Genomic DNA, 55,700 nt, shown 5'->3' with positions numbered 1-55,700 from the left:
CGGAACAAACGGAACAGTCAAAACTATCAGAACCATCGAATCAAAAAGAAGCTTATACAGATTAGAGCTTCTTTTTTTAGGGGTAAATATAATTTCATTTACCGAAATTGTTTCATTGCTTATTAAAGAAAAAAAGCCGCCTTTTTTTCAAAGGGGCTTCCTGTTATTATTTGCTGTTAATAACCCCGGGGTGCTACAGCAGGCCTACTTTTTCCAGGCCGCGTGCAATGCCGTCGTTGCCCACGTCAGCCGTAATATGGCGGGCGTAGCTTTTAACCTCATCTGGAGCGTTTCCCATGGCAACGCTGTTTGGCACGTACTGAAGCATTTCCACATCGTTGTAATTATCTCCAAAGGCATAGCAGTCCTCAAGCGCAATACCGGCTTCAGCGATTAGGTTTTTGATGCCGTTTGCTTTAGATCCTCCAGGAGGGATAACGTCGAGTGAGTAAGGGTGCCAGCGCACAAACCGCAGCTCCTGCATCTGATCTACATAACGGTCTTCCTCGTCTTCCCGGGCAAACAGAAGGGCCTGATAAATATTGTTCTGTTCTGCAAACGAAGCATCAAATTCGGGATGCTCTACGCCGAGCGTCGTAATGCTGTCATGAATATCATGATGGAATTCAATATTAGCTTTCATGGCACTGCTGCCCATAAATACAATCGGATGCTCTTTTTCAGCAGCGAAGGACTGCAGAGAATGAAGTTTTGCGGTTGGAATCGTGTTTTGATAAATAGCATTTCCATTATATTTCACAAATTGACCGTTAAACGAAATAAACGTGTGGATATCGAGCTCTTCCCGGAGATCGTCGAACAAATAAGGGGCTCTTCCAGTGGATATCGCGATTTCATGGCCTTTACTCCGGAGCCTCTGAATAGCATCTCTGGTAGAAGCCGGCAGCTGTTTATTTTCATCGTACAGCGTTCCGTCGATATCGAAAAAAATCATTTTTTTACTCATGTATGGGCTCTCCTTTTCTACACTTTTGCCTGTTTAGTATACTACAATCACTCACGTTCTACCAATGCAGAACCGGGAGAGGTTAATAGTAATCATGAAGCAGGGGGGCGGGATGTTTTCTTTTCCTCTGTCGGTAGATAAGAGCATTAATTTCTCCCCCGGTGACTAGAATCAGTCCCACCAGAAAAAGCCACAGCATCAGCACAATGACGCCGCCAAGGCTGCCATACGTGGATGCGTAGTTGGCGAAGTTGTTGACATAAAAGGAAAATCCAAGCGAAATTACCTGCCAGAGCAGCGTCGCTGTCATTGCCCCCGGCAGAACAGACCAAAAAGGCATATTATTGTTTGGTGCAAGATGGTAAAGCATGGCGAGAATGACGGAAGTGATCGAAATAGTAATAAGCCAGCGCAGAAGCTGCACAAGAAAAACAGTATCCTCCGGAACATAAATAAATGATTGCACTGCCGATAAAATTAAATTGCCGAACACGGGCAGAAAGAGCGCAATAATAACAGAAAGCATTAATCCAAAGGTTAAACCGACAGATAACAGCCGCACCTTGAAAAAGGATCGCGTTTCGATAACATCATAAGCTCCGTTCACCGCCTTGATAAAAGCATTCAGCCCGTTGGAGGCTGTCCATATTGTGCCAATAACCCCAATGGTAAGCAGTCCGTTGCTCGAGCTGTTTATCGTATCTTCAATCGTGTCCTGGAACAGAGAGGCAGCCTCTGCAGGAACGAACTGGTACAAAAGTGTTACAGCCCGGTCAGCATCGATATTAAAGTAAGGAAGAAGTGATAGAAACAAAATAAGCAGCGGAAAAATGGACAAAAGGTAATAAAACGCCTGCTGAGCAGCAAGACCGGCAGCGTTGTCCTTCATTAATTCTGAGAATAAATTTTTAATAAAAGCAGTTACGCTTTTGATACTATCACTCCTTCGGACGGTTCTTCTGTCATTATACAATAGGCTGGAAATAGAAAGAGAAAAACCTGTGCACAGCTGCTGCACAGGTTTTGCACATTGGGCCCCGCAGCTGTAAGAGCTGCTACTCAGTTTCTTCAGAAGAAGAGGAGGGGGCATCCTGTTCGATATATTGCTGGAATGTAACAAGATCCCTGAATTCACGCCCCTCCCACTTCCATTCAGCTCTGGAGGAAGAAGGGAAGGAATTATCCTTCAGGGTAACATAGCTGCTGATGTCTTCAGTGGCATCAATATAAAATCCGTTGAATGTAGAGCCTTCAAAGTCGTTATTGATGACGCTTAAATGTCGTATGGAGGACTGGATGTGCAGCTGGGCGGAGTCCCGGCTGCCGTGCGCATTTTTCCAGGTGTTTTCTGAAAAAGAGACGCGGCTGATTGGGCGTTGAGCAGGTCCCTGAACCAGAGCCGTTCCAGCCGACGTCTGGTCCCGCCATACGTTATTTTTGAACGAAAGGTCCTCTGTTTCTGCAAAGGAGGTGTTACGGATAAATGTCCCAACAGACCCTCCACTTATAGTGTTATGTGAAAAAGTGACCTCATCGGCCCCCTCGATTGCGACAGCCGGATCGGTACTTCTGTTCGAGGAATTAATAATATTGTTTTTCACAACACCTCCGGACGGGGCTCGGCCGTTTACTTCTCCGGGAACCGCCTGAAGATCGAGAGAGGTTCCGGATGTTTTCTCAAAGCGGTTGTGGGAAACTGTAAACGAAGCTATGTTTCCCTCGAGTGCAAAGGCTGGGGCATGCTTCCATCTTTCGACAGTATTGCCGCTTATGATCGTGTCCTCGTGAATGCTGTCTGCATCTGAGCTGGCTATATGGACTGCTGCCCCAGGCTCTTCTTCCGCTTTTTGAGACGATATAAAACGGTTATCAAGTATTTGAAGGGCCCGCGTTTCTCCGGAGGAAGCAATCACAGAGGCCGTATTTTCCTGATGGAAGGTAAATTTTTTAATCGTTATGTATTCGGTATCTTCTAAAGAGAAAAATGGCTGATCACCAGCGTTTTTTAAATGAACGTTTTCATTTTTAAACGGACGGTGATGGGAAGCTGTTCTTCACCCTGTTGGCTCACGTTCACATTTTCCTGATAAGTGCCTTCCCTTAAATAAATAGTATCACCGGCTTCTGCGGTATCAACGGCCTTTTGAACAGACTGAAAAGGTGCATCGATAGTGCCGTTTTGCTCATCATTTCCTGAAGGGGAGACAAATATTTCCTTATCGCTCTCGCCGGAATCAGCAGAAAAAGGAAGCATGCCGCAGCCGCTTATAAATAGTAAGAAAAAAAGCATTGTAATAAAAGAATAAAAACGTGGCATCTGAATCCCCTCCCTGCGAACTGATGAGACGTTGAATGTATGTAAATAAGCAGAAACTATCGTAGCACAATTGTAACAATTGCAACAGTTATAAATTGGAAGAAGGCGCACGGGCAGTGTGCGCCTTCAGTTTGTTTTAAAGGGTTATCGCCGTTGAAGCAGAAGTTGAGGAATTCAGTGCCTGCAGAGCCACAGCCCGCTGGGCGTCGATTAATGCTTGAGGCAGGCTTTCGCCTTGTAGAGAAGCGTGACGGGCCACAGCAATCTGTATGGAGATATGAACCGCAAAATGCTGAAACCGCCGGAACTCACTTTGCTCAGCGAGCAGGGCATGAACGCTGCGGGCATCATCAATAATGGAAGAAAAAGAAGCTGTAAATCCGAGCACTCCGAGGAGCGAGTAATAGAACGGACGTATGTGCCACTGTCCGGACTGCCAGTGGCCAAGAATGTCATCAAAACGTTCAAAGTATGCAGCTTCGTTTATACTTTCGAGATTCAGAGCGGCTAAAAAGGAAAGGTACTGAAGCTGAGTTCCTTTTTTAAAGTCCCGTTCGAGCAGCTGGTGATGGGCGCTGTTCATATGCTCAATCATCTGTTCCTTGTTTCCGGGAAACTGATGAATATAAAGCGTATGCAGAGGATAATAATCCGCGCTTGTTAAATCTGGAAAGGATTCCTGCAGAAACTCGTACCAGGCATTAAACGCCGGCACAGCTGAAAAATCGTCCCGAAAGAAGGTGTAATATGATAAAGCGGCAGCGTACGTAGAAGTGCCGCGCCCCCACGGTCCTTGAACCAACTGGCTGTACAGCTGCTTAAAACCGCTCCAGCTGTCTCCGGGGTTCTCAGCCAAACAGTCAAGCATACCAGCGATTGGAAAGCGCTGGTGGGAGCGCAGCGGTGAAAACCAGCTGTTGTTCTTTTTAATCGTCTGCTGGAGACGGTCAAACCGCTCAATATCAAACGACTTGTGGTGCAGGGAATACATCGATGCCATCAGCATGAACATGCGGGCGTCCGAATGATGCCAAGGATATTTTTTCTTTAACGCCCCGTAGGTGTTTAAATACTGCTTTGTAATATCTGTAGGCTGTTCCTGAGATTCCATCTGAGGGCCTCCTTTTCTCTGGCTATAGTGTAAGTATAGCATGAGAACAGGGGGTAATTATTCCCGGGTTAAATCATGGAGGGAAGAGACAGAGCTGCCTACCCGGGAAATGGCCTGTTCGACTTCACGCAGCTCCTGGATAAGCGAATGAACTTCTGCCTCAGTCTCATTGCTCTGCTTTCGGCTTTTTGCCATTTCCTGCACGATACCGTCAAACATGCTGTTAATTTCATGGACCCGTTTTGTGCCATCACTAATCTGATTGTCCGCGTTTTCAATATGATTGCTCACAAGCTGGATCTGGTCATTTGTTTTCCGGACAAGTTCAGATACGGTATCCACTGACTTTTTTGTTTCACCGGAAAGCTTACGGACTTCTGTAGCTACCACTGCGAATCCGCGGCCGTGCTCGCCGGCCCGGGCAGATTCAATGGAAGCATTCAGGGCCAAAAGATTCGTCTGCTCAGCAATCCCGGTGACGATGTTTGTGATATCATCAATTTTAGCGGCAATTGCTTTAAGTTCCCCTGTTTCCGTGCGCATAAAATCCATGAGCTCCTGGAGGCTTTTCATATGCTTTCCGTGCTGTTCGAGCTCGTGCTTGCCTTCCTCGGACTGGGAAGCGGCCCCGGAGCTGCTCTTAACATTTTCTTTTGAAATGGTAACGACCCTGTTGGAAGTCGCAGTAAGCGAAGCCACAGAGGTATTTGTCTGGTTAAAAACCTCCCGGAGCGAGCGGGTGGTGACAGAAATTTGCTCATGAAGATGGTCTTTCACAGCCTGCTGTTCTTTGTGAAGCGTAAGGTGAGCCTCCTCGTAGGCTTCAAGTACAAGCTGCTGCTCGAGGTTAATGATTTTCGTAACTGCAAGAACCGCTGGAAGAAAATCAGCCCGGCTGGTAAGGTGCTGGTCGACAAAATGAAGGATGGACTGCTCCATATCTTGAAATGAAGACATGTACCATTTTGGCAGAAGGCCGATATGTAAATGAACCTGGGCAATCTTGAGCCGCTTTTGAATAAAAGTATCCTCCATCGTCCCCTGAAACATTTCCTGCACGTGGACAGCAAGCGTCCGGCTCAGCCGTTCGACCGAGCTGTGCTCTTCAATGATAGCGCGCAGGCTTGGTTCATTCTTAAGATTGCGGTAAAAGGCTTCAACAATAGCTTCGATGTTTTCAGCAATGACTGGCTGAAGTTCGGAAAGTATATAGAGGTCATGGTCGGTTAGATGAATCAGCTGGAGCTGACGGTGCAGATCGCTCCCGGGGGAAAGCCTGATCCGGCTGCCGGAATGGGCGTCCCCTGGAAATTGTGAAGCTGGTGCAGATGATGGTTTTGCTGAAAACAGCATATTAATAGCCTCCCGGTGCAATAAAAGTATGGGTGATACATTAATTCTTATATCGGCTGAAGAATTATTAATATTCATGAAGAACTAAAAATTTTTAGGAGGCAGGGATAAAATATGAAAAACAAAAAGATGTGGATAGCAGGGCTGTTGTCGCTTTTAATTCCAGGGGCGGGACAGGTGTATGTTAAAAAATATCTCTGGGCGGTGTTATTTTTTGTGCTGTACGCAAGTCTGCTCGTTACGGTGTACGTGCCGTCCATTTTCGTGGCTGCCATTGCTGTTGTTCATGCTGTGCAGACTGCAGGCCGGCAGGAAGCAGAAAGCACAGGGAAATAAAGGAGAGGGGCAGGTTTGAAAAAAATTATACGAGAAGCCCCGGGGTAAAAACCCCGGGGCCCTGCATCTGCGCTATTCGGCTTCAAGCGCCTGAATGAACGTTTCATCCATATCAACAGCGATAAATTGAATTTCCCGTATATTGTGCAGCAGCTCCCGATAGTAAATCGCGACAGTGTCAGGATCAAGGCCGCCGGTGGCAGTTCCGAGAGCCGGAAGGGCGACCCGGTAGATGTGATTCTCCTGGCAGTAGCGTATTAACGACTGCAGACAGGAATAAACCACGTCGTAGTTCGACTTTTCCGCCGGGGCTTCCATCGTCACTAAATGAAGGATGGCTTCATACGGGAGAGTGGCAGCCGTGGTCGCGTAAAGCTCGCCGCGCTTCGGCCCGTGCTCTTTGCAGTAGGCTTCTGCTTCCTGTTCAATAGTCTCTCCGCCAGCTTTTTTGATGGCAGCGGCAACGCCGCCGCCCATCGATCCCTCCCCGTTTGCAGCATTACAAATATAATCGACATTGGTGACAGTGGTAATATCTCCTCGTTTTGCACTAAGCATATCTTCTCTTCCTTTCCTTCTGCGCTATTATTCCGTCATCAGCATATCAGAATTTCCAGCTGGCAGGGAGGAGATTGCTCATAATTTATGCAAAAGAATTCGACATATACCGGGAGGCCCGGTGGAATAACTGCTTTGCTTCTTTGTTTGCATTACTAAGCACGTCATTTTTATTCATGGTCTGCATATTGCGGTCTTTCATTACAATCCGGCCGTTCACGATGGTGGTTTCCACCTGATCCTTGGAAGCGGCGTAGACGATACGGGAGTATGGATCTGCTCCTTCACTCGGATACGTATGAAAATCATAAAGATTGAGAATGGACAAATCTGCTTTTTTGCCAATTTCAATACTCCCAATTTCCTGGTCAAGGCCGACCGCTTTCGCGCCTTCGATAGTTGCCATGCGAAGAACCTGTCTGGCATTCATGGCGGTTGGGCCATAGGAGGGTTTATGAATGAGACCAGCCATTCTCATTTCCTGAAACATGTCGAGCGTGTTGTTGCACGGGGAGCCGTCGGCGCCGAGACTGACATTATGATGGTGATCAAGCAGGTCCGGGATCTCTGCGAATCCGGAAGCAAGCTTCATATTGGAGCTTGGACAGTGGCTGATATGAGCGCCCTTTTGTTTAATGATCTGCTTTTCATGGTCATCGAGCCAGACGCAGTGGGCGAGAATAAGGCGCGGATGCACAAGGCCAAGATGATCTAAATATGTCACATTGCGCATACCGGTATCAGCTTCAACAATTTCTATTTCTCCCTGGCTTTCTGAAGCGTGTGTATGCACATACGCCCCGTAATGATTGGACAGCCGGGAAACTTCGCGCAGCAGCGGTTCAGAGCAGGAGACAACAAACCGTGGTGAAAATGCGTATCGTATTCTATCGTTATCCCGCCCGTTCCATTTTTCATACAAATCGGCGCTTTCCTGGACGGACTGGTCCGTTGTTTCAAGCAGGGGAGCAGGCATTTCATCCCCCTTATCCATCATAACTTTGCCGGATAGAGCCCGGATGCCGGAAGCTTCTATGGCTTCGAAGGCAGCGTTTGTATGATGGACTGTTTCCATGTCGACGATTGTGGTCGTGCCGCTCCGGATCAATTCGCCGATGCCGAGCATCGCTGATGCGTAGATAGAATCGGGAGTGTGGGCAGCTTCCATTGGCCATATGCGTTCCTTCAGCCAATCCATCAGCTGAAGATCATCCGCCTGGCTGCGAAACAGCGCCTGGCACAGGTGAATATGAGTATGGATAAAGCCGGGAAGTATGGTTCGTCCATAAGCTTCGATTACTTTTTCTCCCGGGTAGGGGGTTAAAGAAGGACGAATTTCTTTAATGCATTCATTTTCGATACGCATGTCTCCAAGTACGATGTCATTGTTTTCATTCATCGTCATAATTTCAGCCTGCCGGATTAAGATTGTGGTCATTGTAAACACCCCTTTATAAGCATAAAAAAACGAAGAACGCCCTAAGAGACGTTCTTCGTAGTTGGAAATTACGGTTTCCAGTAGAAACGTTCAACCCAATTGTTGAATATATACGAAGGGTAAATAGTAATACCTGCATCGTACCGGGGAATGAAAAAAACTTCAATAGTGCTGGAAGATAATATGACAAAAGATTTATTGGGCGGTGTATCCTCCGTCTACGAGCAGGTTTGCCCCGTGAATAAATGAGGCATCATCACTGGCTAAAAAGTAGACAACAGAAGCGATCTCTTCGGGTTTGGCTAATCGGCCGATTGGATGCATACTGGCAAGCTGCTGCAGAGTCTCTTCATCGAGGCTTGATTGAACAAGAGGGGTTTCGACATAACCTGGGCAAACAGAGTTGACACGGATATTCTTTTTGGCATATGTCACTCCCAACGTTCTCGTCAGGTTAACTACGCCGCCTTTCGCTGTACTATATGAAGTAATGGAATCACTGCCTACATGGCCGAGTATGCTTGCATTATTAATGACTTTACCGCCGCCGTCCTGGGTGAGCATTTGCTCGACAGCGTACTTGTCAGTTAAAAATACACCGTTTAAATTGACATCCATCAGTTTTTTCTATTCCTCGTAGCTTAGTTCATGAATAGGCTTTGTGTCCCCGATACCTGCATTGGCAAAAACAATATCTACCGAGCCGAACTGGTTGGCGGTCTCGCGGATCATTCGGGAAACATCATCTTCGGAAGTAACATCAATGTGCATGTATTTGACGTTTTTATGGTTGTCCTTCAATTCCTGCTCGAGTGCTTTGCCAAGTTCATCATTGATATCGGTTATAACGACAGATGCTCCTTCATCGGCGAGCCGGCGTACCGTTGCCTCTCCAATACCGGAAGACCCTCCTGTGACGATTGCTGTTTGATTTTGCAGTTTCAAAAAATCCCTCCCTTTTTCAATTAGAAGTATTAAGATTTTCATTCACTGTACAGCTTCTATTTCTTTTATGAATATTCCTGTTTATTCCAAAAAAGAAAGAGAATTTTCAGGAAATGTACAGTACAAAGAGTGAACAATAGCGGCAATGGGTATAGGAAAAGCAACAAAACTATTCCAGAGGAGAATAAACTATGGAGAAAACAGCCATCATTACCGGAGCAAACACCGGAATGGGATTCGAAACAGCGAAACAGCTTGCCGTGAAGGGATTTAATGTCATCATGGCCGTGCGGGACGAAAAGCGCGGAGGAGAAGCCATGAGGCAGATAAAGGCCAGTACCGGAGCTTCATGTGTGCGGGTGATGCGCTGTGATCTGTCCTCTCTTCAGGATATACATACCTTTGTGCGTCAGCTCGAACAGATCGTCCCCTGTGTGGATGTACTGGTTAACAATGCCGGCGTCGTATCACTGAAAAGAGAGCTTACCGAAGACGGTTTTGAAAGCATGATCGGCGTGAATCATCTGGGACACTTCGCCCTGACACTGCAGCTTCTGCCTCTTCTTGAATGTTCGGCAGAAGAGGCACGCATCATCAATGTTTCGTCAGGAGCCCACAAATATGGAAGCATTCATTTTCCGGACCCTCATTTAACCAGGGGATACGGCACATGGAAAGGGTACGCCCAGTCAAAGCTGGCAAACGTTTTATTTACATACGCCCTTGCTTCCCGTCTCGAAGGGACAGATATTCGTGTTAATGCCCTGCATCCAGGCGGGGTAAGTACCATGCTTGGAGTGGACCGGTCTACAGGCTTTGGGCGCCGTATTCATCAGGCTATCCGGCCGATGCTTCGCACAGCTGCAGAAGGTGCGGAAACATCGGTGTATCTTGCCGCTTCCCGTGAAGTGGACGGCGTGCATGGCCGATACTTTATTGATTCTTTTGAAGAAGATACTGCTCCTCATGCCCGTGATAGAGAGCTTCAGGAAAAGGTATGGGAATGGAGTATGGACCAGACGAATGTGGAACGACTGCTGGAGGCGGAGTGGATTGATAGATTAAAACGCGAAAATCAATAAGACAGCTTTATTTTTTTGATTATGTATTTTAAAATATATTAAATACAGGAAATGACAGAAAGGATTATTGGCGTTGAGTAAACAACTGTACAATTTCATGTTAGACAATGCAGAAGAGATCGTGACTACATGGATGGAAGATATTGAAGCGCAGTCGGAAGCTATCTACCCGAACGATGCCGACCGTAGGGAGGCATTCCGGGGACGACTCAAGGGGTTCATTCAGGAAACGGCAAAAGCAGTAATAGGGGAAGAACCGTCACTTACTGACTGGGCGCAGCTCACAGCGATGGACGGGCTTGAAAACCAGGGGCCGAGGTTTTATTCGGTAGAGTTTTTCAGAGTCGGGCGTGTTGATCTCTGGAAGCGTCTGTCCACCTATTTTAAAGAACGGGGGGACGAGATTTCCCCGCTGCAGGTGGCTGAATGGGCAGAGAAGATTCAGTCGGTGTTTGAAAAGGGGCTGGAGCTTGTAAACCAATACTACTATCAGATGAATGAAGCCCAGCTGGAGGCACAGCAGCAGATGATGGTGGAGCTGAGTGTGCCGATCATTAAATTAATAGGGGATATTGGTGTCCTCCCGCTTGTCGGAGATATTGATACACACCGGGCGAAAATGATTGAAGATGTGACTCTTACAGAGGTGGCAAAGCTTGAACTCGATGTCCTGATCATTGATATGTCCGGAGTGCCGATCATCGATACAATGGTGGCTCAGCAGCTGTTTAACCTGCATCACGGGCTGAGTTTAATCGGCACGGAAATCATTATTACCGGCATTCGCCCGGAAATTGCAGAAACAGCCGTTCGGCTTGGGATTGATTTCAGTAAAGTAAGAACCTTTGCTCATCTGCAGCAGGCCCTCGAACAGAAGATGAATATTCAAATTAAGGAATAACAAACATACAGATGCAAAAAAGCCCTTCGCAGTAAATCTGCAAAGGGCTATTGTAGTAAATATGCCGGAATTTCCTAGTACTCGCTGTAATTCGACAGCGCGTAGGAGGAATCGTTAGACGAGCGGACATTTGCTTTATTATTCAATTCGGCAGTGAGTTCCAAAAACCACTGTTTATCATTGGTGACCAATGCAAGATCAATCAGGTCATACAATTCATCTTCTGAAACAGGCTGTACGGTATTCAGCTTGCTTACTTTATGGAGCAGCAGTTCAGCTGATTTTTCCATTATATCCTGATTATCAGAGGAGATGACTTTTACTTTAATTGTTTGATAAGATTCTTCAATTGCTTCTACATAGCCTACAACCAATTCACCATAAATGGTGGTTCCTCGAACCCAATCTCCTACCGAAATAATATCGTTTGTTGGTAACATTCGCGTAACCTCCTAAGGATTACCTATTAATTAATAGTGTTGTAATCTGAATTATCTATAACTATACATTTCCCTGTTTTTGATTGCAAAAACATTGCTCAGTTAATTTGTGATACATTTTTTCAGCATGTCGGCAATAGTAAACTGATCAAGGTGTTCTCCAAAAACATGTTCACCCTCCGAAAAAACACTGCCCAGCACATATTTCATGTTAGCCCCAACGGAGCAATCGGGATTTTCATCCGGGCACCGGGGCTGCAGAGTGCCTTTTGATGTGATCTGGTATACATCCCACAATGTGATGGACTCTGGAGGATGGGAAAGGACAAAGCCTCCGCCCGCGCCTTCCTTGGACTGAATCAAATCATGCTGCTTCAGCAGGCTTAACACCTTACGGATCCGGACCGGATGCACAGAGGCACTTTCAGCAATGAAAGTGCTTGAGGCAGCTTTCTCCGGCTGATGGGCGAGCAGCGTCAAGCTGTGTACAGCTAAAGAAAAGTGGCTGTTCATACGTATCTCTCCGGGTAAAAAGAATTGTTAATGTTTATACTGTAATTATAAATATTACAGTTTTGTTTGTCAACTTTTGATGCCTGTGGAAAATAGACGGAAGCTGCCCGGTACGGAGAAATATTATCACCGTTCTGGCCAACTCGTTATGATTCATAAGCCTTTTCGTGTTATAATATACTTCTATTCATGCATTGTACTTTTCCGTGTCATTGATCCTATGAAAAGGAGTGAAGACATGAAAACATTTGAAGAGGTGGTCCGTACTTTAGCGGACATTGAAATGCAGTCTGTTGCTCAAACGAGATCAAGACACGAATTCCAGAGCGAACGTGAATACTATTCCCATTTTCTCCGTAATAAAGACCTTTCCTTTTATTTGGAAACGGTTGAAGAGATGTACCCCTTAGAGGCGAAGAAATACGGAGCAGAGGAAATCGTGCGTGGAATGGCTGAATATATCGAGGCAGGCGCCATGCCTGCGCGAGAACCGCTGACTGAATAAAGGGGAAGCGGAAGACAAAAAGCCAAATTAAATAGTATATACACAGGGTCCGGATTATACCGGGCCTTTTTTATTTTTTGTAAATTCAACTTAAAAAGACGGTTTAAAAACAGAGGCATACATGCCTTTTGCAGGGAGAATAAAAACAAAGAGGAGGCGGAGAAAATGGAAGTCAGTCCGGAATTTCTTCTGTACATGTCATTCATCGGTACGGCAAGTACGGCACTGATGCAGCTGTTAAAGCAGGCGCTCCCGCTGCCGAAAAAGTATATCCCCCTTCTCACGCTCGGGATCGGGGCAGCCCTGGCACTTGTTCCTTTTCCGTACACGAATGCTGTGCTGGCAGAACGCGTATGGGCAGGAGTGCTTGCTGGACTGGGAGGCACCGGGATTTTTGAAAATGTGCAGAAAAGCAGAAAACAGTAAAATAATCTGCTGAAAACTGAAAGAGGACACAGATAGAGAAGGAAAAACCAATTCTCTCCTCTTGTTCAGAAAACTTTTTCATTTGCGGGTACAGGAAAATTTTTATATAATATGTCTGCGCACAACAAGAATCCCCCGCTTGCAGCAGGGGATTTTTATTGAGGTTTTGTTATGCTTTTTAAATAACATGGGCGCTGTGTGGGCGTTTTTCATAAAAATTTAAAAGGGCATGAAACAAAACCCTTGTGTGACAAGGCTTCCTGATTGCAAGACAGGGAGTCAGGAATGTATCTTGCAAATATATTCCGGATAGGTGAGAACAAATGACAGAAGAAAACCAATCGTACCGGGTGCTACTGTATTACAATTACACGTGCGTGGAAGACCCTGAGACCTTTGCCGCGGAGCATCTGGCTTTCTGTAAAGAGCTTGGGTTGAAGGGGAGGATCATTGTTGCGGAAGAAGGCATTAATGGTACTGTTTCCGGCACTGTAGAACAGACAGAAGCATACATGCAGGAGCTGACAGGGGACGAACGTTTTAAAGACACTGAATTCAAGGTGGATTATGCTGATGGACACGCATTCAAAAAAATGCATGTGCGTCCGCGTTCAGAGCTGGTGTCGCTGTATCTTGAAGATGACATCAATCCAAATGAACAGACTGGTGAACACCTGAGCCCGAAGGAGTTTTACGAGGCGCTTCAAAGCGACGAAACCATCGTTCTTGATGCCCGAAACGATTACGAATATGATCTCGGGCATTTCCGGGGAGCCATTCGCCCGGATATTAACGCCTTCCGGGAGCTGCCGGACTGGGTGAGGGAAAACCGGGAAAAGCTTGAAGGTAAAAAAATATTAACCTATTGTACCGGAGGCATCCGCTGTGAGAAATTTTCCGGGTTCTTGAAAGAAGAAGGATTTGAAGATGTGGCGCAGCTGCATGGCGGCATCGTTTCCTACGGAAAGGACCCTGAAGTAAAAGGAGAGCTCTGGGACGGAAAATGCTACGTGTTTGACCAGCGTATCAGCGTGCCGATCAACCAGGTCGAGCATCGCGTAATCGGCAGGGATCATTTTGACGGGGAACCGTGCGAACGGTACGTTAACTGTGCGGATCCTGACTGCAATAATCAAATCATTTGCTCTGAGGAAAATGAGCATAAGTATATGAGAAGCTGCACGATAGAATGCATGACTCATCCAAGGAATCGTTATATGGAAGAGCAGGGGCTGACAGCAAACGATGTGCAGGAAAAAATCGAAGCGAGAAAAGCAGAACAGATGCAGAACGCATAAATACAAATAAATGAAGCCTCCGGCGTCTTTGTGCCGGGGGCTTCATTTAGGTTTGTCTGCGGTATTTGTTCCAAAGCGTAAGCTCGAGGGCAATGATGCAGATGAGCAGCCAAAATAAGCCGGCTGAAATGCCTGCGAGCACATCTGTAAAGTAATGAACGTCCAGAAACATACGGCTGACGGCGACAAGCAGAGCAGCGAGCGCCAGCAATACTCCGAATACCCACTTCCATACAGTAGCCAGTGTACTTCGGATAACGAGATAGGCGAGAAAACCGTAAAAAGTAACAGCGCCTGTAGAATGACCGCTCGGGAAGCTGTATCCGGTCCCATCATAGGCTGCGAGCACTTCCGGGCGCTGCCGGGAGAAAAAGTTTTTTAAAATAGTGGTGATGATGCTGATGCCTATCATATTTACGGCAAAATAAACAGCAGTCCATCTGCTGAAAGATGAAAAAAACAACAGATAGATTGTGGTAAGTGCGGCACCGACTGTCAGCCAGGTTACCGATCCGGCCTCCGTAATCACTCCCATCGCAGACTGAAGGATATCAGTGTTGAGCGCTGATACAATATTTTGAGCTGTTTGATCGATCCGAAACGTTTCCTGTTCGAGTACTTCTTCACCCATCTCGAGAAATAAAAAAGCAGTCGTAAACAGTGCGAGCAGACCAGCAATGATAAGTATCCACGAACTTTTTGGTACATCGGACAGTTGAAGATCCTTGAAAGACAATGACATTTGCTCCCTTAGTTTATTTTCAAATCTATTCCCTTTAGGATAATGTTTTTAAACAAAAAGCTCCAGGCTGCGAGGGGCAGCCTGGAGCGTTGGATAGTGACGGTTAAACCTTTGTTTTTGGCTTCCTGTCTTCCTGTTCTTTTTCCATTTCGGGTTTGCCGGTTTCGCCCATGCCGCGCATAAAAGCAATGCCGAGCGAAAGCGTATGATTTACTTCCGGGTCCCGGAGCAGTTTTAACAATTGGAAAATGTTCACGGTTTGTTTTTCCTGTTCTTTTTCCTCTTCCATCTTAGCCACGCGTTCGAGCCCTTTATTTAATTTCAAGAGGAGCGGCTGCATGCTTTCGATATCGAGTTTGCCGGCTTCACCGGCGAGAAGAAGCAGGTTTTTGATCATGTTGGTGCTTCCTTCGGTGTTCATCGCATTTACCGCCACATTTAACACTTTATCCCCCTCGCTCAGAAGGCCATTTGCCATATCAAGCAGCCCGGACTCATCAAGAAGGTTCGCAGTGCGCATCATCTTTTCCAGGCTTTCTTTGTTATCAAGCAGCTGGGACTGGAGCTCTTCCATGTCCCGCTGTTTGATTTCTTCTTCGGAGAATTTAAGCTTCTCAATATGAGTTATGCGCTCAGCCATTAGCGGTTCTCCTTTCTCACCATGTCGCCAGGGAAGATGTAGTCATTACGTTTCCATTTCCGTTCGACTTCAACACCGTTCTGAGGGTTAGGATTTCCGTAACGGAAATTGTTTTTTGGCATTGGTGCTTCGCCGTCCGTGCTGAGTATTTCCATGAATACCTGTGCTTCTTTGTAGGCCGGTGTATCTGTATCCTTATCCGCTTCACTGCTCGTGAGACGGTTGATTGCCGATTCACCGGAATTATTCATTGGAATGTAGAGCTGTTTTTCTTTTACACGGTCAGTCACAAGCGCCTGGATGCGAACAGCCCCGTACGGCGATTTCAACCGCACAAGCGCTCCGCTTTCAAGCCCGCGTTCTTCGGCGAGTTCCGGAGAAATCTCAACAAAGTTATCCGGTGTTTTCAGTGTAATGCCTTCCGTTTTGTACGTCATGTTGCCTTCGTGGAAGTGCTCAAGCATCCGGCCGTTGTTCACGTGCAGGTCGTATTGTTCACCGAAGGCCTGCGGCTCTGTCCAATGGACCGGATAGAATCTCGCTTTGCCGTTCGGGAACTGGAAGCGGGACTCGTAAAGCAGTGGTTCATCCTTGCCTTCTTTTGTTACAGGCCATACGAGGGAGTCATATCCTTCGAGCCGCTCGTAGGATACTCCTTCAAAGAATGGAGAGAGGGAGGCTGCTTCTGCCATGATTTCAGACGGGTGGTCGTAGTTCCAGTCTGCTCCCATCCGGTTGGCCACAAGCTGCAGGATCTCCCAGTCCGGCTTGGAATTGCCGAGTGGATCGAGGGCTTTATACAAGCGTTGAATGCGGCGTTCAGTGTTTACAAATGTGCCGTCTTTTTCAAGACTTGGACTCGCCGGAAGTACAACGTCCGCAAATTTCGCCGTTTCGGATAAGAAAATATCCTGGACCACGAAGAAATCAAGCTTCTCAAAGCCTTGCTGCACGTAGTTAATGTTAGAATCTACAAGCGCCATTTCCTCGCCTTTCAGGTAGAGGCTGCGGAGACGGCCTTCATGCATCGCGTCCACCATTTCATGGTTCGTCATGCCGATGTCACTGGAGAGCTCTGTGTTCCAGCCCTGTTCAAACTTGCGGCGGACGTTTTCGTCTTCCACAGACTGATAGCCCGGGAAAAGATTCGGCGCACTGCCGAAGTCTGTAGCGCCCTGGACGTTATTATGTCCGCGAAGCGGGTAGGAGCCGGTGCCATGACGGCCGTAGTTGCCGGACACAAGCAGCAGATTTGAGATCGCGGTACTCGTATCCGCGCCGCCGGAATGCTGGGTAACACCCATCGCCCACAGGGCACAGGTAGTGTCTGCTTCGTGAATGCTCTCGGCGATACCAATTAATTCTTCGCGGGAAAGACCGGTCTGCTCCACAGCATAATCGATGGTGTACATTTCGAGCTCTTTAACAAAGTCGTCGTAGTAATCCACACGTTCGTTAATGAACTCTGTATCCTCCCAGCCCTGGTCGATAATGTATTTCGCTACTGCGTTCAGCCATACAAGGTCCGATCCCGGCTTAGGCTGAATAAACATGTCCGAGCGCTCCGCCATTTCGTGCTTTCTGATGTCGGAGACGATCAGCTTCTGGTTGCGCAGCTTATGGGAGCTTTTAATTCGTGTGGCAAGAACGGGATGGGATTCGGAGGTGTTTGTCCCGACCGTAATAATAAGCTCCGCGTTTTTAATATCCTCTATCGTCCCGGTGTCCCCGCCGTAGCCGACTGTACGGAAGAGTCCCTCGGTAGCAGGGGTCTGGCAGTACCGGGAACAGTTGTCAATATTGTTTGTGCCCATGACGGAACGGGAGAGCTTCTGCATCAGATAGGACTCTTCGTTCGTGGTCTTGGAAGAGCTGATAAACGCAAGAGCATCGTTGCCGCTTTCTTCCTTAATGGAAGTAAAGTTTTTCTGGATAACATCTAAAGCATGCTCCCACGTGGTTTCGACAAACTGGCCGTTTTCACGGACGAGCGGATTTTGGAGCCGTTCTTCGCTGTTAACGAAATCCCAGCCGAATTTGCCTTTCACACAGGTGGAAATGCCGTTTGCCGGAGCTTCTGCCTGCGGCTCAATTTTCAGGATTTCACGGTCCTTCGTCCAGACATCAAAGCTGCAGCCCACTCCGCAATAAGTACAAACTGTTTTCGTTTTTTCAATCCGGTCGTCGCGCATTTGGGACTCCATATTAGAAAGAGCCAGAATCGAGCTGTAGCCGGTTTCGACATCCTTAGTGATATCGATCATCGGACGGAGGGTGTCTTCTTTAAGGCCAGTCATGTAGCCGGCTTCGCCTTCCATATTTGTTTCAATTAATGCGTTACACGGACAGACGGTCGAGCAGTGGCCACAGGACACACAGGAGGATTCGCCGATAGGAACATCGTTGTCCCAGATGACGCGGGGGCGTTCGCGTTCCCAGTCGATGGAAAGGGTCTCGGTCACCTGGACGTCCTGACAGGCTTCAACACAACGTCCGCAGAGGATGCACTGATCCGGGTCATAGCGGTAGTGCGGGTTCGTATAGTCTTTTTCATACGGTTTTGTTTCAAAAGGAACGCTCTGGTGTTCAACACGCATCGCTTCTACCGTGTTATGGATTTCACAGCCGCCGTTATTGTAATCACATACCGTACAGTACAGCTCGTGATTATGCAGAATCCGGTCCATCGCAATTTTTTGAGCCTGATCGACATCAGGAGTAAGTGTTTCAATGACATCATCTTCTTTAAATTCGGTGGAACAGGCACGGACAATTTCTCCGTTCACCTTCACCATACAGGTGTCACAGGTTTCAATCGCACCTAGGCTCGGGTGATAACAGACGTTCGGCACTTCTTCATTAGTGCCGCGCGTGTAATCCAGGATGGTAGAGTCATCCGATACTTTGCGCTCAGTGCCATTCATCGTTACTCGAATAATCGACAAAATAATCATCCTTCCATTTTGGAAATAAATTTGGACTAAAGGAATAAAAAAGTAGTGGACGGTAGATGAATGCAGCACTCGCTTATGTAAGAGTCAAGGGAGTGCACCTTTATTTTAGAGATTACAGAGAAAAATGTAAAAAAATAATAAAGGTATACTTCCACACTTCCACGAAACTAGAAACTTAAAACAATATTTTAATAATTATCAGCCGCCCTGTTGACCCGTGTAGCATTTGTGATTAAATCAAAACTAGATTATAATGCTTTTGGATAGTAAATATATGAATAATACTTAATTAAAGGACACTGATAAACATGAGGCCAACAGAAAACGAAAAGGATATCGCAAGCTTTGCCGGCAGACTGCTTCGGGAGAGGTTCGGCAAAGGCCCGGAAGCCGCGCATGTCGTAATGCAGGGACCGTTCATCACCATTTACCTGCGTCATTTCCTGAGCCCAATGGAGCGGGTCATTCTCGAGCAGGAGGGTGAACAGGCAATTTTCCGTCTGCGTGAAAGCATGATGCACAAAATTGTTCCGGAAATTAACGGATACTTGCAGTCGGTCACCGGTCAGGTGTATAAAAACTTTTACCATGACAGTGATTTCAACAAAGAATCCACCATTTTTGTCGGAATCGACGAAAATGCGTATGACGGTGAAAATCCGTTTAAAGAATACGCAGGTAAAAAGAAGCTGGAGGAAAGGGTTCGGCAGGTCACTGCAGAAGCGGAAAAAGAACCCGACAAAGTCTTTTCAGGCATGCTGAATAATAAGACTGTTCTCGTGATCCGGGAGGGACTGCTGATTAACATTGAAAAAGAGTTAGTGCAGCAAGGATATGAAGAGCAGCTGAAGGTCACTAAACGCAAGCTGGAAAAACGGCTGTTAATAGAAGGGAAGTCGTTCACCTCCATTGCCGGAATGAACATTGCTGATGTGTTTGTTGACTGGGACTTCGAACGGGACCGCAGCGTCATTGTCTTTATTATGAGCGGGTCCGGCTAAAGCGAGGGAAATCCTCCAGCCTCCTGTATCAGCCGGCGTATGCCTGAAAACAGTGAACACAGTAAGAGTAGTTCTTTTGAGTGAATGGCTGCAGGGCAGCTTCTTCCAGCAGGCTCTCCCAGTCGGAGGGCCTGCTGTTGGTCATGCATCGGTCATTGACGAATACGGACTTGTGAATTTTCTGTCCTTCGTGATCAATTAAAAATTTCATAAATTAAAAGGGTGCTCCTTTCATAAAACAAATAAAAAAAGCCAAAAAGATAAACAGGAGGCAGGTACCTCTTGTTTCTTTTTGGCTTATGGGAAATAGCGCCATTGTCTATCCATTTCCACCGTTTATTTAATTGCTCTTAAGTAATTGCTTCGTATGTACACCCTAAAGGATATGGCGTTTAATTGCAACCATGATAAAAACAGGCAGTATTGCTATTCGGTTGCCGGGGTGTCGACTAATCCGGTGAAACGCAGACGGAAAGACGTTTCGTCTTCATCAATATAGCCCCAGGCAATACGATCTTTCTTCCAAAAGATCTTAAACTGGTTACGGTCGACAATTTCAAAGCTGTCGCACTCTGAGATGATTCCAAGCGTCTCCAGTTCACGGCAGATTCTCTTTGTTTCTGATAAATACCACATATTCTCCCAGCGAGGGTGCTCAAAACGGCTTGTTATTTCTGCAATAACTTCAATAGAGCCATTCTGGAGAACACGGTACCGGCCGAAGGAAGCTGCTTGATATTCCATGTATTTCTCCCCATTCGTTTTTCTTTTATTATGCATGAAAAACTAGGTAATTTCTACTTAAAAAAACTCCCGGCCGAAGCCGGAAGTAAAAAGTTTTGGAGAGAAAGTAATGCTCGAATTAAATTATTGAATCAGTGAAAAGCTGTTTTATTTCCATTTCATGACGACCTTCAGTTTGTTCTGTTCAAAGTAGTAGGAGTCTATTTTTCCATAAGGAACTTTTTTCATAGGCTCAAATACTTCCAGGTGAAAACCTGCCTGTTGCTCCTGAGCAGAGAAATAAGGCGGGCGGTCGAAGATTTCCCTGAACACGTCGTCCGCTTCTAAAGGGGAAATGGATTTTAACGTGAAGTAAAGAGTCCGCTCTGACGCGTGGGAAGGTTCAAGCAGCATACTGAAGCGGCTCTGGCTGCTGTCATTTTTAACGCCTTCAATACGAAGGACCTGGTCCTGGATATGAACGGCGGAAATATCCACATTGTCCATTTTTTTAACCTGAAGCACCTTCAAGAACATTTTTTCTGTTACTGGAATGGTTACTCCGTTTTCTTTTGCGTCGGTCACACGTTTTTTTATAGATGAAAAAAGACTCACTATTGATTTCCTCCTCATAAATTGGCTACTTATATACATTCCCGGATATGACTCTGAAGGAACGTCTTTTTTGGTTCGCAAGAGATTTTTTATTCGTTATAAAAACGAAAGCATTTGTCGTTAGAGACCGATTGTTTAATTAATAAAGTTTATTGATTAAACAAACAAATAATGTTAGTTTGATTTGTGATCGCTTACATAAAGAGAGGAGGGAAGAGTAGCTTGACTACTCAAGTATATGAATTCTAAACGAACGATGTATGTAGTATTAGTTACCATGGTAGCTACACTTGGCGGATTATTGTTTGGTTACGATACGGCTGTGATTTCCGGAGCGGAAGGATCGCTCCAGACCTACTTTGCCGACAGTCTGAACCTAAGTCCACTTATTCACGGGTTGACGGTTTCAAGTGCGCTAATTGGATGTATTATTGGCGGATTGATTTCCGGATTTTTTGCAAACAGAATAGGAAGAAAGTTTACATTGATTATCGCGGCGGTTTTGTTTCTTCTTTCTGCATTGGGTTCAGCCTACCCGGAGCTGTTATTTTTTAATACTGGCGAGCCCTCTGTCGCACTTTTAATTGTATTTAATATTTACCGGATTATCGGTGGTATCGGGGTAGGGCTGGCCTCAGCGGTCGCACCTATGTATATTGGCGAAATGGCGCCACCTAATATTCGAGGAAGGCTTGTGTCCCTCAACCAGTTTGCGATTATTTTCGGTCAGTTCGTCGTATACTTTGTCAACTGGGGGATCGCCCGGGGACAAACAGCGGAATGGGTCGATGCGCTCGGCTAGAGATATATGTTTGCTTCAGAAGCTATACCAGCTGCTTTGTTTTTACTTTTTATGTTCATGGTGCCTGAGACGCCGCGGTATCTGGTTTCCAAAAACCGGGACGACAAAGCCATGAAAATTCTATCAAGAATCTACGACCACACAATGGCTAAGGCTACGTTTTATGAAATTAATCAATCGTTTGATAAAAGTAAAGAAAAATTATTTGCTTACGGAAAATTGATTATTATTATCGGTATTCTTTTGTCGGTTTTCCAGCAGTTTGTCGGCATTAACGTAGCCCTGTATTATGCCCCGAGAATATTTGAAAGCATGGGAGCTGCAAGAGACGCTTCTTTATTCCAGACCATTATTATGGGGGCCGTCAACTTGATATTTACAGCCATTGCGATTATGACGGTGGATAAATTCGGACGGAAGCCGCTGCTTATTATTGGCTCTATTGGTATGACCATAGGCATGTTTGGTGTTTCGGCTCTTGCTTTTACCGGCACGATTGGTATATCAACACTCGTATTTATCATCATTTATACTGCTTCCTTTATGATGTCGTGGGGACCAGTGGTATGGGTGCTTTTATCCGAAATATTCCCGAACAAAATCCGCGGTCAGGCTCTCGCTATTGCGGTGGCAGCCCAGTGGGCAGCGAACTATTTTATTTCTTCCACGTATCCAGCCATGATCGAGTTCAGCGGCGGTTTAACATACGGATTTTACGGTCTCATGAGCATATTGTCCGCTCTGTTCGTATGGAAATTTGTACCTGAAACGAAAGGAAAAACGCTTGAAGAGATAGAGATGGGATTAAAAAAGTAAGAGTGTAAAAAAGAGGCCCGGCTGCCATTAGTGCAGTCCGGGCCTTCTGTATATTATGCTTCGTTCTCTTCTTTAGGAACATAATGAAAATATTCAAAATCTGCAGGCTTGGAAGAAAAACTGTCCTGGCATTGCATGCCGACAAAAGCGCCTGTAAAAAAGCCGTCGCCCTGAATATGGTCATCCGATAGTTTAGCGGAAGGAAAAGAAATATCCACCGCAGTCCACGTGTTTCCATCAAATGAGTAGGAAAACCAGTATTTATCCATACGTACAGAGACTTTAAGATAAATCGTTTCTACACTGCGGTCAACTTCAATGCCACTGTCCCCGAGCGGGGTGTCAAACTGAAAATGGTCATTAGTCAGAAGGGTTAAAATCCTTCCTTTACTCTCATCGTGTGTAAGATGAAAATATACCCAGTTTTGCGTATTGTAATAGCAGACCATGCCTGCGGACTGCTGAAAATGATCCGGATCAAATTGAATGGCGGTTTCAGCATCAAAATAAAAGTGCTGCCACCTTCTTGCTACAAATGCCTGTGTGAATTTAGACGTCAGGGAGTCTTTACCGTACAGTCGCAAATAGCCTGGGCGGTCTTTAAGCGATAACGTATTTTCTTCTAAAGGGATCCGCAGTGTCTGGAAGCTCTTGTCCAGATTACCGGTGTTAAAATGACTGTAAACAGGAGACGCTGATTGCTGTGGCTCCTCCGAAAGAGCAGGGCCCTCTACGTATAGCGAAGGCTCATTGCCGCCGGCTATGTAAGGCCATTCCTTTTCCCAATAAACCTTTTGAATGGCGGTTTCTCTTCCGAGAGGGCAGAAGCCCCGCGGATCCAATAAAGGTTTTTGTGCCTCTTTTAACGGCCGGCCGGTCAGGTGCACAAAATACCATTCGCCGTTCTGCGTTTCTACAAGAGAGCCGTGCCCCGCTTTCTGCAGAGGATTTCTTGGATAGGGCCAGGAGGTGATAAACGGATTTTCCGGGTGGACCTCGTAAGGGCCGAATAGTGATTTGGACCGTGCGATGGTAGCTGCGTGGTCAAAGGTAGTGCCGCCTTCCGCGGTAAGCAGGTAATACCAGCCATTGACTTTATATATGTGGTCCCTCGGTCAGCTTAATATCTGTACCGGTGAAAATAATCTCCCGCTCACCGATCAGCTTTTCTGCTTCGGCGTCGTATTCCTGCAGAGCGATACCGTAAAAGCGGTGATTGCCCGGCCGGTAATCCCAGACCATATTCAGCAGGTATTTTCTGCCGTCCTCGTCATGATAAAGGGAAGGATCAAAGCCGGAGCTGTTCAAATACACAGGATCGCTCCATTCACCATCAATCGTATCGCAGGTGACGAGGTAATTATGGCCGTCCTTCCAGATGCCGTCGATTTGTTTAATATCTGAATAAATAAGCCAGAACTGGTTATCATGCCATGAGAGGGCGGGCGCCCAGACACCACCTGAGTCCGGATTGCCAGCCATATTTAGCTGGGAGGTCCGCTCGAGAGGTTGCTTGACAACTTCCCAGTTTTTTAAATCCTTTGAGTGATGAATCTGGACCCCGGGGAACCATTCAAATGTGGAAGTAGCAATATAATAATTCTCTCCGGCTCTGCAAATACTAGGGTCAGGGTTAAAACCAGTCAAAATTGGGTTAGTAATTTGATCATTCACGAAAGTAGCCTCCTTAATTTGGTAACGCTTTCAAAAGTAGATTGTATAAGCAATAAACTAAATATAACTTAATTCCTGATTCTGCTCAACGGTCAATTTATTTTAAAGCGAAAAAGTGAATGAAAACATAAATTATCGCATATAGATACTCTTAACTTTGTTTAATTAAAAAACTATATAATGATCAAAAGAAAATGTATGCTATTATGTACGTAAACCGAACAAAATTGAGAAGTAGGAGAAGATAATATGCGCACGGGAGACCAAACTCTGGTAAAGCAAATAAATAAATCAATCGTGCTGACCACCGTTCAGCAGAAAAGTCCAATTTCCAGGGCGCAGATTTCAAAGGATACCGGACTGAATAAGGCTACAGTTTCGAGTCTGGTAGCCGATCTGCTGGAGGGGAGACTTGTAGAGGAAATGGGGGCAGGGCTTTCCAATGGGGGAAGAAAGCCGACGATGCTTTTTTTTAATAATAAAGCCGGTTATGCTATCGGAATTGATCTTGGAGTAAATTATGTTCTCGGTATACTGACAGATCTTCAGGGAACGATCGTTGCTAAAATTAATGAACCGCTGATTTCTATTGATGAAGGGGCTGTGTTTAATAAGATCGAGGAAGTCATTGAAGATCTTACGGAACAGGCGCCGAAAAGCGCCTATGGCATAGTGGGGATCGGTGTTGGAGTTCCGGGGCTGATCGATAACGAAGGCACCATTTTGTTCGCCCCAAACCTGGAGTGGAAAAATGTGCATTTAAAACAGCATCTGGAAAGAAAATACGAACTGCCGGTATTCATTGAAAATGAAGCAAAGGCTGGTTCGCACGGGGAAAAACGTTACGGAGCCGGCCAGGGCGTTTCGAACTTCATCTATGTAAGTATTGGTATCGGTGTCGGCGCAGGCATTTTTATTAATGACCAATTATATAAGGGCGGCAGCGGTATTTCCGGAGAAGTCGGTCACTTCACCATTGAACCAAATGGAAGGAAATGCCGGTGCGGCAATAAAGGCTGCTGGGAGCTGTACAGCTCGGAAGGAGCTCTGGTGGAAAAAACAGCCCATCTCTTTTCGGACCGGGAAGAAGTAACGACCGAATGCCTGATCGCAAAGGCAAAGGAAAGAAATCTGGAAGTGCTGAACGCTTTTGATCAGGTGGGAGAATATATCGGCATTGGACTAACGAATATTATCAACATATTCAATCCGGAAAAAATCATTATAGGCAACCGTTTTGCAGAATTGGAGCAGTGGCTTCGCAATCCTATTGAAAGAGTGTTTCAGCAGCGACTTCACGAGGAATTCCGGGACTCTTTCACGTTATCCTTTTCTGAAAACAGCATTTATTCCTGCGCGCTGGGCTCTGCGGCTTTTTCAATTGAAACTTTTTTTTCAACCAGCAAAGTCACAGTTGTATAAGCATGGAAAGGAGTTTGTCCGATAATGAACAGTAAAATTTATCAAGCGCTTACATGGGTGATGAATTTTGCCTATGTGCAGGTGCTCTGGGTGTTTTTTACGCTGATGGGCGCTGTAGTCGCAGGCGTATTTCCGGCTACAAATGCTTTGTTTGCAGTAGTGCGGAAATGGGTGAGCGGAGAAAGGGATCTGCCGGTTTTTTCTTATTTCTGGAAGGTATATAAGCAGGAATTTATTCAGTCCAATAAACTTGGGGCGGTAGTCCTTTTTTTACTTGTGCTTGTTTTTCTCGATATTCAGTTCATAGCGGCAAGTGACACGCTGAACTGGCTGCACATACCGTTATTTGTTTATATCCTTTTTGTATTTGTTTTTCTTTTGTATTTGTTTCCATCGTTTGCTCATTTTGACGATAAACTAAGAAACGTTTTAAAAAATGCATTTTTTATTATGCTGACCCATCCCGGTCATTTATTCTTTTTAACGTTGAGCTTGTGCCTGCTTGGGCTTATTTTTTACCTGGTTCCGGCGCTCGGCTTTATATTTGGCATAAGTGCCACGGCTTTTGTTGCCACCGTTGTCAATAAAAATATTTTCGGGAAAATTATAAAAACTTAGTTTGTTTACTGGACAAATGATGTAGGGGGTGTTACCTTAATATTAAGAAAAGGGGGAGGAAAATAATGAAAAAGATGAAAGCGGTTACGTTTTTGGCGGCAGGTTGCGCAACGGCGATGGTAATGACAGGCTGTAACTCGGAATCTTCGGGGTCTGGCGATGGCGGCGGGGACGGGGAACAAAAAACGATTGAATTTATGCATTTGTGGCCTGAGGGAAGCTCCAAAGACCATTACGATATTGTAAACGAAATCATAGCTGATTATGAAGAGCAGAATCCAAATACGACAGTGGAACTTGAGGTGCTGAGCAACGAACAGTACAAGGAAAAGCTGCAGGTAACTTCTACATCGGGTGAACTGCCGGATGTGGGTATGACATGGCCGGGCGGTTTCCTCGAGCCTTACGTTGAAGGTGAAATGTTTGCGCCGCTCGATGACGTGCTTGATGAGGACGGCCTGCGGGATTCATATGTGGAGGGCACTACGGAAGCATACCAAATGGACGGAAGTACTTATGGACTGCCGCTCGAACTGAACGTAGCCCAGGTTTTCTATAATGGTGCGATATTTGACGAATACGGTCTCGAAGAACCAGAAACCTATGAAGAGTTTGAGGAAATTGTAAATACACTCCAGGAAAACGACGTGGCTCCGATTGCATTAGGAAACCAGGACAGATGGACCGGTTCACTCTGGTACATGTATATGGCAGACCGGCTTGGTGAAGACAATCTATTAGACCAGGCAATCAATGGAGAAGCATCCTTTACTGAAGAACCATTGGTAAACGCGGCGGAAAAAACGCAGAACCTGGCTGCAAGCGGAGCCTTCACTCAAGGATTTAACGGTCTTTCCGACCAGGAAGCAAAAAGCATGTTTACGAGTGAACAGGCAGCAATGTATTTAATTGCTACATGGGATCTTCCGAACTATACAACGGACGAAACCGTGTCTCAGGAATTCCGGGATGCAGTTGACTACTTCGACTTCCCAACAGTGGAAGGTAAAGGCAGCCAGGAAAGTCTTGTAGGCGGACCAGGCGTAGGACTTTTTGTTTCTGAAGAGTCTGATGTAAAAGAAGAGTCGAAGGACTTCGTCAAGTACTTCTCTGAAGAGTGGGGCGAAAAATCCGTAAGCGATGCAGGCGTTATACCGGCTACGAAAGTAAACACGGATAACGTGGATCTTCCGGATATGTACAACGAAGTGCTGGATGACTTAAACAACGCAGAAAACCTGACATTGTTTGCAGACGTACAGATGAGCCCGGATGTCGCCGAGACTCACCTGACAGCAATTCAATCATTATTCGGTGAAGAAATTACGCCGGAGGAATTCGCTGAAATGCATGAAGAAGCAATAGAAGAAGAAAACGAGTAAATAAAAATGAATAAAGGGCATTCCTTCAGGGTGTGCCCTTTATATCATTCATGAATGCATTATGGACGTAAATGCAGAGCTTGGGGGCAAGTGAAATGAATAAAGTTATGTCGAATAAACTCATGATTACGCTTTACATATTCCCAGCTTTATTTCTCATTGCCGTACTAATCATAGTTCCACTTATACTGACCGGATATTACGGTCTCATGGACTGGAACGGTATCGGCTCAATGACTTTTATTGGCATGGAAAACTACATTAATGCCATTCAGGACGGGGCTTTTTGGGACAGTGCCTGGCACTCACTGCTGCTGGCTTTATTTTCAACGTTAAGCCTGATAATTTACTTAGCGGTATCCATGATTTTGGCTTCCAAAATCAAAGGTGCGGATTTACTGAGAAAAATTTATTTAATACCGATGCTTTTGTCGTCCGTGGCAATTGCACAGCTGTGGATTAAAGTTTACAACCCGGCGAACGGGATCCTGAATACGATTCTCCGCGGTGTTGGCATAGAAAATCCGCCGTCATGGCTGGCGAATCCGGATATCGTGTTGTACGCCATATTCATACCGATTCTCTGGCAATACGCGGGCTTTTATATCCTTATATACTATGCTGCACTGAAAAACATTCCGGAATCCTTGATTGAATCGGCAAGAATTGACGGAGCGAACCCATTGCAGATTGCTTACAAAATTAAACTTCCTTTAATCATGGGCGTAGTAAAAGTAACCATCGTTCTGGCCATCGTCGGGTCGCTGAAATATTTCGACCTGATTTATGTAATGACCGGCGGCGGACCTAGTGGTTCGAGTGAAGTAATGGCATCGTACATGTATGATCTTGCTTTTAGTACGAATAACTTTGGTTACGGCAGTGCCATCGGCTTTTTACTGCTGATCATCACACTCGTCGTTACGGTTATCATCAGAAAATTAACTGCATCCAAGGAAGATATTCAGTACTAGTTGAAATGAGGTGAACGTTATGGGTCGAATTGGATATATTTTGTTGTACGCATGTTTAGCACTGGTAGCGGCATTCCAGATCTTTCCGCTGCTGTGGCTGGTATTGTTTTCTCTTAAAGATAACGCCCAGATTTTTTCAGGTTCCCCGTTTGCACTGCCGAATGATCCACAGTGGGGGAATTACCTGAACGTCTGGCAGGGCGGTATAGGGCTGTATTTCTTCAACAGTGTCTGGATCACGGGTCTGGCGATTGTATTAACAGTACTTTTTGCCAGTATGGCGACATTTGCGATTACACGCATGAACTGGAAGCTGAATAAATTTGTACTGGGACTGTTTATGGTTGGGCTGATGATTCCTATCCACTCTGCACTGATTCCGTTATTCAGTATGTTTCTCAGCGTGAATTTAATCGATAACCCATTATCCATAGTTCTCACGTACACTACGTACAATCTGCCGATTACGATTATGATTCTGCTCGGCTTCTACTATACTCTGCCGAGAGAAATTGAAGAAGCTGCAGTGATGGACGGTTCTTCGATCAACCGGTTGTTTTTCACGATCATCCTGCCGATGACAACACCGGTAATGGCTACAACAGTTATCATTAATATGATCTACAACTGGAATGAATTTGTGTTTGTGAATACATTTATCAGCTCGGATGAATACAAGACGCTGACCGTCGGTATTCAGAATTTCATCGGGCAGTATATGACAGACTGGGGCTCGATTGGGGCGACACTTGTTATAAGTATCATTCCGGTTCTTCTGGCTTTTCTGTTTTTCAGCAACAAAGTGGTGGAAGGGATCTCTTCAAGTGCTGTTAAAGGCTGATACCACAAAGTAATGATTTTAACTAACAATTAGGAGGATGCATAATGACTGTATTTAACAACGTACCAACTATCAACTTCGAGGGTGCCTCTTCGGCCAATGACTTTTCTTTTAAGCACTATGACAAGGACGCAACCATCATGGGAAAATCGATGGACGAATGGCTTCGCTTTTCAGTAGCCTACTGGCATACACATACGTTCGGCGGGGAGGATCCGTTTGGCGGACCGACGATGGAGCGTTCCTATCAGAAATACAGCGGTATGGATCTTGCAAAAGCACGGGTGGAGGCGAACTTTGAACTGCTGAATAAGCTGGGGATCACCCGGTTTGCATTCCATGACATTGATATTGCACCGGAAGGAAATTCCTTAAAAGAAACGTATGAAAATATCGATACAATTACTGCGATGCTTAAGGATAATATGAAAGAACACGGCATCGGTCTTCTGTGGAATACGGCGAATATGTTTGTGGACCGCCGGTTTATGCACGGGGCAGCGACGACAAACAATGCGGATGTATATGCCTATGCCGCAGCTAAAGTAAAGAAGCAGCTTGAGGTAGCAAAAGAGCTTGGTGCAGAGAACTACGTGTTCTGGGGCGGCCGCGAAGGGTACGAGACCCTGCTTAATACCGATATGAAGCGCGAAATGGATAACCTGGCACGTTTTTATCACATGGCCGTGGATTATGCGAAAGAAATAGGCTTTGAAGGACAGATGCTGATTGAGCCTAAGCCGCGTGAGCCGATGAAGCACCAGTACGACTTTGATGTAGCTACCGCCTATGCCTTCCTGCAAAAGTATGATCTCGACAGCCATTTTAAAATGAACATCGAATCCAACCACGCTACGCTTGCCGGTCATACGTTTGAACATGAGCTCCGCTATGCGAGAGAAATGGGCATTCTCGGCTCGGTGGACGCAAACCAGGGCGACCTGCTGCTCGGCTGGGACACCGACGAGTTCCCAACTGACATTTACGATGCGACCCTCGCGATGTACGAAATTTTGAAAAATGACGGCCTCGGCAGCGGCGGCTTAAACTTTGATGCCAAGGTACGGCGTCCATCCCACAAGCCGGAAGATCTGTTTCATGCGCATATTGCGGGAATGGACACCTTTGCGTATGGGTTGAAGGCAGCCTCCCAGCTAATCGAAGACCGTGTATTTGAAAACATCGTGGAGGAGCGCTACAGCAGCTTTGACAAAGGCGTGGGAAGCGACATTCTTGCCGGGAAAACAAACTTTAAAGAACTCGAAGCCTATGCACTTGAACTCCAGGAGCCGATCGAACATCAGTCGGGTAAACAGGAGCTTATTAAGGCAAAACTGAACCAGTATATTTTAAACGCCAACAATAAAGTAAAAGTTTAAGCAAAGAGGTGCTGGCATGACTTACGTAATAGGGGTCGATTTAGGAACGAGTGCAGTGAAATCCCTGCTTGTGAACCGGAATGGGGATGTGACAGCCTCTGTATCAAAATCACTGTCTGTCCAGCAGCCGGCAGCAGGGCATTCTGAGCAGAACCCTGATGAGTGGGTGGAGCAGACGAAAGCATCAATTCATGCACTGCTCGAGGAGACAGGAATAAAGGCAGAGGAAGTGGAAAGCCTCAGCTTCTCCGGGCAGATGCACGGCCTGGTGCTCCTGGACGACAGCGGTCAGCCGCTGCGTCCGGCTATACTCTGGAATGATACAAGAACGTCGGAGCAGTGCGAAACGATCCGTCGTACAATCGGGGAGAATGAGCTGATTGAGGCAACGCAAAACACAGTTCTCGAAGGCTTTACTCTTCCGAAAATGCTCTGGGTGCAGGAAAATGAGCCGGATGTTTGGAGCAGGGCAGCATCTTTTCTACTGCCAAAAGACTACGTGCGGTACCAGCTGACAGGCAGTATGCAGATGGAGCTCTCTGATGCTGCCGGGACGCTTCTGCTGAATGTGAAAGAAAAAACGTGGAGCCGGACGATGCAGGAAGGCTTTAATCTCTCCGCCTCCTTCTGCCCTCCGCTGATAGAATCCCATGAAAGCGCGGGGACCCTCACTAAGGAAGCGGCAGCACAGACGGGGCTGCACGAGGGTGTGAACGTTATAGCCGGCGGGGCCGATAACGCCTGCGGTGCTTTGGGAAGCGGAATTACAGAACCCGGGGAAGGCCTTTTAAGTATAGGAACTTCCGGAGTGCTTCTGGTGCCGGATCACGGAGAAGCAGTGCCGGATGGACGACTGCATTATTTTAATCACGCATCAAAGGACCAGTATTATTATATGGGAGTCACTCTGTCCGCCGGGAACAGCCTGCAGTGGGTAAAGGACAACTTGTTTTTTGACGAAACGATTGAACAGCTCGTTGAACGGGCTTCACAGGTGCCGGCAGGGGCGGACCAATTGCTGTTTACCCCGTTTTTGACCGGTGAAAGAACGCCGTACATGGACGCAGGGATCAGGGGCAGCTTTATTGGCCTCGATATCCGTCATACGAGAGGGCATATCGTCCGGGCCGTGATGGAAGGGATCACGTATTCTCTAAAGGAGTCTCACGAAATCATCCTTCAGCAGGGCTTTCAGATAGATTCCCTTGTGTCCATTGGAGGGGGAGCGAAAAGCTCCTTCTGGCTTCAGATGCAGGCGGATGCTTTCGGATGCCCTGTGCGCAAGCTCGCTCATGAGCAGGGACCGGGGCTCGGGGCCGCAATGCTTGCAGCCTACGGCACAGGATGGTTTGCTACGCTGGAGGAATGTAAAAAGATGTTTGTCAAAGAAAGCGAAACGTTTTACCCGGATCCTGATCAGTCACTGATATATGAACAATCATTTCAGGCATATAAGAAAATTTATTCCCATACATCGCCGTTAAAGAGGTCCTGATTTACAGGCAAAAGCCCGAAAAGGCTTTTGCCTGTTTTAATAAAAAAGCAATTGAAGATTGCGATCCGAAACGTTTTGGGTTACTATGAAATGGAAGCGGTTTAATAATCTCGAGCCGGATTAATAATATTTAGATGGTTTTGGTAACGTATTCAGTAAGCGTTTAACGACTAAAGGAGGTACGGCATGAACATTACCGTATGGAACGAAAACAGGCACGAAAACAAGAATCCGGACGTTGCAAAGGTGTACCCAAAGGGGATCCACGGCGCATTGGCTGACTTTCTGGGAGAAGAGGCGGACGTTGTACGCACAGCAACACTCGATGAGCCGGAGCACGGACTGACGGAGGAAGTGTTAAACGACACCGATGTGCTTTTATGGTGGGGCCATATTGCTCATGACGAGGTAGAGGACGCTATTGTCAGGCGTATTCAGAAGCGTGTGCTGGACGGGATGGGGCTTATTGTGCTTCACTCCGGCCACCTGTCAAAAATATTTCGAACGTTGATGGGTACAGGCTGTGACCTGAAATGGCGGGAAGCAGACGAGCGTGAACGTCTCTGGGTCGTAGAGCCTGGACATCCGATTACGGAAGGCCTGGGAGAGTATATTGAAATGCCGAAAGAGGAAATGTACGGCGAGCATTTTGATATCCCCGCACCGGATGAACTCGTGTTTATCAGCTGGTTTGAGGGCGGGGAAGTATTTCGCAGTGGCGCAACATTCACCCGGGGGCGGGGAAAGATATTTTATTTCCGTCCAGGACATGAAACGTATCCAACATACTACAATAAAGACATTCAAACGGTAATTAAAAACGCTGCCCGGTGGTCGGCCCCGAAAAATACGCCAGTACCTGTTTATGGTAATGCCAGGCCGCTGGAGGCCATCTCGGGTAAAGATGCGGAGGTACGGGACTGATGAGAAAACTGCAGATAGGCATTATTGGTGCAGGTGGCATTGCCATGGGCAGACACCTGCCCGCTTTTCAGCAAATTGAAACCGCACACATAGCCGCTGTTTTTGATACAGAACTCAGTAAAGCAGGAGCGGCTGCTGAAGCATTTGATATTCCGGCTGTATACGGCACGGTGGAGGAATTGCTTGCCCATGTTGAAGCGGTCATCATTTGTACACCGAATAAATTTCATGCAGAACTTGCCGTGCAGGCACTTGAAGCAGGAGTACACGTGCTCTGTGAAAAACCGATGGCGATGACCACCGCTGAATGCAGAGACATGATTGACGCCTCCAGGCGTTCAGGGGCTGTGTTAACGATTGGTTATCATTACCGTTACATGCAGGAGTCCCGTACGGCGAGACAGATGGTGCAGGAGGGCGAAATTGGCGATCCACTGGTTGTACGCCTTCAGGCGATGCGAAGACGGAAGGTGCCCGGGTGGGGCGTGTTTACGAATAAAGAACTTCAGGGCGGAGGCAGTCTGATTGATTACGGCTGTCATCTGCTGGATTTGGCTCTCTGGCTTCTGGATGACCCACAGCCGGTAGAAGTGAACGGAAGAACATACGACCGTCTGAGTAAAACTCCTGGCCAGATTAATGAATGGGGAGCGATCGATGCTGAAAGCTTTTCCGTGGAGGACCATGTGACTGGCTATATTACGTTTGAAAATGGTATGACGCTGCTCCTGGAGTCATCCTGGGCAGCGAATATAAAAGAAGATAAAGAAGAATTAAGCATTTCCGGGGTGGATGGAGGACTCCAGGTCTTTCCGCTCGAGCTTTACCAGTCAAAATTCGGTTCGATGATGAGTACGGAGCCGCACTTAACAAACTCTGAGCGTGAAGACGTGCTGCAAGCAAAGAATTTCATAGAGGCATGTCTGGGGCAGGCTGAGGTCGTTGTTGAGCCCGAGCAGGCTTTGCGGGTCACCCGGATTATTGAAGCTGTTTATGAAAGCAGTAGAACTGGAAAAAGCGTCCGTTTGGATAATGTGTATGCCGACGAAGTATAAGCATCCATCCGGGTGCTTTTTTTCGTTATTTTAAAGCAATTCTTAATAAATAATTTTTACAATTTTTTTGGGATGACCGTTTGAATGCACATTCAGAGGGAATGAGAGGATTGTATTATTACAGAAGGGGGACTTACTAATTATGGAAGCAGATCGAAATCGTTGGTTGATGGCTTTATCAGCTGTAGCGATTCATTTATCGATTGGTTCAGTATATGCGTACAGTGTGTACCAGAACCCGCTGAATGATTCACTTGGCTGGAACATTTCCGACGTAACACTCGCATTCACCATTGCAATTTTCTTCTTGGGGATGTCGGCCGCTTCACTAGGTTTTTTTGTGGAAAAATACGGGCCGAGAATTTCAGCTGCCATTGCAGCCGTGCTGTTTGGTGCCGGGACAATGGGGGCCGGACTTGCGGTCCAGCTTGAAAGTCTGCCATTATTTATTGGTTCTTATGGTGTTCTCGGCGGCATTGGTCTTGGTATCGGGTACATATCCCCGGTTTCTACGCTAGTTATGTGGTTTCCGGACCGCAGAGGGATGGCTACTGGCATGGCAGTTATGGGATTTGGCGCCGGGGCGCTGATTACAAGTCCCGTAGCTGAATGGCTCATGAACGCAGTGTCAATACCGGGAGCATTTTATATTCTGGGCGCTTCATACTTCATTCTTATGCTTGCCGGGGCAAGCTATATGAAGAAGCCGCCGAAGGACTGGATGCCTAAAGGCTACAAGAAGGAAGACCTTAAAACAAACCAAAAAGGCGGAGACCTGGCACAGCTTTCAGCCAAAGAAGCACTCCGGACAATGCGTTTTTACCTGCTGTGGCTCGTGATGTTTATTAACATTTCTTCGGGCATCATGCTGCTTGCAGTCGCATCAAACATGACTCAGTCCATCACTGGAACAAGCGCAGCTGTAGCAGCTACCATCGTCGGCGTAATGGGCTTTTTCAACGGAGGTGGAAGGATTGTCTGGGCGTCACTCTCGGACTATCTTGGAAGAACGAACACGTTTACGCTGTTCTTTCTTATTCAGATTGTTGCCTTTTTCCTACTGCCGTTAACGACTAACGTTGTGCTGCTCGCAATTCTCTTATTCATTATTATTACGTGTTACGGTGGCGGCTTCGCCTGTCTACCGGCGTATATCGGTGATCTGTTTGGTACGAGACAGCTCGGAGCCATACACGGATTCCTTTTAACCGCCTGGGCTCTTGCCGGTGTGGCCGGGCCGACAGCTGTTTCGAGCATCGTTTCGGCAACAGGAAGCTACGTCTTATCGTTCTACCTGTTTAATATTCTTCTGGTAGTCGCCCTGGCGGCTATGATCGTAATGCGATTTAATATTAAAAAGATCAGAAAGAACAAAGAAAATGAAAGCACAGAAGCAGCGAAAGCATAAAGAAAGACCCCTTTTTCCTGAATAAAGGAAAAGGGGTCTTTATTGTTAGGGGAGTTCATTGCCGGCTGTCTGATAGAGATCATACCATTCTTCACGTGTCAGAGTGATTTCAGAAGCTTTGGCGATACCTGCCAGTCGTTCTGGATTCATCGTTCCGACAATGGTTTGGATGCGGGCCGGATGACGCAGAATCCAGGCAGCCGCTACCGCAGATTCAGTAATGTCGTAGCGCTTGGCCAATTCGCTGAGTTTTTTGTTTACTTCCGGAAATTTGTCATTGCCGACAAAAACGCCTTCCATCATGCCGTACTGAAAAGGAGACCAGGCCTGAACAGTCATACTGTTCAACTGACTGTACTCAAGCAGCCCGCCTTCACGCATCACTGCGGCATCGTTTTTCATATTTACATTCAATCCCTGGTCTATCATGAGGGAGTGCATCAAACCGAACTGCAGCTGGTTGGCAATCAGGTCCTGCTTAACGTGCTGCTTTAAAAGCTCAACCTGCATTGGATGCTGGTTGCTGACACCAAAATGCCGGACTTTACCGGAGGCCCGGAGATTGTCGAACGCTTCCGCGACTTCTTCGGGCTCCATAAGCGCATCGGGACGGTGAAGAAGCAGTACATCCAGATAATCTGTCTGAAGGCGCTTCAGGCTTTCATCGACGGTTTTTAAGATATGGGAATTGGAAAAATCGAAAGAATTCCCACGGATGCCGGCTTTGGACTGAAGAATCACTTTTTCACGGAGGTCATCGTTCATGCCGGCCGCTCTGGCAAAAATGTCTTCAGAATCGCCGCCGCCGTAAATGTCGGCATGATCAAAAAAGTTCACCCCTGCCTCAAGAGCAGTGCGGAAAACTTTTTCAGCATCATCGATAGAAAGCTCATTCATGCGCATACACCCGAGTGCTATATTGGATACGTGAAGAGAACTGCTGCCTAACTGCATTTGTTTCATCTGAGCACCTCTTTTTTTCAGGATAAGAATAGTGTAACATGACGGATGTGCAATAGGGATGATAACGCTGTCAAAAGCATGAAAAATGACTTTTACACATAAATATGGTAATTTGTAGAAAAACATTAAAGGATGTCAGATATGAAACGAAGAACAATAAACAGTTATTTTATTCTATTCTGGCTTATAATCGGTATATGGAATATCGGCCTCGGTATAATTGTCGGGCTGGTATTGCAAAGCTATGTGTGGGCATCCATTCATGTATTGGCCGGAGCGCTGTGTTTAATCATAACGGAAGCTATACGAAGAGGGAAATTACAAGTTAAACAGGAAAAAGAAAACCACCTGCGTGAGAGCGACCGGTAGTTTTCTCCGCCATATTTAAAAGTTGTAATAATTTGATGATTACCCCGGAGACTTTTCGGAAATAGAACATTAATGATAAGTAAAGGGGTGAACATTATATTACAGACCAGAGGGGCAAAAACAATAAAAAATATTATTCAGGATAATGAAAAGCCGCTGACTAATAAAGATGTCGCCGCTATATTAAAAGATAGAAACAGCATTGACAGTTCTTTTGCCTTAAAAACTATTGATTCGATGGTGGGCAACGGACAGTTGATGCTTATCCGATATGTTGACGCCGGTGTGTATGTAGTAGAAGTGAAATAAATTGTGTTAACTGTTTTTATGAGCAGTTAACATAACTCTTTTTAATAAATATTTTTTACATAATTTTTCCGCTGCCGTAGTGGAGAAGCCGTATAACCTGTAGAATGGGGAATTACTTTAAAGAAGAGGGTGATGGCAATGAGTTTTGAAGATGAGTTCGTAGCTAAAGCAGTAAAATACCTGGAAACAGATGAAGACGCAAACATTATGAACGAAGTAAACTGGGAAATTGCCAAGTACTTTAATAATTTGAACAAAGAGATCGGCGAAGTGAAAAACGATTCGTTCAGCAGCTATGGTTCGAAGCACCGCAGCTATATGACTATCGATAACCGCGAATTGCTTTTTGAAACCCGAACAGATGACGACAATTGTCATATTGAAGTAACGCAGAGTACAGATGATACTACGAAAGAGCTCGATGTCATATATGTTCAGAACGGCAGAATGTACAGCCGTGAAGAAGAGAAAGAATTTGATATGGATATCGTCCGGAATCATCTTCAAAGTACATTCGGCGATATACTGGGATTATAGAATAAAGAAAGAAGCGCCCGCTGCGGCGCTTCTTTCTTTTGAAAAAATATTAAATAATTAATCGGGAAATACGTCTTGATTCACCTCGAATGGGTATATTGTCATTAAGGGGGTATACGCCATGGGGGTCGTTTATATTGATCGGCATATTCGCCAGGTGCAGGTAATTATTTGTAGTGAAGGGCACATGCTGCATTGCCTTGTTTGGCCGGGGGAAGAGGGGTGGGTCGCCGATATACACTCCATGCAGGACAGCGGTTTTCATCCGACGTTTGAGCGGGTTTATTTTCCTGAGAACGAAGAAATTATCCAGCTTGGGCGTCATATATATGTTCTGCGGTAAAAAGGCAGAAGCGCGCAGCTTTCTGCCTTTGGCTGTGCTAAAGAGTATTTGGATCCGTATATCCGATAGGGCCCCGGGATTCGGAATGCTCCACTACAGTAAGAATAAAACGCATAGGAACAAAGATGGTTCTGCTGCCCCCGGAAGTGCTCCTGGCTTTTTCCTGATAGAAGTAGATACCCGCTTCTTCAATACCGTAGTTCTCCGATGACACTACTGCTTTAACGTAGCTGGAATGTTCTTCGAAGGTGCCCTCGCTCTGAAATCCATTCAGTTCAAAAAGCGGAATGGCGGAAGGGTCAAAATACACCTCGACGAAATTCGAACTGTCTATTGATGATGAACTCACCCGTATTCCTCCTTTTAGTATTTGTTTATCATAATATACCCTCGAACGGTTTAATAAAAGCAGAGGATCCAAAAGGGTGGCACAAGAATATACATAAATTTTATGAGACGCACTAATTATTGTAAAATAATGGGTGGGAGTAATAGATGTACCAAAGAAAGTGGCGGCGATAAACAGCCCGGGCAGTGCAATTTAAAAAACAGAAGCCAAAGGCTCCTGCTGTAGTTTATTATTTATGGTGTCCCGTACTGGGCTCGAACCAGTGACCTCCACCCTGTCAAGGTGGCGCTCTCCCTACTGAGCTAACGGAACAAATGATGTGGAATGAAGCGACAGAAATAATATACAATAGGAAAAGAACGGTGTCAATCCTTCGGCGTCTAATTTAAGCAGGGAAAGCAGGGATTGATGCTGGCCATTCAATTTCCTCTGGGCGGTGAAGCTTAAAGGCCTTGCCGGTGCCGGCTTTCTGCCGGAGATACTAAAGACGTATAAGCACCAGCGGCCGAAACAGAAATTTTTATCGATCGCGATACATATTCATTAAAAAGTGAATTACTTTTCCTTTTGCTGTTTTTCTTTCCGCTGCTGAAGGAATAGAAATAAACAAAAGGCGAGCATGCCAAGACTGAGGTTGGAAAGAATGAAGCCGAGCGGTCCCTGATTAAAAATGCCGAGCGACAGCGCTCCGAAAAAAGCAATGTAAGTGATACCCAGAAGTGGAAGACTTCGCCCGGAGACTTTTTGCGTCAAACGGGCAAGCTGGTATATGAGCGTATTTACAGCAAAACCAATTAGCAGTAAAATAAGTAAATCCATGCGACTATCTAAACCTTTCTTTGTGATGATGTCTTTTTCCGACTTACATGCTACCATACCTTAGGTTTGAAAGATATCCACAAATGCGAAAAGCAGGGACCCTGAAGTAAACTGCCTGGCGGCAGCATTAAAATATAGAGAGAACGGGACAAAGGTGGAGGGATGTTCATGCAGGCATATGCAGACTTTTGGATGGAATGGCAGACACGTATTGTGGAGCTGCCCTGGATTGATATAGGCGTAGCCGTTTTGATTGCACTTCTCGTGTTTGCTTTTCGGAAGCTTTTTACTAAATACATTTTCAGGTTCATTTTAAAAATGACTCACCAATCGAGATCACAGCTGTTCACGAATGTTTTAGTATCATTTGAACGGCCGATCCGGATGTTTTTCGCCGTGTTCGGCATATACTTAGCGCTTCTGTATCTGCCTATACCGTGGGATTCCATGACAATCATCAACCGCCTGTACGGTTCAATTTTAATCGTGCTCGTAGCATGGGGCACATACAAGCTTCTGAACACGTCTTCGATGCTCTTTAACCCGATGATTAAACGGCTCGAGGGTAAAGAGGATAACATGCTGGTACCTTTTCTTTCCCGGGTGCTGCGGATCATTATCGTGGCGCTTGCATTCACTATTATTCTTTCATCCTGGGGCTTTAATATTAACGGCTTTGTAGCAGGTCTCGGCCTTGGCGGTCTGGCTTTTGCTCTCGCCGCCCAGGACATGGTGGCTAACTTCATCGGCGGCATAATTATTGTAGTGGAGCGCCCGTTTAAGCGGGGCGACTGGATTTATACGCCGACGGTGGAAGGAATTGTGGAAGATATTTCATTTCGGAGCACGAAGGTGCGTACCTTCGCTGACTCAATCGTCATCGTCCCAAACAATACACTTGCCCACGAAGCGATTACGAACTGGAGTGAAATGCGTAAGCGGGAAATAGATATGACGCTAGGCATTGAATATCAGACGCCGAGGGAGCAGGTGCTGCAGCTGCGGGAGCGTCTTGAGGAGATGCTGAATAACCGTGATGACATTGATAAAGAACTGATTCTTGTGCAATTTAAAGAATTTAACAGCTCCTCGCTCGATCTTTGGGTTTACTGCTTTACTAAAACGACCGCATTTTTGGAATGGGCGGAGATAAAAGAAGAGCTGAATCTTGAAATTATCCGTATTCTCCAGGAGGAGGGCGTTCAATTTGCCTATCCAACACAGTCTATTTATATTGAAAAGTCACCTGAAGAAAATTATCACATGTCCGACAATAATTAAGCGTGCTTCACGGTTGGCAAACAAAACGCACATGTTATAATAAGAATGTTTGTCAGATGGAATATGTATGTAAAAAAGGAGCCGATGCATTCGATGGAACGAGTGGAAACATTCGTGTTAACCCGTGGACTGAATGCCAGTCAAGTATTGTCGTTTGTGCATGAACTGGAAACATTTAAAGCAGATGTATTTTTTGAAAAGCGGAGAACCTCCGCAAATGGAAAAAGCGTACTCGGCATGATGTCTTTGTTTACAAGCATCAGACTTGGGGACAAAGTGGAACTTAGGGTACATGGAGAAGAAAAAGAAGGAGTTGCCAGAGTGGCAGCTGAATATCTTGGAAAAGCAGCAGAGCATGAGAATAGCAACGGCTATTGGGAAGACGAAGCAGCGGAGCACGTGGAACGGGCAATGGCCGGATGCATGGCTCACTGGAATCCCAATGTACGAAATATTGCGCGCTCGTATCTGAAAACGACACGCAGCTGACACGAGGACCCGGCGCCGGGAAAAGCGCCCGGGTCTTCAGCTGTATCAGGAGCCATTTTTCTAAGAACTGGATAATGCTAAGCATATAACGAGCCAAAACGGGTAAAATAAAAAGGAACGAATCGTACATACTGGTTGTATAATACAAGCAGAAACGACGAACGAGACGGAAGGACGAATGCTTTATGATCGACCGGCATACTGGAACGTTCTGGAGGGCCTCTATTGCCCTCGGGCTTGCATCCCTGCTCATTTTTGCCAATATGTATTACCCGCAGCCGCTGCTTCCATTGTTTACCGGAGAATTCAATGTAAGCGAAGCGACAGCGAGCTTTGTCATTTCATTGTCGCTGCTGATGCTTGGAGTAAGCTTCTTTTTTATCAGCGCGATATCCGACGCAAAAGGGAGAAGAAAAATCATCGTGTACGCAATGATCTGGGGGACAATAGCTACGCTTCTCATCCCGTTTGCAGGCTCCTTCTGGCTGCTGTTGCTGCTGCGGATGGTACAGGCAGTCGGGCTTGCCGGTATTCCCATTGCGGCTATGTCCTATATCGGGGAAGAATTCACGCCGAGGGCGATGACAGTAGCGATGGGATTTTACGTGAGTGCGAACAGTCTTGGGGGTATGGGTGGAAGAGTGATGAGCGGCGTGCTTGCTGATTGGTTTGACTGGCGGACGGCTTATTTTTTCATGGCCGGGGCAAGCGTACTGCTGGCGGTGCTCGTGATTCTTCTGCTTCCGGCTTCGAAAAACTTCAAGCCAAAGCCTCTGGAGTGGAGTGATACGTGGAAAAATGCGCTTTTTCACCTTAAAGATCCAGTCCAGCGGCTCGCTTATATTATCGGAGGATTGAATTTCTTCGTGTTTATCGGTACGTTTAACTTTATTACGTACCGCCTGGACGGGGACCCTTTTTTCGTCAGCACGGCGGTCCTGGGCCTGCTCTTTTTAACATACGGGGCGGGCACATTCAGCTCGAGCCTTGCCGGGGAATTGACGCAGCGCTTTAAACAGACAGACTGTATGCAGACCGGCATTTTCATAATGGTCGGCGGGCTGATGCTGTCGCTTGTACCGCAGCTGTGGGTGGTTATTGCATCGCTTGCAGTACTGAGTTTTGGCTTTTTCTTTGCGCATTCCACCTCAAGCTCATGGGTAACAAAAAACGCCAAAAAAGCCCGGGCGAGTGCCTCAGGACTTTATTTGACTTCTTATTATCTGGGTGGAAGTCTCAGCAGTATTTATTTTGGACTTCTTTGGCCCATAGCCGGCTGGATCGGTGTCATTGCCGGCGGTCTGCTTCTGTTAATAGTTACACTTACAAGCGTCCGCCGTCTTATGCCGGTGGAGGCGGGCTAGGTTTTGGCAGGGAGAAGCACAATGCCGTCGCTGTCGGCATAGACGTAGTCCCCGGGCGTCCAGGTGACGTCGGCAAAATCGACTGGAATGGAGCGCTCACCGCGTCCTTCCTTGACGGACTTCCGTGGGTTGGTGAAACGGGAAAAAACCCTGATATTCATTTCGCGCAGTTCATCGCTGTCACGGATGGCCCCGTTCACGATAATACCTGCGAGTCCGCGCTTAACAGCAATTTCTGCCAGGTTGTCCCCAAGGAGAGCGCGCCGGGATGAACCGCCTCCGTCAACCACAAGGACGCTGCCGGCGGGAATATCACCAAGCGCCTGCTCAACTAGAACGTTATCCTCAAATACCCGTACTGTTTCCACCGGACCCTCGAAGGAAAGTGCCGGTCCGTGCGATAAAAACGGTTCATTGGCGACAAAAACCTCGTTTCCGTATTCGTCACAGATGTCAGCTGTTCTACCCATATGTATGCCTCCTTTTATTATTTTCATTGTAAGGCTTTTCCAGAAGAAAGAAAATAGCAGAAGAACAGAAAAAAGATGCCACTATCATTTTGCTTTCAAAGGGCGATATGATAATCTAGGAAAGAGAAATTTGAAGGAGGATGTAAAACATGAATCAAATGGACGCAAACGAAATTATCCAGTTCATTTCAGATAGTAAGAAATCCACTCCGGTTAAAGTACATATTACCGGCGAATTGGACTCTATCGGATTTGGAAATGAAACGAAGCGGTTTATTACAGGAAACACCGGAGTATTGTTCGGTGAATGGGAAGATATTAAAGAAGGCATCGAAGCGAATGCAGACAAAATTGAAGACTTTGTCGTAGAAAACGACCGCAGAAACAGCGCGATCCCGATGCTTGACCTGAAAGACATCGAAGCACGCATTGAGCCGGGCGCGATCATCCGCGACCAGGTGGAAATTGGTAAAGGCGCCGTCATCATGATGGGCGCAAGCATTAACATCGGCTCCGTTGTCGGAGAAGGCACGATGATCGACATGAACGTTGTCATGGGCGGACGTGCCACTGTGGGTAACAACTGCCACATCGGCGCAGGATCAGTTCTCGCCGGCGTCATTGAGCCGCCATCCGCACAGCCGGTCATTGTTGAAGACGGCGTTGTGGTTGGTGCCAACTGCGTGATCCTTGAAGGAGTCACTGTCGGTGAAGGAGCAGTCGTAGCTGCAGGCGCCGTAGTAACCGAAGACGTGCCGCCAAATACGGTCGTTGCAGGTACACCTGCACGCGTCATCAAAGAAATTGACGAGCAGACAAAAGGAAAAACAGAAATTAAACAGGAACTGCGCCGCTTAAAATAACAACGCAACAACGTAACGGTGAAAGGCTGCCTTTTGGGACGGGTTCCAAAAGGGGCCTTTCTTTTTCATTTACGCGAAAGGGGCAAACAGCATGAACTGGCTTGAAAAAGATCAGCACTATATGATGTCTACGTATCAGCGTCTTCCAATTGTAGTGGAAAAAGGGGAAGGCAATTACTTATACGACAGCGAACAAAAAAAATATCTCGATTTATTTACCGGTCTGGCCGTCAATATTGTTGGTCATTCACATCCTTATCTGCTTGATAAGCTGAAGGAACAGGCAGACCAGTTTCTGCATATTTCCAATATGTTTATTAACAAACCGGCCGTCCGCCTGGCGGAACGGCTGATTGAGCTCAGTATTCCGGGAAAGGTATTCTTTGCAAACTCCGGAGCGGAAGCCACTGAAGCAGCGGTCAAGCTTGTGCATAAATGGGGGAGCAGTCAGGAAATCCCGAAAAAAGGAATCGCGGTTCTCGAAAAAAGCTTTCACGGAAGGACGCTGGGCGTTATTCAGCTGACGCGCCAGCCCGGAATTTATCAGGATTTTCCGGCAGCGGACTATCCTGTGTATGAAGTGGAAGCAGAAAACCTGGAGGCGCTTGAAGAAGTGCTTAAGACGAAGCAGCCGGCCGCATTTTTATTCGAGCCGATTCTAGGTTCAGGCGGTATTCAGCCGGTTTCTCCTTCCTTTATGGAAGAAGCAAAAGCTCTCTGTGAGAAATACAATGTGCTGTTTATCGTGGATGAAATTCAGACTGGCATCGGGCGCACCGGAACATTTTTCGCCTACGAGCGGGCAAATATTATGCCGGATGTTATTTTGTTTGCCAAAGGCATCGGCGGCGGTCTGCCGCTTGGAGGAATGATTGCAGGAGAGCATGTGCAGGAAGTATTTCACCCGGGCGATCACGGCACGACCTTCGGACCTTCACCGCTCAGCGCCGCGATGGGAAATGCGGTGCTCGACGTCCTGTATGATCAAAAGGAATTGGAGAAGGGGCGTGAACGGGCTGAATACTTGTGGTCCCGTCTCGAAGACTGGAAAAAGGAAAGCGAAGGATTTGTGCAGGAAATCCGGGGGCTCGGCATGATGATTGGTGTAGTGCTGGATGCCGATGCTTCATTCGTCAAAACACTGCAGGAGAAGCTGCTTGCGAAAGGGTTTATGTTTAATATTACACAGCAGCGTATTATCCGCCTTCTGCCGCCGCTGACCCTTGAGCGAGCTGAAGTGGATACCTTTATTGAAACCCTTGCAGAAGAAATGAACGCCCTGAAAGAAAGGAGCGTGCAGTAATGACTTCAACTGACTTAACGAAATTCCGCCGCGATCTGCACCGCATTCCGGAGCCGGGGTTTCAAGAAGTTAAAACGCAGCAGTATCTGCTTGATGTGATTCGAGCTCTGCCGCAGGAACACCTGTCATATAAAACGTGGAAGACCGGTATTCTTGTTCGCATTGAAGGCTCTGACCCGGAAAAAACAGTTGGCTACCGGACGGATATGGACGGCCTGCCAGTCCAGGAGCAGTCAGGTCTGGAGTTTCCATCCGAGCACGAGGGGATGATGCACGCCTGTGGACACGACATGCACATGGCGATTGCGCTCGGCATACTGCAGAACCTTGCGGAGCACCGGCCGGTTCAAAACGTGGTGATGCTGTTTCAGCCGGCAGAAGAAGGACCGGGGGGAGCAGAGCCGATGCTCCGCTCCGGGGAATTCAAGGCGTGGAAGCCGGACGAAATTTATGCGCTTCATATCGCTCCGGAGCACCCGGTGGGCACGGTTGCGACAAAGCCGGGAGTACTGTTTGCCAATACCTCGGAATTGTTTATTAATTTCCGAGGCAAGGGCGGACACGCGGCACGTCCCCACCAGACAGAGGATATGGTAGTGGCAGCGAGCCACTTTGTGACTCAGCTTCAGTCAATCGTGGCAAGAAACATTGATCCACTCGATCCGGCCGTTGTAACCATCGGTACGATTGAAGCAGGAACGAAGCAGAACATTATTGCGGAATCCGCCCGGGTGGAAGGAACGATCCGCACCTTTTCGATGGACAACATGAAGCTGATTAAAGAGAGAATAGCCGGAATGCTGAAAGGGGTGGAAGCTTCCTTCCATTGTGAAACAGATGTGGACTGGGGGGCGAATTACTGCCAGGTGTATAACGATGAAGCTAAAACAGCTGAACTGGCTGCATTTGCAGAGAGCCACGGGGAGGTCAACTTTGTGGAGAGCCGGGAAGCAATGACCGGTGAAGACTTTGGCTATTTTCTCCGGGACATTCCGGGGACGATGGTTTGGCTCGGGGTGGACACGCCGTACGGGCTGCATGACAACCGGATCAGCCCTTCCGAAAAAGCGATGGACACTGCGTTAAAGTTTTTCACTGATTTTCTGCACAGCAGGTAATAAACGATAAAAGACGGCGAGGGCTTTGAAAGCCTCCGCCGTCTTTTTTTGCTTTATGCTTCTTTGCTGACGTTCACCTGGTGCGGGTAAGGAATTTCGATATTATGGGCATCAAGATCTTCTTTGCAGGCCTTCAGCAGCTCCCGCTGCATAGCCCACTGCATCATGTTCTCTGTCTTGGCGATAATACGAATCGTTACCTCCGAAGCGCCAAGGGCGTTTACTCCTACAACGTCAGGGCCTTCTTTGAAAATACCCTGCTCCTCAGCTACGCGGTTGCAGGCTCCCTGAATGACAGCAATCGCTTTATCCACATTCTCTTCATAAGCGATGCCGATGTCGACAATGGCCTGCATATTCCCGCGCGAATAATTGCTCACAATACTTATCTCCCGGTTTGGTACGAAGTGCAGCGTACCGTCAAAGCTACGCACTTGAGTCGTGCGCAGGCCAACCTCCTCGACGATTCCGTCTATTCCGGCGATCGCAATGTAGTCTTCAACGTCAATCTGCTTTTCAAGCAGAATAAAAAATCCGGTAACGACGTCGCTGACAAGGCCCTGGGCCCCGAAACCAATCGCAAGTCCGACAATCCCGGCGCTGGCGATCAACGGAGCAATATCAAGATCAAACAAACCTAAAGTAATGGTAATTACGATAAATAACAAAATGTAAGTAAAGATGCTGATAGCGAGCCTCGAAAGGGTCTTAACCCTGCCCGGATGCATATTCCGCTGCTTTTCCATACGGTTAAAGGCGCGGTGGATAATTTTACTCCCGATGGCACGTACTATAATATAGCCGATGAGCACACCGATTAACTGCACAATTAAAATAATGGCAGCTGTCCAGAAAACCCCTTCATTAAATGAATCCATATTCAACTTATAACACTCCCCAGCCTGTAGTTTCCAATTAACCCGATTAGTATAACATAACCGGTAGTGCTAAAAAATATGTAAAAGTTATGAATTAAACCGTCGCAAAAACAGGAGGGAAGCGTTTCGTTGACTTTAAAATTGGCGATCCATATAATGAAGGATAGAATGCAGGACCGTAATTACTAAAGGAGTGGAATGCATGAGTGAAAAGCGTATGGTGGCAAAGCAGGCTCCGCGCTTCGAGATGAATGCCGTCATGCCGGACACCTCGTTTGGCACGATCAGCCTTGAACAAGTGATGAATGAAGATAAGTGGACGGTGCTTTTTTTCTATCCAATGGATTTCACTCATATTTGTCCGACGGAAATTACGACAATGAGTGACCATTACGATGAGTTTGAAGAACTCGATACAGAAGTTATCGGCGTTTCGACAGACACGATCCATTCGCATAAAGCATGGATCAATATGACACGGGAGGATAATGGCCTTGAACAGCTGAAATTTCCGCTTGCAGCAGATACAAATCACCGGGTCAGCCGGGATTACGGTGTGTTGATCGAAGAAGAGGGAGTAGCGCTGCGTGGCTTGTATATTATTAATCCGGATGGGGAACTGCAGTATTCGATGGTTCATCACAACGATGTCGGCCGCGACGTGGATGAGGTGCTTCGCGTACTGCAGGCCCTGCAGATGGGTGGAATGTGTCCGGCGAACTGGAAGCCGGGGCAGGACACGCTGAATACCTGAATGCCCATTTTCCGGCCTGAAGAGGCTCGTCAAAAAAGCTGAAGGACTTGAGAAGAATAGGGGAGAACGGAATGAAGAAACAGTTTGCAGTCATTGGCCTCGGACGGTTCGGAGGAAGCATATGCAATGCCCTTGCCGATGAAGGGATGGATGTGCTTGCTATTGATTCTAATGAATACCGGGTCAATGAATTTGCCCAGGTTGTCGCCCAGGCGGTTATCGCGGACGGTATGGATGAAAAGGCGCTGAGAGGTCTTGGTATCCGTAATTTTGACAATGTCATTGTAGCCATCGGGGATAATATTCAGGCAAGCATTATGACGACCATCGTGCTTGATGAAATTGGCGTCAAGCACATTACGGTAAAGGCACAAAATGACTATCATGAAAAAGTACTCCGGCGCATTGGCGCTCATGAAGTAATTCATCCGGAGCGCGATATCGGAGTAAGAGTAGCACACAGCATTGTCTCTAAAAGCGTGCTTGACTATCTTGAGCTTTCCGAGGACTACAGCATCGTGGAACTCGAAGCCGGGCAGCTGCTTGACGGAAAATCACTGCTCGATTTAGATATACGCGAAACGTATCAATGTAACGTACTGGCCATTAAACGTGGGGAGGACGTACATGTGTCCCCGCGGCCCGAGGTGGATATCAGCGAGGGGGATATTCTGATTGTTGTTGGCGCAGATGGGGACATTGCAAGACTCGAGTCGCGGTGGATTGATGATAACTGAAAAATGATTGGGCCTTTTCGCATTGTAATGCGGAAGGGCTTTTTAGTTTTTCAATACGTACAAAGGGTAAATAAGGAACTGGCTGCATATATTATATCAGGAGGTGGGTCACATGCTGCTGTATGCATCGTTGCTTGTAATACTGTTAGCCATCGGACTGATTGTTTATATATTTGATGTAAAAAGCAATTATTTCCCGGTACCGATGGTGCTTCTGCTTGTGGGACTCGGGCTCTCCTTCGTTCCTGTTTTTAACAGGCTTGGTTTGAATCATGATATAATTTTTGATCTGCTGCTGCCGGCATTATTATTTGTGTCTGCCTACAGTTTTCCGATACGTTCATTAAAGAAAAACGTCTGGCCAATTGCCACACTCGGAACGCTTGGCCTGATGGCTACCGTATTCTTAATGGCAGTGCTTATATATCTTGTGGGCGGCCCTGCTGCCGGCCTTTCGTTTGTGTCGGCATTTTTAATCGCTTCAATACTGACACCGACAGACCCTGTATCTGTAACGGCTATTCTCGAGAATGTATTTGGGGAGTCGGATATCCCAAAGATCGTGGAAGGGGAATCGATGATCAATGACGGCACCAGCGTAGTATTGTTCGGCATTGCCTCCTCCATGTTTTTGTACAATGAACCCTTTTCCCTCTTTTCATTTCTGGGTGAGTTTTTGTTAGTGTCGCTTGGCGGTGTGGCTGTCGGTATAGCAGGCGGATGGCTCGTTACCAGAGCGGTTCATATCATGCATAACCATGTGTATCAGGTGATGCTCAGTGTGATTCTTGCCTACGGGGGCTTTTATATTGCGGAGGGCCTGGGGGTCTCAGGTGTTTTAGCCACCGTGTCCGCAGGTATTATGCTTTCCCGGGCCTTCCAGAAATCTGAAAAGGAGGAGGAGCTTCACTCCTATTTGGACGGTTTTTGGAAGGTGGTGGAGCCGGCTGTCCTGGCCCTGCTTTTTTTATTGATTGGTATTCAGTCAGCGGATTATCTTGCATTCGGGCACTGGCTGCTTGCGATTGGAATATTTATTATTTCATTAATCGTCCGCTTTGTTGTATTAGGCGGTTTTTTAAAATTATCCCCGCATATCAAAGAACGATTCCAGTGGTCATCTGTATTTATGATGACCTGGTCGGGGCTTAAAGGCACTGTTTCTGTGGCCCTGCTGCTGAGTATCGAAGCGCAGTCCACCAGCAGTGCGGATTTGGTTGTTTCCCTGACGTTTGCAGCTATTGTGTTGTCCCTTATTATTCAGAGCCTTGGAGTTTATCCATTGGCACAAAAATTTTCTTCCTGAGAGCGCCTGGAGGTGCCAGGGCACATCAAAAGCAATGCGCATGAAAAAACACGTCCGGATAAATAAACCGGGCGTGTTTTGTGGTTTTTGATTAAGCTTTGCTCCAGTCAGCATTCATTTCCACACCGGCGGCGTATAGAGTGGTAAACACCGGGCAGCGGGCATCAACCTTCTCCTGAAGCTCTTTAATGCGTTCATCGCTTTCAGATGTCCGGACTTTCGCTTTTACCGAAACCGCCTGAAAATATGGACGTACATCAGGGTTGCCCATCATGCCTTCTGAATCAATATTTCCATTTATCTGAAATGAAATACCCTGCAGGTCAAAATCCATTTCCTTTGCCACGAAATTAGCCACTGCGTTCTCACAGCCTGCCAGAGAAGAAAGAAGAGCAGACAAGGGGTCCATGCCCTGGTTGCTTCCGCCAAGATTTTCCGGTTCGTCGATCGTAATTTCATGAGTGCCTGCAGTGAGGTCAGTCTGAAAGTTTCTGGCGTTTCCTTCTACGTTAAACTCCATATTAGCCATATTTATTCACTCCCTTGGTTAGAACTACTACGCTATACCCGCGCCCCTATTAAGATAAACAATGGGAACGCCCTTCCTCCGAGTTGCGTTTTTTTAGCTTTCGTTTGGGGAATGGGGTAAAAAGTAACCTGTAAAGGAGACATTGATTATGGCAAAGTACAGTAGAATTATCGCACAGGCAGGATGCCACATCCACCATGCCGAGCCCGCACAGGTGTATGAAGCCTGGACCAATCCTGAACTGATGAAAACGTGGATGTTTCCGTCAGGGGGAGAAAAAGAAGCAGAAGCAGAGGCTGATGTATCAGAAGGCGGCGCATGGAGTGTGGTGAATGAAAGCCAGGAGGAAACGTACCGGGCGCATGGGAAATATTTGGAAATAGATCCGCCACAACGAATCAAAAAAACGCTTGTTCGTAAAGAAACAGGCGGCCAGGATGAAAAAATCACCGTGGAAATTAACTCTATTTTAAATGGAAGCCAGTTAATTGTAACCCAGGATGTAGTTTTTCTTCATCATGAGCAGCTGGAGGGAAAAGTCGTGGAAGAGCATTTAAGAGAAGAAAGGCTCCGGACGGAAAAATACTGGCATGAAATGTTTTCCTTATTATCGAAACAACTTACACCTTCGTAAGCGTATGATATTATAAAAGACGGGAGAATATTTCCCCCACAGACTTAATGACGTATAGGATGATGAGGAAAATGCAGAAAAAGATCGTATTTACCGGCGGCGGCTCCGCCGGTCATGTTACGCCGAATATTGCTGTGATTAATGAACTCGACCAAAGCGACTGGGACATTTACTATATTGGCTCAAAAGAAGGTATTGAAAAAGAGCTGATCGAACGAAGAGGCATACGCTACCATGCTATCAGCTCCGGTAAACTGCGCCGTTACATAGACTGGCAGAACATTACTGATATTTTTCGTGTGGTGAAAGGCTGCTTCGAAGCTCGTAAGTATTTAAAAAAGGTTAAACCGAATGTAGTGTTTTCCAAGGGCGGCTTCGTCACTGTACCGGTGATTATCGCGGCTAAAACATTAAATATCCCTGTCATTATTCATGAAAGTGACATCACGCCAGGACTTGCCAATAGAATCGCCCAGCGGTTTGCGACAAAAATATTCACCTCGTTCGACGAAGCGACAGCTCATTTTCCTTCCGGAAAAGCAAAAGCTCTCGGCTCTCCAGTGCGTAAAGAAATCACGCGCGGAGATAAAAGAAAAGGACTCGATTTTCTTCAGTTCGGGGACTCCCGGCCGGTACTTACGGTTATGGGAGGAAGCCTTGGGGCAAAAAAAATTAATGAAACGGTGCGGGCTGCACTTCCTTGGCTTACGGACAAATATCAGGTAGTGCATCTTTGCGGTAAAGGTCATACAGATGAAAGTCTCGAAAACCAGCCGAACTACCGCCAGTTCGAATACGTCAATGAAGAACTGCCGGATGTGCTGGCTGCCACAGATACAATCATTACGCGAGGCGGCTCTAATTCTATTTTTGAATTTCTGACGCTGCATCTGCCAATGCTGATTGTGCCGTTAACGCGCGCCCAAAGCAGGGGAGACCAGATCCTGAATGCCGAATCATTTCAGGAGAAAGGGTATGCAGCCGTTCTCGAAGAAGAAAAGCTTACAGAAGAGACACTGCGCGAAGCCCTGCAGAGTATTGAAGACAATCGCAATGATACAATCGCCCAGATGAAAACATACATGGCTGAAAATCCTTTGGATCTTATTATCAAAGAGCTGTATGTCTATCATTAATTAAAAGCCCCCGGCAGTGCCGGAGGGCTTTTTTAGGTATGAAAGCGGCGTATTATTCAGTGAGTTCATCGGCGATTAAATCAATTTGTTCATTTACGGAAATGGGATCGTACGGATAATAGGTGTCAAAATCAAGAAAATAAAACTGATCATTCCGGACAGCATGCAGGTTCGCCCAAACATCGGATTGCTGAATATTTTCCTTGCTTTTACCAGTGTCCTCCGGGTCATAGACAGTCATAAACATATGATCAGCCGAGTATTCCTCAAGCACCTCCATGGAAACTTCCTGCGCGTTTTCTCCCATAACCTCCTCCTGAATTTTTTCGGGGGCGTTCAAATCAAGGGCATTATAAATAGCCTGGCCGCCACGCCCGCCATTTGCCCCGAAAACATAAAGGTCGTTATTGTTGGTCAATTCGTAAATTCCAAAAGTATCGTCTTCTTCTATGGTTCCCTCAAGCCGCTCTTTTGCATCCGCTGCGGTTTCCTCAATGGTTTCTTTAAAATCTTCAGCTTCTTTCTGATTATTTGTCAATTCTCCAAAGGTATCAAGTGTTTCCTGGACATTTGTATCGGGATTGTAGGGAATATGAACTGTAGGTGCAATCTGCGACAGCTGTTCATAATTGTCGTCATACATGACCACAATTAAATCCGGATCAAGCTCAAGTACTTGTTCGGGGTCAAGCGGGGCTCCGATATCCTCTGCACCGCTCAGCTGATCTTTAAGAAAAGGGTTGGTAAAAGCGTCGGGGCCGGAGCCGGAAACATCGGCATCAACTGCCAGCAGCTCCCCGGCATAATAATCAGTCACGATAGTTTCAGGATCCGATGGGATAGAAACCTCGCCTTTCTCTGTTTCATATGCTCTATTTTCTTCCCTGCTTTCTGAATTGTCTGCGGAAGAATTGTTTTCTTCGCTGCTGCAGGAAACGAGCATAGCAATTCCAGCTGTAAAAATAGCCCATCGTCCAATGATTTTATGTAAATGCAACTGAATATGAATCACTCCTGTTTAAATGATAATGATTTTCAATATCACCATTGTAACGAAAAACAAACGAAAAATCTACACAAAAAAGCCTCCGCATTGATAGCGGAGGCAGGGTGGAAATGATTTACACTTCCATAATGATAGGGAGAATCATTGGACGCCGTTTCGTACGCTCGTATAAATAAGGTGCCAGGCTGTCGATAATTTCGGATTTAATTTCAGACCATTGACTGGTTTTACGCTTCATCACTTCATCCAGGTGCTTACTTAATGTTTTTTGGGCATCGTTAATTAAATCTCCAGATTCACGCATATAAACAAAGCCGCGTGAGATTAAGTCCGGACCTGCTGACACCTTAAAGTTTTTCATATCGATGCTCACGACGACTACGACGAGACCTTCTTCGGATAAAATGCGGCGGTCCCGGAGGACAATATTACCAATGTCGCCGATGCCGTGGCCGTCGACATAAACAGCACCGGAAGGCACCTTGCCTACGACAGAGGCACTATCCCGGGTCAGGGCGAGAACTTCTCCATTTTCCATAATAAAGGAGTTTTCAAGCGGTACCCCGCAGTCACGGGCAAGCCTCGAGTGCATTTTCAGCATCCGGTATTCGCCGTGAATCGGCATGAAATATTTCGGACGCATTAAGCGCAGCATAAGCATCTGTTCCTGCTGGCTTCCGTGGCCGGAAGTGTGAATGTTGTTCAACGATCCGTGAATGACACGTGCGCCTGCCCGGTAGAGCTGGTTAATAATTTTGTGCACGGAAGTCGTATTTCCAGGAATAGGAGAACTTGAGAATACGACAGTGTCTCCGGGAATAATCTGAATCTGGCGGTGCGTGCCGTGAGCTACGCGGGAGAGGGCTGCCATTGGCTCTCCCTGGCTCCCGGTACATAAGATAGCTGCCTGATCGTCCGGCAGTTTATTTAGCTGGGAAGGCTCAACAAACGTTCCTTTTGGTGCATTAATATATCCGAGCTCCTGGCCAATCGTAATGGATGATTCCATGCTGCGGCCGAATACAGCAATTTTACGGCCGTCCTTTACAGCAGCATCAACTGCCTTTTGAAGACGGTAGATGTTGGAAGCAAATGTAGCAAAGATAATTCTTCCTTTGGCCTGGCGGAAGATGGAACGAATATTGTCCCCGACTTTTCGTTCGGATACAGTGAACCCTGGAACTTCCGCATTCGTGCTGTCCGAGAGCAGGCAGAGCACACCCTTTTCGCCGATATCAGCCATTTTTGCCAGATTGGCCGGTTCGCCTACAGGTGTGAAGTCGAATTTGAAATCGCCGGTATGGACGACATTTCCTTCCGGAGTATGGACATTGATACCCAGAGAATCAGGAATACTATGAGTAGTCCGGAAAAAATCCACTTTTAAATGGTTGAAAGCAACAGGCTGGTCCTCCTGGATAGTATTTAATTTTGCTTTGCGTAAAAGCCCGCGTTCTTCAAGCTTTCCTTTTAACAGCCCAATTGCCAATGGTCCGCCGTAAATAGGGACGTTTAATTCTTTCAGCAGAAACGGCACGCCGCCGATATGGTCTTCATGCCCGTGGGTGATAAACACACCTTTAATTTTTTCTTTGTTTCGCACCAGGTATGTGTAGTCGGGAATAACATAGTCAATTCCAAGCAGATCATCTTCCGGGAACATAATCCCGGCATCGATCACGATTATTTCATCTTGGTATTGAACCACGTACGTATTTTTGCCGATCTCGCCTAACCCGCCCAGGGCAAAAACAGCAACTTGATTTTGTTTTATTTGTTTCATACGTTACAGGTTCTCCACTTGGAAGTCTTCAGATCTTTTTTCGAATTCAAGCTGTTTTTCAGTAAGCCCCTGAACAAATTCAATATTAAATTGCTTATCGGCGAGTTTGCGGCGGACTTCCCGCTCAGAATCTGCTTCTACGTATAGTGAATGGGTGTTCTCCCGTACAGGAGCTTCTGTGAAATTATTTTGATAAAAAACTTTGTAAATCATCGTAAATATCTCTCCTTCTTGAAATGTAAATGCGGCGTTTATAGCTGCTTTAGAAAAAATGGTTTTTTGGCATAAACTAGTACTGTAGATAGGAAAAAGCAAAATAATACAGGAAGGACAGGAAGTAATCGTTGCAACAGACTGGCTGTATAAACAAAAATGACTTCATATCCAGAGCGGTTCTGTTCAGCTTCCGGCCAAAGAACTTAAGCTGAACAGCACCACAGTGTACGTACCAACCATTAATAATTCATATTATAAAGCATGAAACTGTTTTTTTCATCCTTTTAATCACTTCTGTCCAAAAATCATCCGGATTCAGGACAGAAAAAAGACAAAAGAAAGCAACTATACGGGTACTAAAGAACCATGATAGGATGGTAAGGGAATAAATTTTCTATAAATGTATAAAATAGGCTCTTCACCAAAATATGGACTTGACGAGTTGTCGTCGATGGTTTCCGGTTTCCAGGCGAATCCGCAGGCTGAGAT

The 55,700-nt window shown here is 46.5% G+C and carries 57 protein-coding genes, 1 tRNA gene, 4 pseudogenes and 1 riboswitch (1 of these 63 running past the window's edge); of the genes and pseudogenes, 35 read left to right on the top strand and 27 right to left on the bottom strand.

What is annotated here, in order from left to right:
* A protein-coding gene (locus tag ACTTK7_RS06450; RefSeq protein ID WP_462866741.1) for a glycerophosphodiester phosphodiesterase crosses the window boundary here: on the top strand, positions 1 to 65 show its final stretch. Its footprint begins 742 nt before the window's first position; the window shows 65 of its 807 coding nt (coding positions 743-807); its start codon lies beyond the left edge, outside the window; its stop codon occupies positions 63 to 65.
* A gap of 128 nt (positions 66 to 193) precedes the next feature.
* Here the strand turns inward: ACTTK7_RS06450 and ACTTK7_RS06445 are convergent, their stop codons facing one another.
* From ACTTK7_RS06445 to ACTTK7_RS06420, 6 genes and pseudogenes are all read right to left on the bottom strand, one after another.
* Entirely contained in the window at positions 194 to 967 is a 774-nt protein-coding gene (locus ACTTK7_RS06445) for a Cof-type HAD-IIB family hydrolase (protein ID WP_462866740.1), read from the bottom strand.
* 82 nt (positions 968 to 1,049) lie between these two features.
* Positions 1,050 to 1,940 (bottom strand): YihY/virulence factor BrkB family protein, encoded by an 891-nt coding sequence (locus ACTTK7_RS06440; RefSeq protein WP_462866900.1) that lies wholly within the window; start codon positions 1,938 to 1,940, stop codon positions 1,050 to 1,052.
* Between the two features lie 82 nt (positions 1,941 to 2,022).
* Positions 2,023 to 2,931: pseudogene (locus ACTTK7_RS06435) on the bottom strand (right-handed parallel beta-helix repeat-containing protein); the annotation flags it as partial.
* Between the two features lie 41 nt (positions 2,932 to 2,972).
* Positions 2,973 to 3,284, bottom strand: a complete 312-nt coding sequence (locus tag ACTTK7_RS06430; RefSeq protein WP_462866738.1) for a DUF1565 domain-containing protein — start codon at positions 3,282 to 3,284, stop codon at positions 2,973 to 2,975.
* Positions 3,285 to 3,420: 136 nt separating this feature from the next.
* On the bottom strand, positions 3,421 to 4,395 hold the full coding sequence (locus tag ACTTK7_RS06425; RefSeq protein ID WP_462866736.1) for a DUF4003 family protein: 975 nt from the start codon (positions 4,393 to 4,395) through the stop codon (positions 3,421 to 3,423).
* A 57-nt stretch (positions 4,396 to 4,452) separates the two neighbouring features.
* Positions 4,453 to 5,748 carry a protoglobin domain-containing protein gene (locus tag ACTTK7_RS06420; RefSeq protein WP_462866735.1) on the bottom strand — a complete coding sequence of 432 codons (1,296 nt, stop codon included), beginning with the start codon at positions 5,746 to 5,748 and terminating at the stop codon, positions 4,453 to 4,455.
* Positions 5,749 to 5,862: 114 nt separating this feature from the next.
* On the opposite strand from ACTTK7_RS06420, the gene ACTTK7_RS06415 reads away from it, so the two are divergent.
* Positions 5,863 to 6,084, top strand: a complete 222-nt coding sequence (locus ACTTK7_RS06415) for a hypothetical protein (RefSeq protein ID WP_462866733.1) — start codon at positions 5,863 to 5,865, stop codon at positions 6,082 to 6,084.
* Positions 6,085 to 6,156: 72 nt separating this feature from the next.
* Here the strand turns inward: ACTTK7_RS06415 and ACTTK7_RS06410 are convergent, their stop codons facing one another.
* The 3 genes and pseudogenes from ACTTK7_RS06410 to ACTTK7_RS06400 all read right to left on the bottom strand — a co-directional run bounded on the left by ACTTK7_RS06410 (position 6,157) and on the right by ACTTK7_RS06400 (position 9,025).
* Positions 6,157 to 6,642 carry a macro domain-containing protein gene (locus tag ACTTK7_RS06410; protein ID WP_462866731.1) on the bottom strand — a complete coding sequence of 162 codons (486 nt, stop codon included), beginning with the start codon at positions 6,640 to 6,642 and terminating at the stop codon, positions 6,157 to 6,159.
* 85 nt (positions 6,643 to 6,727) lie between these two features.
* A complete protein-coding gene (locus ACTTK7_RS06405) occupies positions 6,728 to 8,080 on the bottom strand; it encodes a 5'-deoxyadenosine deaminase (RefSeq protein WP_462866729.1) in 1,353 nt (450 codons plus the stop codon).
* Between the two features lie 38 nt (positions 8,081 to 8,118).
* Positions 8,119 to 8,216, bottom strand: a riboswitch (purine riboswitch).
* A gap of 59 nt (positions 8,217 to 8,275) precedes the next feature.
* Positions 8,276 to 9,025, bottom strand: a pseudogene (locus tag ACTTK7_RS06400) (SDR family NAD(P)-dependent oxidoreductase).
* A gap of 191 nt (positions 9,026 to 9,216) precedes the next feature.
* Here ACTTK7_RS06400 and ACTTK7_RS06395 point away from each other — a divergent pair.
* The gene (locus ACTTK7_RS06395) at positions 9,217 to 10,107 is read left to right on the top strand and encodes an SDR family oxidoreductase (RefSeq protein ID WP_462866727.1); all 891 of its coding nucleotides are present in this window, start codon (positions 9,217 to 9,219) and stop codon (positions 10,105 to 10,107) included.
* A gap of 73 nt (positions 10,108 to 10,180) precedes the next feature.
* Positions 10,181 to 11,008, top strand: coding sequence for an STAS domain-containing protein (locus ACTTK7_RS06390; protein ID WP_462866725.1), 828 nt, complete (start codon positions 10,181 to 10,183; stop codon positions 11,006 to 11,008).
* A gap of 74 nt (positions 11,009 to 11,082) precedes the next feature.
* Here ACTTK7_RS06390 and ACTTK7_RS06385 read toward each other — a convergent pair whose 3' ends face one another.
* Positions 11,083 to 11,448 carry an IDEAL domain-containing protein gene (locus tag ACTTK7_RS06385; protein WP_462866724.1) on the bottom strand — a complete coding sequence of 122 codons (366 nt, stop codon included), beginning with the start codon at positions 11,446 to 11,448 and terminating at the stop codon, positions 11,083 to 11,085.
* 102 nt (positions 11,449 to 11,550) lie between these two features.
* The gene (locus tag ACTTK7_RS06380; RefSeq protein WP_462866722.1) at positions 11,551 to 11,961 is read right to left on the bottom strand and encodes an RrF2 family transcriptional regulator; all 411 of its coding nucleotides are present in this window, start codon (positions 11,959 to 11,961) and stop codon (positions 11,551 to 11,553) included.
* 238 nt (positions 11,962 to 12,199) lie between these two features.
* On the opposite strand from ACTTK7_RS06380, the gene ACTTK7_RS06375 reads away from it, so the two are divergent.
* The 3 genes from ACTTK7_RS06375 to trhO all read left to right on the top strand — a co-directional run bounded on the left by ACTTK7_RS06375 (position 12,200) and on the right by trhO (position 14,190).
* A complete protein-coding gene (locus ACTTK7_RS06375) occupies positions 12,200 to 12,466 on the top strand; it encodes a hypothetical protein (protein ID WP_462866720.1) in 267 nt (88 codons plus the stop codon).
* Positions 12,467 to 12,631: 165 nt separating this feature from the next.
* Positions 12,632 to 12,892 (top strand): holin, encoded by a 261-nt coding sequence (locus ACTTK7_RS06370; RefSeq protein WP_462866718.1) that lies wholly within the window; start codon positions 12,632 to 12,634, stop codon positions 12,890 to 12,892.
* A gap of 323 nt (positions 12,893 to 13,215) precedes the next feature.
* Complete coding sequence (trhO, locus tag ACTTK7_RS06365) at positions 13,216 to 14,190, top strand: oxygen-dependent tRNA uridine(34) hydroxylase TrhO (protein ID WP_462866716.1); 975 nt, start codon at positions 13,216 to 13,218, stop codon at positions 14,188 to 14,190.
* Positions 14,191 to 14,236: 46 nt separating this feature from the next.
* Here trhO and ACTTK7_RS06360 read toward each other — a convergent pair whose 3' ends face one another.
* The 3 genes from ACTTK7_RS06360 to fdhF all read right to left on the bottom strand — a co-directional run bounded on the left by ACTTK7_RS06360 (position 14,237) and on the right by fdhF (position 18,526).
* Positions 14,237 to 14,926 carry a phosphatase PAP2 family protein gene (locus ACTTK7_RS06360; RefSeq protein WP_462866715.1) on the bottom strand — a complete coding sequence of 230 codons (690 nt, stop codon included), beginning with the start codon at positions 14,924 to 14,926 and terminating at the stop codon, positions 14,237 to 14,239.
* A 109-nt stretch (positions 14,927 to 15,035) separates the two neighbouring features.
* Positions 15,036 to 15,572 (bottom strand): helical membrane plugin domain-containing protein, encoded by a 537-nt coding sequence (locus tag ACTTK7_RS06355; protein ID WP_462866713.1) that lies wholly within the window; start codon positions 15,570 to 15,572, stop codon positions 15,036 to 15,038.
* Complete coding sequence (fdhF, locus tag ACTTK7_RS06350; protein ID WP_462866711.1) at positions 15,572 to 18,526, bottom strand: formate dehydrogenase subunit alpha; 2,955 nt, start codon at positions 18,524 to 18,526, stop codon at positions 15,572 to 15,574. Before fdhF ends, ACTTK7_RS06355 begins: the two co-directional genes overlap by 1 nt.
* Positions 18,527 to 18,834: 308 nt before the next feature.
* On the opposite strand from fdhF, the gene ACTTK7_RS06345 reads away from it, so the two are divergent.
* Both ACTTK7_RS06345 and ACTTK7_RS06340 read left to right on the top strand, forming a co-directional pair.
* Positions 18,835 to 19,527: a Na-translocating system protein MpsC family protein gene (locus tag ACTTK7_RS06345; RefSeq protein ID WP_462866709.1), complete on the top strand. Its 693-nt coding sequence runs from the start codon at positions 18,835 to 18,837 to the stop codon at positions 19,525 to 19,527.
* A gap of 76 nt (positions 19,528 to 19,603) precedes the next feature.
* Entirely contained in the window at positions 19,604 to 19,729 is a 126-nt protein-coding gene (locus ACTTK7_RS06340; protein ID WP_462866707.1) for a hypothetical protein, read from the top strand.
* 224 nt (positions 19,730 to 19,953) lie between these two features.
* Here ACTTK7_RS06340 and ACTTK7_RS06335 read toward each other — a convergent pair whose 3' ends face one another.
* Both ACTTK7_RS06335 and ACTTK7_RS06330 read right to left on the bottom strand, forming a co-directional pair.
* Entirely contained in the window at positions 19,954 to 20,271 is a 318-nt protein-coding gene (locus ACTTK7_RS06335; protein WP_462866706.1) for a hypothetical protein, read from the bottom strand.
* Between the two features lie 147 nt (positions 20,272 to 20,418).
* Positions 20,419 to 20,865: a hypothetical protein gene (locus ACTTK7_RS06330; RefSeq protein ID WP_091610069.1), complete on the bottom strand. Its 447-nt coding sequence runs from the start codon at positions 20,863 to 20,865 to the stop codon at positions 20,419 to 20,421.
* Between the two features lie 238 nt (positions 20,866 to 21,103).
* Between ACTTK7_RS06330 and xylE the strand changes: the two are divergent.
* Positions 21,104 to 22,483: pseudogene (gene xylE / locus ACTTK7_RS06325) on the top strand (D-xylose transporter XylE).
* Between the two features lie 53 nt (positions 22,484 to 22,536).
* On the opposite strand, the pseudogene ACTTK7_RS06320 reads toward xylE, so the two are convergent.
* A pseudogene (locus tag ACTTK7_RS06320) lies at positions 22,537 to 24,157 on the bottom strand (glycoside hydrolase family 43 protein).
* A gap of 249 nt (positions 24,158 to 24,406) precedes the next feature.
* Between ACTTK7_RS06320 and ACTTK7_RS06315 the strand changes: the two are divergent.
* The 10 genes from ACTTK7_RS06315 (at position 24,407) to ACTTK7_RS06270 (ending at position 35,655) form a co-directional block, all read left to right on the top strand.
* Complete coding sequence (locus tag ACTTK7_RS06315; RefSeq protein WP_462866704.1) at positions 24,407 to 25,579, top strand: ROK family protein; 1,173 nt, start codon at positions 24,407 to 24,409, stop codon at positions 25,577 to 25,579.
* A 24-nt stretch (positions 25,580 to 25,603) separates the two neighbouring features.
* Entirely contained in the window at positions 25,604 to 26,197 is a 594-nt protein-coding gene (locus tag ACTTK7_RS06310; protein WP_462866702.1) for a YesL family protein, read from the top strand.
* Between the two features lie 65 nt (positions 26,198 to 26,262).
* Positions 26,263 to 27,579 (top strand): extracellular solute-binding protein, encoded by a 1,317-nt coding sequence (locus tag ACTTK7_RS06305; protein WP_462866700.1) that lies wholly within the window; start codon positions 26,263 to 26,265, stop codon positions 27,577 to 27,579.
* A gap of 95 nt (positions 27,580 to 27,674) precedes the next feature.
* Complete coding sequence (locus ACTTK7_RS06300) at positions 27,675 to 28,553, top strand: carbohydrate ABC transporter permease (RefSeq protein ID WP_462866699.1); 879 nt, start codon at positions 27,675 to 27,677, stop codon at positions 28,551 to 28,553.
* A gap of 19 nt (positions 28,554 to 28,572) precedes the next feature.
* On the top strand, positions 28,573 to 29,394 hold the full coding sequence (locus ACTTK7_RS06295; RefSeq protein ID WP_022795128.1) for a carbohydrate ABC transporter permease: 822 nt from the start codon (positions 28,573 to 28,575) through the stop codon (positions 29,392 to 29,394).
* Between the two features lie 44 nt (positions 29,395 to 29,438).
* Positions 29,439 to 30,773 (top strand): xylose isomerase, encoded by a 1,335-nt coding sequence (gene xylA / locus ACTTK7_RS06290; protein WP_462866697.1) that lies wholly within the window; start codon positions 29,439 to 29,441, stop codon positions 30,771 to 30,773.
* 16 nt (positions 30,774 to 30,789) lie between these two features.
* Positions 30,790 to 32,268, top strand: a complete 1,479-nt coding sequence (gene xylB, locus ACTTK7_RS06285) for a xylulokinase (protein ID WP_462866695.1) — start codon at positions 30,790 to 30,792, stop codon at positions 32,266 to 32,268.
* 186 nt (positions 32,269 to 32,454) lie between these two features.
* Positions 32,455 to 33,192 carry a ThuA domain-containing protein gene (locus ACTTK7_RS06280; protein ID WP_462866694.1) on the top strand — a complete coding sequence of 246 codons (738 nt, stop codon included), beginning with the start codon at positions 32,455 to 32,457 and terminating at the stop codon, positions 33,190 to 33,192.
* Entirely contained in the window at positions 33,192 to 34,247 is a 1,056-nt protein-coding gene (locus ACTTK7_RS06275; protein ID WP_462866692.1) for a Gfo/Idh/MocA family protein, read from the top strand. The genes ACTTK7_RS06280 and ACTTK7_RS06275 overlap by 1 nt, the downstream gene beginning before the upstream one ends.
* Before the next feature lie 142 nt (positions 34,248 to 34,389).
* Positions 34,390 to 35,655 (top strand): L-lactate MFS transporter, encoded by a 1,266-nt coding sequence (locus tag ACTTK7_RS06270; RefSeq protein WP_462866690.1) that lies wholly within the window; start codon positions 34,390 to 34,392, stop codon positions 35,653 to 35,655.
* Between the two features lie 45 nt (positions 35,656 to 35,700).
* Here ACTTK7_RS06270 and ACTTK7_RS06265 read toward each other — a convergent pair whose 3' ends face one another.
* Positions 35,701 to 36,618, bottom strand: coding sequence for an aldo/keto reductase (locus ACTTK7_RS06265; protein WP_462866689.1), 918 nt, complete (start codon positions 36,616 to 36,618; stop codon positions 35,701 to 35,703).
* Between the two features lie 141 nt (positions 36,619 to 36,759).
* Here ACTTK7_RS06265 and ACTTK7_RS06260 point away from each other — a divergent pair, with 141 nt between their 5' ends.
* The 4 genes from ACTTK7_RS06260 to ACTTK7_RS06245 all read left to right on the top strand — a co-directional run bounded on the left by ACTTK7_RS06260 (position 36,760) and on the right by ACTTK7_RS06245 (position 38,176).
* A complete protein-coding gene (locus ACTTK7_RS06260; RefSeq protein WP_462866688.1) occupies positions 36,760 to 36,987 on the top strand; it encodes a hypothetical protein in 228 nt (75 codons plus the stop codon).
* 87 nt (positions 36,988 to 37,074) lie between these two features.
* The gene (locus ACTTK7_RS06255) at positions 37,075 to 37,296 is read left to right on the top strand and encodes a hypothetical protein (protein ID WP_462866686.1); all 222 of its coding nucleotides are present in this window, start codon (positions 37,075 to 37,077) and stop codon (positions 37,294 to 37,296) included.
* A gap of 138 nt (positions 37,297 to 37,434) precedes the next feature.
* Positions 37,435 to 37,833 (top strand): DUF3942 family protein, encoded by a 399-nt coding sequence (locus ACTTK7_RS06250; RefSeq protein WP_462866684.1) that lies wholly within the window; start codon positions 37,435 to 37,437, stop codon positions 37,831 to 37,833.
* 121 nt (positions 37,834 to 37,954) lie between these two features.
* Entirely contained in the window at positions 37,955 to 38,176 is a 222-nt protein-coding gene (locus tag ACTTK7_RS06245) for a hypothetical protein (RefSeq protein ID WP_462866683.1), read from the top strand.
* 37 nt (positions 38,177 to 38,213) lie between these two features.
* On the opposite strand, the gene ACTTK7_RS06240 is transcribed toward ACTTK7_RS06245, so the two are convergent.
* The 3 genes from ACTTK7_RS06240 to ACTTK7_RS06230 all read right to left on the bottom strand — a co-directional run bounded on the left by ACTTK7_RS06240 (position 38,214) and on the right by ACTTK7_RS06230 (position 39,344).
* The gene (locus ACTTK7_RS06240) at positions 38,214 to 38,525 is read right to left on the bottom strand and encodes a hypothetical protein (RefSeq protein ID WP_462866681.1); all 312 of its coding nucleotides are present in this window, start codon (positions 38,523 to 38,525) and stop codon (positions 38,214 to 38,216) included.
* 236 nt (positions 38,526 to 38,761) lie between these two features.
* A tRNA-Val gene (locus ACTTK7_RS06235) sits at positions 38,762 to 38,837 on the bottom strand.
* Between the two features lie 243 nt (positions 38,838 to 39,080).
* Complete coding sequence (locus ACTTK7_RS06230) at positions 39,081 to 39,344, bottom strand: hypothetical protein (protein ID WP_462866679.1); 264 nt, start codon at positions 39,342 to 39,344, stop codon at positions 39,081 to 39,083.
* Between the two features lie 168 nt (positions 39,345 to 39,512).
* On the opposite strand from ACTTK7_RS06230, the gene ACTTK7_RS06225 reads away from it, so the two are divergent.
* From ACTTK7_RS06225 to ACTTK7_RS06215, 3 genes are all read left to right on the top strand, one after another.
* Positions 39,513 to 40,625 (top strand): mechanosensitive ion channel family protein, encoded by a 1,113-nt coding sequence (locus ACTTK7_RS06225; RefSeq protein ID WP_462866677.1) that lies wholly within the window; start codon positions 39,513 to 39,515, stop codon positions 40,623 to 40,625.
* Between the two features lie 93 nt (positions 40,626 to 40,718).
* Positions 40,719 to 41,114 (top strand): HPr family phosphocarrier protein, encoded by a 396-nt coding sequence (locus ACTTK7_RS06220; RefSeq protein WP_462866676.1) that lies wholly within the window; start codon positions 40,719 to 40,721, stop codon positions 41,112 to 41,114.
* A gap of 185 nt (positions 41,115 to 41,299) precedes the next feature.
* Positions 41,300 to 42,478, top strand: coding sequence for an MFS transporter (locus ACTTK7_RS06215; RefSeq protein ID WP_462866674.1), 1,179 nt, complete (start codon positions 41,300 to 41,302; stop codon positions 42,476 to 42,478).
* On the opposite strand, the gene rraA is transcribed toward ACTTK7_RS06215, so the two are convergent.
* Entirely contained in the window at positions 42,475 to 42,948 is a 474-nt protein-coding gene (gene rraA / locus ACTTK7_RS06210) for a ribonuclease E activity regulator RraA (RefSeq protein WP_462866673.1), read from the bottom strand. The two genes, ACTTK7_RS06215 and rraA, sit on opposite strands and share 4 nt — an antisense overlap.
* 149 nt (positions 42,949 to 43,097) lie before the next feature.
* On the opposite strand from rraA, the gene dapD reads away from it, so the two are divergent.
* The 3 genes from dapD to ACTTK7_RS06195 all read left to right on the top strand — a co-directional run bounded on the left by dapD (position 43,098) and on the right by ACTTK7_RS06195 (position 46,232).
* The gene (gene dapD, locus ACTTK7_RS06205; protein ID WP_462866672.1) at positions 43,098 to 43,811 is read left to right on the top strand and encodes a 2,3,4,5-tetrahydropyridine-2,6-dicarboxylate N-acetyltransferase; all 714 of its coding nucleotides are present in this window, start codon (positions 43,098 to 43,100) and stop codon (positions 43,809 to 43,811) included.
* A 91-nt stretch (positions 43,812 to 43,902) separates the two neighbouring features.
* On the top strand, positions 43,903 to 45,114 hold the full coding sequence (locus ACTTK7_RS06200; RefSeq protein WP_462866671.1) for an aspartate aminotransferase family protein: 1,212 nt from the start codon (positions 43,903 to 43,905) through the stop codon (positions 45,112 to 45,114).
* Positions 45,114 to 46,232: an N-acetyldiaminopimelate deacetylase gene (locus ACTTK7_RS06195; protein ID WP_462866670.1), complete on the top strand. Its 1,119-nt coding sequence runs from the start codon at positions 45,114 to 45,116 to the stop codon at positions 46,230 to 46,232. The genes ACTTK7_RS06200 and ACTTK7_RS06195 overlap by 1 nt, the downstream gene beginning before the upstream one ends.
* A gap of 53 nt (positions 46,233 to 46,285) precedes the next feature.
* Here the strand turns inward: ACTTK7_RS06195 and ACTTK7_RS06190 are convergent, their stop codons facing one another.
* Positions 46,286 to 47,110: a mechanosensitive ion channel family protein gene (locus tag ACTTK7_RS06190; RefSeq protein WP_462866898.1), complete on the bottom strand. Its 825-nt coding sequence runs from the start codon at positions 47,108 to 47,110 to the stop codon at positions 46,286 to 46,288.
* 202 nt (positions 47,111 to 47,312) lie between these two features.
* Between ACTTK7_RS06190 and ACTTK7_RS06185 the strand changes: the two genes are divergently transcribed.
* From ACTTK7_RS06185 to ACTTK7_RS06175, 3 genes are all read left to right on the top strand, one after another.
* Positions 47,313 to 47,864: a peroxiredoxin gene (locus tag ACTTK7_RS06185; RefSeq protein WP_462866668.1), complete on the top strand. Its 552-nt coding sequence runs from the start codon at positions 47,313 to 47,315 to the stop codon at positions 47,862 to 47,864.
* 71 nt (positions 47,865 to 47,935) lie between these two features.
* Entirely contained in the window at positions 47,936 to 48,601 is a 666-nt protein-coding gene (locus ACTTK7_RS06180) for a potassium channel family protein (protein ID WP_462866667.1), read from the top strand.
* A 112-nt stretch (positions 48,602 to 48,713) separates the two neighbouring features.
* Entirely contained in the window at positions 48,714 to 49,907 is a 1,194-nt protein-coding gene (locus ACTTK7_RS06175) for a cation:proton antiporter (RefSeq protein ID WP_462866665.1), read from the top strand.
* A 91-nt stretch (positions 49,908 to 49,998) separates the two neighbouring features.
* On the opposite strand, the gene ACTTK7_RS06170 is transcribed toward ACTTK7_RS06175, so the two are convergent.
* On the bottom strand, positions 49,999 to 50,436 hold the full coding sequence (locus ACTTK7_RS06170; protein ID WP_462866663.1) for an OsmC family protein: 438 nt from the start codon (positions 50,434 to 50,436) through the stop codon (positions 49,999 to 50,001).
* Positions 50,437 to 50,584: 148 nt separating this feature from the next.
* Here ACTTK7_RS06170 and ACTTK7_RS06165 point away from each other — a divergent pair, with 148 nt between their 5' ends.
* Positions 50,585 to 51,070 (top strand): SRPBCC family protein, encoded by a 486-nt coding sequence (locus ACTTK7_RS06165; RefSeq protein ID WP_462866662.1) that lies wholly within the window; start codon positions 50,585 to 50,587, stop codon positions 51,068 to 51,070.
* Between the two features lie 71 nt (positions 51,071 to 51,141).
* Positions 51,142 to 52,206, top strand: a complete 1,065-nt coding sequence (locus tag ACTTK7_RS06160) for an undecaprenyldiphospho-muramoylpentapeptide beta-N-acetylglucosaminyltransferase (protein ID WP_462866660.1) — start codon at positions 51,142 to 51,144, stop codon at positions 52,204 to 52,206.
* 52 nt (positions 52,207 to 52,258) lie between these two features.
* On the opposite strand, the gene ACTTK7_RS06155 is transcribed toward ACTTK7_RS06160, so the two are convergent.
* The 3 genes from ACTTK7_RS06155 to ACTTK7_RS06145 all read right to left on the bottom strand — a co-directional run bounded on the left by ACTTK7_RS06155 (position 52,259) and on the right by ACTTK7_RS06145 (position 55,208).
* Entirely contained in the window at positions 52,259 to 53,203 is a 945-nt protein-coding gene (locus ACTTK7_RS06155) for an ABC transporter substrate-binding protein (RefSeq protein WP_462866658.1), read from the bottom strand.
* Between the two features lie 124 nt (positions 53,204 to 53,327).
* Complete coding sequence (gene rnjA, locus ACTTK7_RS06150; RefSeq protein ID WP_462866656.1) at positions 53,328 to 54,995, bottom strand: ribonuclease J1; 1,668 nt, start codon at positions 54,993 to 54,995, stop codon at positions 53,328 to 53,330.
* 3 nt (positions 54,996 to 54,998) lie between these two features.
* Complete coding sequence (locus ACTTK7_RS06145) at positions 54,999 to 55,208, bottom strand: DNA-dependent RNA polymerase subunit epsilon (RefSeq protein WP_462866654.1); 210 nt, start codon at positions 55,206 to 55,208, stop codon at positions 54,999 to 55,001.
* Positions 55,209 to 55,700: the final 492 nt, after the last annotated feature.

The sequence above is a fragment of the Marinococcus tarijensis genome (genome assembly GCF_054971385.1).
The sequence above is the reverse complement of the archived record's forward strand: the minus strand, read 5'-3'. Positions and strand labels throughout refer to the sequence as shown.

Coding starts and splice junctions, on each gene's coding strand:
- ACTTK7_RS06445 (WP_462866740.1), bottom strand. CDS start 967: ATGAGTAAAAAAATGATTTTTTTCGATATCGACGGAACGCTGTACGAT.
- ACTTK7_RS06430 (WP_462866738.1), bottom strand. CDS start 3,284: ATGCCACGTTTTTATTCTTTTATTACAATGCTTTTTTTCTTACTATTT.
- ACTTK7_RS06425 (WP_462866736.1), bottom strand. CDS start 4,395: ATGGAATCTCAGGAACAGCCTACAGATATTACAAAGCAGTATTTAAAC.
- ACTTK7_RS06420 (WP_462866735.1), bottom strand. CDS start 5,748: ATGCTGTTTTCAGCAAAACCATCATCTGCACCAGCTTCACAATTTCCA.
- ACTTK7_RS06415 (WP_462866733.1), top strand. CDS start 5,863: ATGAAAAACAAAAAGATGTGGATAGCAGGGCTGTTGTCGCTTTTAATT.
- ACTTK7_RS06410 (WP_462866731.1), bottom strand. CDS start 6,642: ATGCTTAGTGCAAAACGAGGAGATATTACCACTGTCACCAATGTCGAT.
- ACTTK7_RS06405 (WP_462866729.1), bottom strand. CDS start 8,080: ATGACCACAATCTTAATCCGGCAGGCTGAAATTATGACGATGAATGAA.
- ACTTK7_RS06395 (WP_462866727.1), top strand. CDS start 9,217: ATGGAGAAAACAGCCATCATTACCGGAGCAAACACCGGAATGGGATTC.
- ACTTK7_RS06385 (WP_462866724.1), bottom strand. CDS start 11,448: ATGTTACCAACAAACGATATTATTTCGGTAGGAGATTGGGTTCGAGGA.
- ACTTK7_RS06380 (WP_462866722.1), bottom strand. CDS start 11,961: ATGAACAGCCACTTTTCTTTAGCTGTACACAGCTTGACGCTGCTCGCC.
- ACTTK7_RS06375 (WP_462866720.1), top strand. CDS start 12,200: ATGAAAACATTTGAAGAGGTGGTCCGTACTTTAGCGGACATTGAAATG.
- ACTTK7_RS06370 (WP_462866718.1), top strand. CDS start 12,632: ATGGAAGTCAGTCCGGAATTTCTTCTGTACATGTCATTCATCGGTACG.
- trhO (WP_462866716.1), top strand. CDS start 13,216: ATGACAGAAGAAAACCAATCGTACCGGGTGCTACTGTATTACAATTAC.
- ACTTK7_RS06355 (WP_462866713.1), bottom strand. CDS start 15,572: ATGGCTGAGCGCATAACTCATATTGAGAAGCTTAAATTCTCCGAAGAA.
- fdhF (WP_462866711.1), bottom strand. CDS start 18,526: ATGATTATTTTGTCGATTATTCGAGTAACGATGAATGGCACTGAGCGC.
- ACTTK7_RS06345 (WP_462866709.1), top strand. CDS start 18,835: ATGAGGCCAACAGAAAACGAAAAGGATATCGCAAGCTTTGCCGGCAGA.
- ACTTK7_RS06335 (WP_462866706.1), bottom strand. CDS start 20,271: ATGGAATATCAAGCAGCTTCCTTCGGCCGGTACCGTGTTCTCCAGAAT.
- ACTTK7_RS06315 (WP_462866704.1), top strand. CDS start 24,407: ATGCGCACGGGAGACCAAACTCTGGTAAAGCAAATAAATAAATCAATC.
- ACTTK7_RS06310 (WP_462866702.1), top strand. CDS start 25,604: ATGAACAGTAAAATTTATCAAGCGCTTACATGGGTGATGAATTTTGCC.
- ACTTK7_RS06305 (WP_462866700.1), top strand. CDS start 26,263: ATGAAAAAGATGAAAGCGGTTACGTTTTTGGCGGCAGGTTGCGCAACG.
- ACTTK7_RS06300 (WP_462866699.1), top strand. CDS start 27,675: ATGAATAAAGTTATGTCGAATAAACTCATGATTACGCTTTACATATTC.
- ACTTK7_RS06295 (WP_022795128.1), top strand. CDS start 28,573: ATGGGTCGAATTGGATATATTTTGTTGTACGCATGTTTAGCACTGGTA.
- xylA (WP_462866697.1), top strand. CDS start 29,439: ATGACTGTATTTAACAACGTACCAACTATCAACTTCGAGGGTGCCTCT.
- xylB (WP_462866695.1), top strand. CDS start 30,790: ATGACTTACGTAATAGGGGTCGATTTAGGAACGAGTGCAGTGAAATCC.
- ACTTK7_RS06280 (WP_462866694.1), top strand. CDS start 32,455: ATGAACATTACCGTATGGAACGAAAACAGGCACGAAAACAAGAATCCG.
- ACTTK7_RS06275 (WP_462866692.1), top strand. CDS start 33,192: ATGAGAAAACTGCAGATAGGCATTATTGGTGCAGGTGGCATTGCCATG.
- ACTTK7_RS06270 (WP_462866690.1), top strand. CDS start 34,390: ATGGAAGCAGATCGAAATCGTTGGTTGATGGCTTTATCAGCTGTAGCG.
- ACTTK7_RS06265 (WP_462866689.1), bottom strand. CDS start 36,618: ATGAAACAAATGCAGTTAGGCAGCAGTTCTCTTCACGTATCCAATATA.
- ACTTK7_RS06260 (WP_462866688.1), top strand. CDS start 36,760: ATGAAACGAAGAACAATAAACAGTTATTTTATTCTATTCTGGCTTATA.
- ACTTK7_RS06250 (WP_462866684.1), top strand. CDS start 37,435: ATGAGTTTTGAAGATGAGTTCGTAGCTAAAGCAGTAAAATACCTGGAA.
- ACTTK7_RS06245 (WP_462866683.1), top strand. CDS start 37,955: ATGGGGGTCGTTTATATTGATCGGCATATTCGCCAGGTGCAGGTAATT.
- ACTTK7_RS06230 (WP_462866679.1), bottom strand. CDS start 39,344: ATGGATTTACTTATTTTACTGCTAATTGGTTTTGCTGTAAATACGCTC.
- ACTTK7_RS06225 (WP_462866677.1), top strand. CDS start 39,513: ATGCAGGCATATGCAGACTTTTGGATGGAATGGCAGACACGTATTGTG.
- ACTTK7_RS06220 (WP_462866676.1), top strand. CDS start 40,719: ATGGAACGAGTGGAAACATTCGTGTTAACCCGTGGACTGAATGCCAGT.
- ACTTK7_RS06215 (WP_462866674.1), top strand. CDS start 41,300: ATGATCGACCGGCATACTGGAACGTTCTGGAGGGCCTCTATTGCCCTC.
- rraA (WP_462866673.1), bottom strand. CDS start 42,948: ATGGGTAGAACAGCTGACATCTGTGACGAATACGGAAACGAGGTTTTT.
- dapD (WP_462866672.1), top strand. CDS start 43,098: ATGAATCAAATGGACGCAAACGAAATTATCCAGTTCATTTCAGATAGT.
- ACTTK7_RS06200 (WP_462866671.1), top strand. CDS start 43,903: ATGAACTGGCTTGAAAAAGATCAGCACTATATGATGTCTACGTATCAG.
- ACTTK7_RS06195 (WP_462866670.1), top strand. CDS start 45,114: ATGACTTCAACTGACTTAACGAAATTCCGCCGCGATCTGCACCGCATT.
- ACTTK7_RS06190 (WP_462866898.1), bottom strand. CDS start 47,110: ATGGATTCATTTAATGAAGGGGTTTTCTGGACAGCTGCCATTATTTTA.
- ACTTK7_RS06185 (WP_462866668.1), top strand. CDS start 47,313: ATGAGTGAAAAGCGTATGGTGGCAAAGCAGGCTCCGCGCTTCGAGATG.
- ACTTK7_RS06180 (WP_462866667.1), top strand. CDS start 47,936: ATGAAGAAACAGTTTGCAGTCATTGGCCTCGGACGGTTCGGAGGAAGC.
- ACTTK7_RS06175 (WP_462866665.1), top strand. CDS start 48,714: ATGCTGCTGTATGCATCGTTGCTTGTAATACTGTTAGCCATCGGACTG.
- ACTTK7_RS06170 (WP_462866663.1), bottom strand. CDS start 50,436: ATGGCTAATATGGAGTTTAACGTAGAAGGAAACGCCAGAAACTTTCAG.
- ACTTK7_RS06165 (WP_462866662.1), top strand. CDS start 50,585: ATGGCAAAGTACAGTAGAATTATCGCACAGGCAGGATGCCACATCCAC.
- ACTTK7_RS06160 (WP_462866660.1), top strand. CDS start 51,142: ATGCAGAAAAAGATCGTATTTACCGGCGGCGGCTCCGCCGGTCATGTT.
- rnjA (WP_462866656.1), bottom strand. CDS start 54,995: ATGAAACAAATAAAACAAAATCAAGTTGCTGTTTTTGCCCTGGGCGGG.
- ACTTK7_RS06145 (WP_462866654.1), bottom strand. CDS start 55,208: ATGATTTACAAAGTTTTTTATCAAAATAATTTCACAGAAGCTCCTGTA.